The organism is Sphingomonas sp. GM_Shp_1 (genome assembly GCF_026540895.1).
GTDB lineage: Bacteria > Pseudomonadota > Alphaproteobacteria > Sphingomonadales > Sphingomonadaceae > Sphingomonas.
The window spans coordinates 1-47,798 of the sequence record NZ_JALNUR010000025.1; the positions used below are offsets into that span (position 1 = coordinate 1).

Here is a 47,798-nt window from a genome sequence, read left to right on the forward strand (position 1 = left end):
ATCGGCCTGACCGTGCCGGTCGCCCAGAGCCTCTCCCCTCCCGCAGGCGGGAGGGGCCGGGGGAGGGGTGGCGCTGTCCCCACATACCCACGCGCGAGGAGCGCCGCATGACCCTGGGCCGCCTCAACCATATCGGCATCGCCACGCCTTCCATCGAAAAGACGGTCGAAACCTATCGTCACCTCCTCGGTGCCGACGCAATCGGCGAACCGTTCGACCTTCCGCCGCAGGGTGTGCGGGTATGCTTCATCGACGCGCCCAACACCCAGATCGAATTGATCCAGCCGCTGGACGAGACTTCGCCCATCGCCAATTTCCTGAAGAAAAACCCGGCGGGCGGGCAGCATCATCTATGCTTCGAGGTGGCCGACATGGCCGCCGCCGTCGCCGAACTCCAGGCCAAGGGCGCGACGCTGCTGGGCCAGCCGCGCATAGGCGCGCATGGCACGCCCGTCGTCTTCCTCCACCCGCGCGACATGGGCGGGGTGCTGGTCGAGCTGATGGAAACACCGGGGGAGGGGCATTGAGCGAGGCCATGCTGCGCGTAGACCGTCGGGGCGATGTCCTGATCCTGACGCTCAACCGCCCCGAGCGGCTGAACGCTGCGCCGCCTTCGCTGTTCGACGCGATCCGCGAGGCGATCGAGGAGCGTGCCGACGCTCGCGCGCTCCTGATCGCGGGTGAGGGCCGGGCCTTTTGTTCGGGCGCGGATATCTCGGGCGGCGACGTCGGACCCGACACCGTGCACCGCGCGCTGGTCGAGCATTACAATCCCGCGATGCTGGCGCTCGCCGAGCTGCCGATTCCCGTGGTCAGCGCGGTGCGCGGGGCGGCGGCGGGGATCGGGTGCAGCCTGGCGCTGGCCGCCGATTTCTGCGTCGCGAGCGAAACTGCCTATTTCCTCCACGCCTTCGTCAATATCGGGCTGGTCCCCGATGGCGGGGCGAGCTGGATGCTGCCGCGCCTGATCGGCCGGGCGCGCGCCGCCGAGATGATGATGCTGGGCGAGCGGGTTCCGGCTGCCAAGGCGCTCGACTGGGGTATGATCCACAAGGTCGTCGCCGATGATGCGCTGGATGCCGAAGCCTTTGCCCTGGCCGAGCGGCTGGCGGCGGGGCCGAGCGTGGCATTGGGACTGATGCGCCGCGCGCTCCATGCCGGATTCGAGAGCGGCTATGCCACCGCGCTGACCCGCGAGGCGGAGGATCAGCGTTCCGCCCGCGCCACCCAGGACGGCGAGGAGGGCGGCCAAGCCTTTTTCGAAAAGCGTCCGCCGCGTTTCCAGGGGCGGTAAGGGGCGGCCCCTTGCGCGCGCATGATGATTTCGCTCTAGTGAAATAAAATAAGAGTGGATTAGGAGTGGCCGATGGCCGAACGCCCCGACCTGTCTGAATGGGAAGCCCTTGCCGCCAGGGAGGTGAAGGGGCGCGACCTCGACTGGCAGACCCCCGAGGGGATCACGGTCAAGCCGCTGTACACGGCGGCGGATGTGACCACCGACCCCGGCCTGCCGGGCTTCGCACCGTTCACGCGCGGGGTTCGGGCAAGCATGTATGCGGGGCGGCCCTGGACGATCCGGCAATATGCGGGCTTCTCGACCGCCGAGGAATCGAACGCCTTCTATCGCCGCAATCTGGCGGCGGGGCAGAAGGGGCTGTCGGTCGCCTTCGATCTCGCCACCCACCGGGGCTATGACAGCGACCATCCGCGCGTGACCGGCGATGTCGGCAAGGCGGGCGTCGCGATCGACACGGTCGAGGATATGAAGATCCTGTTCGACGGCATTCCGCTGGATGCCATGTCGGTGTCGATGACGATGAACGGCGCGGTGATTCCGGTGCTGGCCTTTTTCATCGTGGCGGCGGAGGAGCAGGGGGTTCACCGATCGAAGCTGGAAGGGACCATCCAGAACGACATCCTCAAGGAGTTCATGGTCCGCAACACCTATATCTACCCGCCCGAACCCTCGATGCGGATCATCTCGGACATCTTCGCCTATACCAGCGCCGAGATGCCCAAGTTCAACAGCATCTCTATCAGCGGCTATCACATGCAAGAGGCCGGGGCGACGCAGCTCCAGGAACTGGCCTTCACCATCGCCGACGGCATGGAATATGTGAAATATGGTGTGGCGTCCGGCCTCGACATCGACAAATTCGCCGGGCGACTGTCCTTCTTTTTCGCCATCGGCATGAACTTCTTCATGGAGGTCGCCAAGCTGCGGGCCGCGCGCGTGCTGTGGCACCGGGCGATGACGCAATTGGGCGCGAAGGACGAGCGCTCCAAGATGCTGCGCACCCATTGCCAGACGTCGGGCGTGTCGCTGACCGAGCAGGATCCGTATAACAACGTCATCCGCACCACCGTCGAGGCGATGGCCGCGATGCTGGGCGGCACCCAGTCGCTCCACACCAATGCGCTGGACGAGGCGATCGCGCTCCCCACCGACTTCTCCGCCCGAATCGCGCGCAACACCCAGATCGTGTTGCAGGAAGAGACGGGGATGACACGCGTCGTCGATCCCCTGGGCGGGAGTTATTATGTCGAGAGCCTGACCCAGTCGCTGGTCGATGGTGCGTGGGAATTGATCGAACGGATCGAGGCCGAGGGTGGTATGGCCAAGGCGGTCGCGGCGGGCTGGCCCAAGGCGATGATCGAGGAAGCCGCCGCTGCACGCGCCGCCAGGGTCGACCGGGGCGAGGATGTGATCGTCGGAGTGAACACATACCGGTTGGCCGACGAGGCGCCGGTCGAGATTCTCGACATCGACAATCATGCGGTGCGCGCGGGTCAGGTCGCACGGATCGCGGCGGTGAAGGCGGCGCGGGATGAGGCGGCGGCCCAAGCGGCGCTGGATGCGCTGCGCGAGGCGGCAAAAAATCCTCCCCAAGCTCGTCTTGGGGAGGGGGGCCATCGCGCTAGCGATGGTGGAGGGGCCGGGGCTGACGGTGCTGCCCCTCCACCACCGGCTGCGCCGGCGGTCCCCCTCCCCGAGCAAGCTCAGGGAGGAATGGGGTCGAACCTGCTTGCATTGGCTGTCGAGGCGGCACGGGCGCGGGCGACTTTGGGCGAGATTTCCGCCGCGCTGGAGGATGTGTTCGGCCGCTACGGTACGCAGCCGAGCCCTGTCTCCGGCGTTTACGGCGGCGCGTACGCCGAGGACGAACGCTGGGCCCGCCTCATCCGGGGCGTCGAGGCGGTCGAACGCCGTCTCGGTCGCAAGCCCCGGCTGTTCGTCGCCAAGATGGGCCAGGACGGGCATGACCGGGGGGCGAACCTCGTATCCTCGATGTTCGGCGACCTGGGGTTCGAGGTGGTGCCCGGCCCGCTCTTCCAGACGCCCGAGGAAGCCGCGCAGATCGCGCTCACCCGCGATGTCGATGTCGTCGGCGCCTCCAGCCTCGCCGCCGGGCACAAGACGCTGATCCCCGAACTGATCGGCCATCTTCGCGAGGCGGGCCGCGCCGACATCAAGGTCATCGCGGGTGGCGTTATTCCAGCGCAGGACTATCAGGCGCTCTACGATGCCGGGGTGCAGGCGATTTTCGGCCCCGGCACCAATCTTGTGAAAGCGGCCGAGGATGTGCTGAGGCTGCTGGGACATAACATGCCGCCCGAGACGGGCGAATGACAGGACAAGACGTGATGACGACGACCACCGCGCTCCGCTCCGAGCCGACCCTGCGCACCGACTGGACCCGCGCCGAGATCGCCGCGCTGTTCGACCTGCCCTTCACCGAACTGCTGTTCCGCGCCGCCGAGGTTCACCGCGCGCATCATGCGGCGGACGAGGTGCAGCTGTGCACGCTCTGCTCGATCAAGACCGGCGGCTGCCCCGAGGATTGCGGCTACTGCTCGCAAAGCGCCTCGGCGGAGAGCGACGTGAAGGCCGAGAAGCTGATGGACGTGCAAGCGGTGCTGGCGGCGGCGGCCGAGGCCAAGGCGGCGGGGTCGCAGCGTTTCTGCATGGGCGCGGCCTGGCGGTCGCCCAAGGAGCGCGACATGGACAAGGTCGTCGCCATGGTCGAGGGGGTGAAGGCCATGGGGCTGGAGACCTGCATGACGTTGGGGATGCTTAACGCCCCCCAGGCACAGCGGCTGGCCGAGGCGGGCCTCGATTATTACAACCACAATATCGACACCTCGCCGGAAAACTACGCCAACGTCATCACGACGCGTTGCTTCGAGGACCGGCTGGAGACGCTGTCCAATGTCCGTGACGCGGGGATTTCGGTCTGCTGCGGCGGCATCGTCGGCATGGGCGAGACGCGGGGCGACCGGGTCGGCTTCGTCCATGCGCTCGCCACCTTGCCGCGCCACCCGGAAAGCGTGCCGGTCAATGCGCTGGTGCCGGTCAAGGGCACGGTGCTGGGCGACATGCTCGCCGACACGCCGCTGGCGCGGATCGACGATATCGAGTTCGTCCGCACCGTCGCGGTCGCGCGCATCACCATGCCGATGAGCATGGTCCGCCTGTCGGCCGGGCGCGAGAGCATGTCGGCGGCGACCCAGGCCTTGTGCTTCCTGGCGGGGGCGAATTCGATCTTCACCGGCGACAAGCTGCTGACCGCGGGCAATGCCGGCGACGATGCCGACGCCGCGCTGTTCACCAAGCTGGGCCTGAAGCCGATGGAAGGCGCCGAGCCGATGCGGGTCGCGGCGGAGTGATGGTGCGGCGTCGTGTCCTTCTGGGGACGGCTTTGCTGCTGGCATGGGCAGGCTATGGCTTGGTCATACTTCCGCTGGTCGACCAAGAAGCGGCGCGATGCCATCAATTTGGCGACTTGGCGGCGGAGTGTAGTGCTCCGTTCATGCTCTTTTATGGTGTCGTGACGGTGGTCTTTCTGATGGCCACTGTCACGCTTGCCCTGCTGGCAAACAGAAGCGCTGCCAAGTCCGGCGAGTGACGATCGCCGATATGCAAATTCGACACGGACCAACGACATAAAAGGAGAGGTATCCCCGTGTTCCAGAAAATCCTGATTGCCAATCGCGGGGAAATCGCATGCCGTGTGATCCGCACCGCGCGTGCGATGGGCATCGCCACCGTCGCGGTCTATTCCGACGCCGATGCGGGCGCGCCGCATGTCCGGCTGGCCGATGAGTCGGTTCGGCTCGGCCCGGCACCCGCTGCCGAGAGCTATCTCAAGGCCGAACTGATCCTCGCCGCCGCCAAGGCCACCGGCGCGGACGCCATCCATCCCGGTTACGGCTTCCTGTCCGAGCGCGAGAGTTTCGCCCGCGCCTGTGCCGAGGCGGGTGTCACGTTCATCGGCCCGCCGCCGAACGCCATCGCCGCGATGGGCGACAAGATCGAATCCAAGAAGCTGGCCAAGGCGGCGGGCGTCAATGTCGTCCCCGGCTATCTGGGCGAGATCGCCGACACTGACGAAGCGGTGCGCATCGCCAGCGAGATCGGCTTTCCCGTCATGATGAAGGCCAGCGCGGGCGGCGGCGGCAAGGGGATGCGGCTCGCCTGGAGCGAAGCGGATGTGCGCGAAGGCTTCGAGGCGACCAAGCGCGAGGGGCTGGCGAGCTTCGGGGACGACCGCGTCTTCATCGAGAAGTTCATCGAATTCCCCCGCCATATCGAGATCCAGGTGCTGGGCGATCAACATGGCAACATCGTCTATCTCGGCGAGCGCGAATGCTCGGTCCAGCGTCGCCACCAGAAGGTGGTCGAGGAAGCCCCGTCGCCCTTCGTCACCCCCGCAATGCGCCGCGCCATGGGCGAACAGGCGGTCGCGCTGGCCCGCGCGGTCGGTTATTATACCGCCGGGACTGTCGAGCTGATCGTCTCGGGCGCGGATACGACCGGCCAGAGTTTCTACTTCCTCGAGATGAACACGCGTCTCCAGGTCGAGCATCCCGTGACCGAAGAGATTACCGGCCTCGATCTGGTCGAGCAGATGATCCGCGTCGCCGCAGGGGAGCCGCTGGCTTTCACCCAGGACGACGTGACCATCACCGGCTGGGCGGTCGAGAACCGGGTCTATGCCGAAGACCCGTATCGCGGCTTCCTGCCCTCGACCGGGCGGCTGGTCCGCTACAACCCGCCCGCCGAGGAGCATGACGAAGCCCTGCGGGTGCGCGTCGATGATGGCGTGGCCGAAGGTGGCGAGGTCAGCATGTTCTACGACCCGATGATCGCCAAGCTCGTCACCTGGGCCCCGACCCGCGAAGCCGCGATCGACGCCCAGATCGCCGCGCTCGACGCCTTCGAGATTGTCGGGCCGGGGACGAATATCGACTTCCTTTCCGCCCTTATGCAGCATCCCCGCTTCCGGTCGGGCACGCTGTCGACCGGCTTCATCGCCGAGGAATATCCCGACGGTTTCCACGGCGCCCCCGCGAGCGAGGTGCTGATCCGCACCCTTGCCGCCGTCGCGGCCTTCGCCGCCACCGCCGAGGCCGACCGCGCGCGGCGGATCGACGGCCAACTCGGCCACCGGCTGGAGCCGCCCGCCGACTGGACGGTGCGGATCGGTGGGGCCGACCATCAGGTCCACGTCTCCACCGATGGCATCAGCGTCGATGGTGCAGAACTCGACCTCGCCATCGCCTATACGCCGGGCGACCGGATGATCGCCGTCGAAGATGAAGCGGGCGAGACCCTGTCGGTGCGTATCGCGAAGACCCGTACCGGCTTCCGCCTGACCACCAGAGGTGCCAGCCACATCACCCGCGTCCTCCCCGCCCGCGCCGCGCCTTACGCGCGGCACCTGATCGAGAAGGTCCCGCCCGACCTCTCCAAATTCCTGATCGCGCCGATGCCGGGCCTGCTCGTCCGCCTCGACGTGGCCGAGGGCGATACGGTGGAGGCGGGCCAGCCGCTGGCCGTCGTCGAGGCAATGAAGATGGAAAACATCCTGCGTGCCGCCGAGTCCGGCACGGTCAAGGCGATCGCCGCCAAAACCGGCGACAGCCTGGCGGTGGATGCGGTGATCCTGGAGCTGGAGTAAGGCGGCCCTCACCCTTCCGGCGCTTCGCGCCTCCCTCCCTCTCCCAGCGGGAGAGGGAAGGGGCCCGCCCGCGATAGCGGGTGGGAAGGGTGAGGGTAGTCAGGATTGCCTCAGCGCCAATATCCGCTCCGCCTCCGCCAGATGGAGACGCTCCACCATCTGACCGTCCAGCCGGATCGCGCCCAGCGCCGCTCGGGCCGGGTCCGCGAAGGCCGCGACCACGCGCTCCGCCCAGGCGATTTCCTCTTCGCGCGGGCCGAAGCCCCGGTTCGCCGCCGCGATCTGGTTGGGGTGGATCAGCGTCTTGCCGTCGAACCCCAGCCGCCGCCCGTCGGCGCATTCCGCCGCCAGCCGATCGGGCGCGTCGAGTGCGTTGCATACGCCGTCGAGCGCGATCATGCCCGCCGCGCGGGCGGCCACGACGATTTGGACGCGCAGCGGCAACAGCGCTTCGGCCGAGGGCGGGGCGGGCAGGCGCATGTCCTTGGCGAGGTCGTTGGTGCCCGCGACCAGAGCGCTCAGCCCGACCTCGCGCGCCGTCTCGGCGATGGCGGGCAGGGACAGGATGCCGCGACAGGTCTCGATCATCGCCCAGAGCGGTACGCCTGGCCCCAGCTTGGCGCGCGCGGCCTTCAGCGTCGCGACATCGTCGACCTTGGGGATCAGCACCGCCGCGGGTTGCGCGGATGCCAGCGCCGCAAGGTCGTCGGCGGCCCATTCCGTATCGAGGCCGTTGGTCCGCACAACCAGCCGCCGCTTGCCGAAGCCGCCTTCGCGTACCGCCGTCACCGCCGCGTCGCGCGCGCCGTCCTTGGCGTCAGGCGCGACCGCATCCTCCAGGTCGAGGATCACCGCATCGCTATCGAGCGTCCGCGCCTTGGCGATGGCGCGGGGGTTGGAGGCAGGGAGGAACAGGGCGCTGCGCAGGGTCATGGCCGCATCATAGTCGGCGCTGACCGCCCGCGTCACGCCTCTGGTAATTCGCGTCCGCTTTCCCATAGTGGAGGGAGTGAGGGGGAGGATCGAGATGACTGCGACGGTGCTGCTGCTGGGGCTGACGATAGTGCTTCGCCTCTGGCCGACCCTGCCTGTCAGCCGCTGGTTGGCACGGATGCTGGTCGATGCGCCCGCGCGGCGATTGCACCGGGTCGCCCCGGTGCAATGGGGCGTCATGATCCTGGGCGTGGCCCTGATCGGCCTGGCCATCTGGTTCGAGATGGACGAGATTCGGATGCTCGCCATGGCGGGCGGGTCGATGGGCGACCTCGTCATGATGGCGTCGGCGATCGAATGGGGCGGGATAGTCGAACTGGGCATGGCGGCGATATTCTCCTCCACGATGCTGTCGCGCTGGCCGGTGGTGCGGGGCTTCGTCGCCCGGCGATCCTCCCGGCGAACGGTGCGGGCGCGTCGTGCCCAGCGTCCGGCCAATGATTCCGGCGATAGCGAGGGGCAACGCTTCGCCGCCTGAGGCGGAACGAAAGCGGTGTCGCGCCGTTCACCGCTGGAATGCCTCGTGATCCGCGCCTAGCTCGAAATTTCGCGCGTTTCGCGGGGGTTGGGCTGTGCATGGCCCTGGCGGCCTGCGAGCCCGGTATCCTGAACCCCGCAGGCCCCATCGCGGCGGGCGAACGCAGCATCTTCTTCAATGCGCTGGCGGTGATGCTGGCCATTGTAGCGCCTGTGATCCTGCTGACCTTCGCCTTTGGCTGGTGGTTCCGGGCAGGCAACACCCGCGCGAAACACCTTCCCGAATGGGCCTATTCAGGGCGGCTGGAGCTGCTGGTCTGGTCGGTACCCGCGCTCGCCATCATGTTCCTGGGCGGCATCGCCTGGATCGGTAGCCATGATCTCGACCCGCCCAAGCCCATCGCCTCCCAGGCAAGGACGATGACGGTCGAGGTCGTCGCGACCGACTGGAAATGGCTGTTCCTCTATCCCGAACAGGGGATGGCGACGATCAACCGGCTGGTCGTGCCGGTCGGTACGCCGGTGAAGTTCCGCATCACCTCGGCGGGCGTGATGAACAGCTTCTTCGTGCCGCAACTGGGCAGCCAGATCTACGCCATGTCGGGGATGGACTCTACGCTGCACCTGCGTGCGGACCAGGCCGGGCGCTATCGCGGGCTGTCGGCGCATTATAGCGGGGAGGGCTTTGCCGATATGGACTTCTTCGTCGATGCGGTGCCGCAAGTGAGCTTCGACCGCTTCGTCGCGACCGCTAGGGCAGGGCAGGGCAAGACGCTCGACTGGGCCGAGTTCGTCGCCATGGCGCGGCCCAGCCGCAATGTCCGCCCCGCCAGCTACCCCCGGCTCCAGCCCGGCCTCTACGACCGGATCGTGATGAAGAACGGCGCGCCCGAGGGCGAGCAGGCCAAGGACGGGCGCGAGCAATGAGTTTCACCGGCAAGCTCGGCTGGGACTCGATCCCGTTCCACGAACCGCTGCCGCTGGTGACGGCGGCCATCATCGGCGTGGTGTTGCTGGGCGTTTTCGTCTGGGTCTGGCGGCGCGGACATCTGCCCTACTTGTGGAGCGAGTGGATCACCAGCGTCGATCACAAGCGGATCGGGGTGATGTACTGCCTGCTGGCGGGCGTGATGCTGTTGCGCGGCTTTTCCGACGCGCTGCTGATGCGCTCGCAACAGGCGCTGGCCTATAACAGCGACGGCTATCTGCCGCCGGATCATTACGACCAGATCTTCTCGGCGCATGGCACGATCATGATCTTTTTCGTGGCGATGCCGTTCATGATCGGCCTCATGAACTTCGTCGTGCCCCTGCAACTGGGCGTGCGCGATGTGGCCTTTCCGACGCTCAATTCGGTCAGCTTCTGGCTGACGTGCAGCGGCGCGCTGCTGATCAATATCAGCCTGGTCATCGGCGAGTTCGCCAAGACCGGCTGGCTGGTCTATCCGCCGCTGTCGGAGTTGCGCTTCTCGCCCGGTGTCGGCGTCGATTATTATCTCTGGGCCCTCCAGATATCGGGAATGGGGACGCTGCTGTCGGGCGTGAACCTCGTCACCACCATCCTGAAGATGCGCGCGCCCGGCATGGGCTATAGTCGGATGCCGATGTTCACCTGGACGTCGCTGGCGTCCAACCTGCTGATCGTCGCGGCCTTTCCGGTGCTGACCGCCGTTCTGGGGATGCTGATCCTCGACCGTTATCTGGGCTTTCACTTCTTCACGCCCGAGGCGGGCGGCAACCAGATGATGTTTGTCAACCTCATCTGGGCCTGGGGTCACCCGGAAGTCTATATCCTGATCCTGCCCGCCTTCGGCATCTTTTCCGAGATCATCTCGACCTTCTCGTCCAAGCCCCTGTTCGGTTATCGGTCGATGGTCATTGCGACCATGGTGATCTGCATCCTGTCCTTCATGGTCTGGCTGCACCATTTCTTCACCATGGGAGCCGGGGCGGATGTGAACGGCTTTTTCGGCATCACCACGATGATTATCGCGGTGCCGACGGGGGTGAAGGTCTTCAACTGGCTGTTCACCCTATATGGCGGGCGCATCCGCTATACGTCGATGATGCTGTGGTCGATCGGGTTCATCGTGACCTTCGTGATCGGCGGCATGACCGGCGTGATGCTGGCGGTGCCGCCCGCCGATTTCGTGCTGCACAACTCGCTGTTCCTGGTCGCGCATTTCCATAACGTCATCATCGGCGGGGTGCTGTTCGGGGCCTTTGCGGGCTTCACCTTCTGGTTTCCCAAGATGTTCGGCTTCACCCTGGACGAGACCTGGGGGAAGCGCGCCTTCTGGCTGTGGATCAGTGGCTTTTATGTCGCCTTCATGCCGCTCTATGTGCTGGGTCTGATGGGCATGACGCGGCGGATGCAGCATTATGACGTGCCCGGCTGGCATCCCTGGTTGCTGGTCGCGGGCGTCGGGGCGTTGCTGATCCTGGCCGGCATCACATGTCAGGTGATGATGCTCTATGTCTCCATCAAGACGCGCAAGGACCGGATCGACGAAAGCGGCGATCCCTGGGACGGGCGGACGCTGGAGTGGATCACCACCTCGCCGCCGCCCGCCTTCAACTTCGCGGTGCTGCCCGATGTGAAGGGCGAGGAGGCCTATTGGGGCATCAAGGCGAAGGCGCGGGAGAATCGCGCTTTGTCCGACCGCCCCGATTACGAACCCATCGAGATGCCGCGCAACTCGCCGACCGGGGTGGTCAGCGCCTTTTTCGCGACCGTGATGGGCTTTGCGCTGATCTGGCATATCTGGTGGCTGGTGATCCTGGGCTTTTTCGGCGCCTGGGGGACGTTCGTGGTCTTCGCCTGGCGCGACAAAGCCGAGTATGAGATCCCGGTCGACGAGGTCGAGCGGCTGGACCAGGCGCGCAGGCGGAGCAAGGCTACCCTGCTCGACCTGCCCGAAGAGGCGCTGTCATGAGCCAGGCCGCGCAGACGCACGATCCCAACAAGCTGGGCCGCGCCGCCGAGCCCAATCCGGACGGCCCCGCGCCCAAGCGGATCGTGGTGTCCTATGGCTTCTGGATCTTCCTGCTGTCGGACTTCATCCTGTTCGCCTGTTTCTTCGCCGGTTACGCGGTGTTGAAGGATGCGACGGCCGGCGGGCCTTCGGGCAAGGATCTGTTCGAGCTGAAGCTGGTCGAGACGGAGACGGTGCTGCTGCTCCTATCCAGCTTCGCCTGCGGTCTGGCGGGGATCGCGACGCTGGCGCGCGACATGCGCTGGTTCCAGATCGCGATGGCGGCGACCGGCTTGCTGGGCGCGGGATTCCTGGCGCTGGAGACCTATGAGTTCCTTCACCTGATCGGCGAAGGGGCGGGGCCGGGGCGGAGTGCGTTCCTGTCGGCCTTCTTCGCGCTGGTCGGGTGTCATGGGCTGCACGTCACGCTGGGGCTGCTCTGGCTGACGACGATGATGGCGCAGGCCTGGGCCAAGGGATTTCGCGAGGATATCCTGCGCCGCATCCTGTGCTTCAGCCTGTTCTGGCACGCGCTCGACATCATCTGGGTGGCGCTGTTCACCATGGTCTATCTGATGGGAGTGCGTGGATGAGCGAGCGCCCCGACGAGGAAATGGCCCGCGACGAAACCGCGCCGGGCGAACAGACCGAGAAGGACTCGATCGTCGGCGGCGTACGCAGCTATGTCGTCGGCCTGATCGCGGCGGCGATCCTGACGGCGGCGTCCTTCGCGCTGGTTCAGTTCGACATCGTCTGGGGGCCCGCCGTGCCCGCCGCTTTGGTGGCGCTGGCCATCGGGCAGATGGGGGTGCATCTGGTGTTCTTCCTGCACATCACGACCGGGCCGGACAATAGCAACAATGTGCTGGCGCTGTTGTTCGGGGTGCTGATCGTGGCGCTGGTGCTGCTGGGGTCGATCTGGATCATGGGGCATCTGAACCATAATCTGATGGGGCCGATGGCGACGCCGTAGCCATGACTTTAAGCCCCTCCCCTGAAGGGGAGGGGAGCGTTCATATCCCGCTTTGTATGGCGTCGCCTCGGATGGCGGAAACGCCGCGCTTCCGGTCGAAGCGGAGGATCAGGCTCTCGTCGCCGAGCGACAAGTGCAGCGCGAAGCCGTCGCCGTTCCAATCACCCGGCGTCATCGGATCGCCGGACACAGTGCGCCACTCGGCATCGGCGAGCCACTCCGTCCAGTCGATGGGCGTATCCCGGCGGAATCGGCCGAGCCAGGCGACGAAATCCTCCAGCGCTTCGTCCCTGTTTTTCCAGTCGAGCCAGGTCGTGTCGTTGTCCTGTGCATAGCCATTGTTGTTGCCCCGCTGGCTGCGGCCGAACTCGTCGCCTGCGGTCAGCATCGGAGTGCCGCGCGACAGGAATAGCGTGGCGAGCATCGCGCGGACCGACGCGTTGCGGGCCGTCAGGATCGCGGCATCGTCCGTCGGCCCTTCCTGCCCATGGTTCCACGACACCTCGTCGCCATGTCCGTCGCGATTGTCCTCGCCATTGGCATGGTTGTGCCGCCCGGCATAGGCGACCATGTCCGCCAGAGTGAAGCCGTCATGAGCTGCGACGAAATTGACCGAGCGGCTGGTGGCGCTGGCGAACACATCCGCCGAGCCCGCGATCCGCGTCGCCAGATCGCCCGCCCGCCCGTCGCCGCGCCAGAAGCGGCGGACCTGATCGCGATAGCGGTCGTTCCACTCCAGCCAATGGTCGGGAAATTGCCCCAGTTGATAACCGCCGGGGCCGATGTCCCAAGGCTCGGCGATCATGACCCGGCTCGACAGGATCGGATCGGCGGCGATCTCGGCGAAGATGGGCGCTTGGCGGTCGAAGCCCGGCCCGCGCGCGAGCACCGGCGCCAGATCGAAACGAAAACCATCCACGCCCGCCCGCGCGAAGTGGCGCAAGCTGTCCAGGATCATCGCGCGCACAGCCGGGCGGCTGGCGTCGACGGTGTTGCCCGTGCCCGCATCGTTGATGAGCGTACCATCGTTCGTCCGCGCATAGCCGTCCGGGTCGAGCCCCCGAAAGGACAGGGTGCCGCCCTGCACGTCGCTCTCGCCCATATGGTTGAAGACCAGGTCCAGGATGACGCCGATCCCCGCCTCGCGCAGCGCCGCGACGGTGGCGACCAGCTCGGCGACGCCGCCCGGCACCCGCTCCGGGCAGAGTGCCATCGGCACGACCGGGTTATAGCCCCAGGCGTTTCGCAAACCCAGTGGTGGCAGATGGCGCTCGTCGATCGCGGCGGTGATCGGCATCAACTCGACCGCGCCGACGCCCAGCTTTTGCAGATGCGCGACGATCGCCGGATGGGCGAGCGCGGCCAGCGTCCCGCGCTGTTCGGGGGGAATGGCGGGATGGCGCATGGTAAAGCCGTGCACATTGAGCTCGTAGATCAACCCGCCTGGGCGGAAGAGCGGCGGGGCGGGGGTGGCGGTCAGCGGCGCGACGGCACGCGCTCGCGGAACGATATCGGCGGTGTCCTCGCCGTAAATGCCAAGGCGGGGGGACTGGACGAAGGGGCGGTCGAGCTCCAGCGCATAAGGGTCGACCAGCAGCTTGGCGGGGTCGAACCACAGGTTGCGGGCAGGGTCGTATCCGCCGTGTGCGCGATAGCCGTAGAGATGGCCGCTGCCGGGGACAATGGCGCTCCACACATCGCCGTCGCGGGTCATGGTTATGCGGTGTTCGTCTGCGCTGTCGAACAGGCACAATTCCACCCGCTCGGCAGTCGAGCGCACGGCAAAACGGGTGCCACCGGAGACGGGTGCGGCGCCGCGGGACGGGGGAGGCTGATTCGTCATGGCCCCAGCATCGCAATTCCTCCCCTGGAAGGGGAGGTGGCATCGCGTGAGCGATGACGGAGGGGTGTCACGGCCAGCGGGGACACCCCCCCACCACGGCTTCGCCGCGGTCCCCCTCCCCTTGCAGGGGAGGAATTTCCGTGGGTTACGTCACCACATCGGGTTCGGTGCGCCCGGTATGCTGGGTGATGCCCGCAATTTCGTCCGCCGCCGCGATGATGTCGGCGAGCATCTCGGGCGTCTCGCGGTCCAACTCGTCGGCCGAGTAACGCTCCAGATAGACGCGCAGGGTCGCGCCGCTGGTGCCGGTGCCCGACAGGCGGAACACCACCCGGCTGCCGCCCACGAACAGCACACGGATGCCCTGGTTGCGGCTGACCGACTGATCGGTCGGGTCGGTATAGGCGAAGTCGTCCGCCGTCTCGACCGTCAGCCCTGCAAAGCTCTCGCCCGGCAGGGTCGCGAGCTTGCCGCGCAGGTCCGCCATCAACGCGTCGGCCCGCTCGCTCTCGACGCCCTCATAATCGTGGCGCGCATAATAATTGCGGCCATAGGTCGCCCAGTGGTCGCGCGCGATCTGATCGACCGACTTGCCCGAGGCGGCGAGGATGTTGAGCCAGAGCAGCACCGCCCACAACCCATCCTTCTCGCGCACATGGTCCGATCCGGTGCCCGCGCTCTCTTCGCCGCAGATCGTCGCCATCCCCGCATCGAGCAAATTGCCGAAGAACTTCCACCCCGTAGGCGTTTCGTAAGCGGGAATGCCCAGCTTCTCGGCGACCCGGTCGGCGGCGGCGCTGGTCGGCATGGAACGGGCGATGCCCTTCAGGCCACCTGCATAAGCGGGCGCGAGATGCGCATTGGCCGCCAGCATCGCCAGGCTGTCCGACGGCGTGATGAAGCGCCCGCGCCCGATGATCAGGTTGCGGTCGCCGTCCCCGTCCGAGGCCGCGCCGAAATCGGGTGCGTCCGGGGCCATCATCCGGTCGTACAGGTCCTTGGCATGGACCAGATTGGGGTCGGGATGATGCCCGCCGAAATCGGGGAGCGGGGTGCCGTTCTTCACGGTGCCCGGCGCGAAGCCCAGCCGGTTCTCCAGGATCTCGGTCGCGTAAGGGCCGGTGACGGCGCTCATCGCGTCGAATGACATGGTGAAGCCACCCTCGACCGCACGTCGGATGGCGGCGAAGTCGAACAGGCTCTCCATCAGCGTGGCATAGTCGGCGACGGAGTCGATCACCTCGACGATCATGCCGTTGCCGACCGTAATGCCGCCCAGCGTGTCGAGGTCGATGTCCTCGGCCTCGATGGTCAGCCAGCGGCTGATCGACTTGGTGTTGGCATGGATGGCGTCGGTCACTTTCTCCGGCGCGGGGCCGCCATTGGAGATGTTGTACTTGATGCCGAAATCCTCATCGGGCCCGCCCGGATTGTGGCTGGCCGACAGGACCAGGCCGCCCAGCGCCCCCCGCTGGCGGATCACGTTGCTGGCCGCCGGGGTCGACAGGATGCCGCCCTGGCCGACCACGACGCGGGCAAAGCCGTTCGCCGCCGCCATGCGGATCGCGACCTGGATCACCTCGCGGTTCAGGAAGCGGCCATCGCCGCCGATGACCAACGTTTCGCCGGTCTTCTCGTCGCCCAGCGCGTCGAACACCGACTGGATGAAATTCTCGGCATAATTGGGCTGCTGAAAGACCCGGACCTTCTTGCGCAGGCCGGAGGTGCCCGGCTTCTGGTCCAGATAGGGCTGCGTTTCGACCGTCTTGATCATGTGTCCCCCAGAACGGATCGGTAGAGTTCGGCATAGTGGCGGCCGCTATGGTGCCAGCTATAGTCGGCGTTCATGCCATTGATCTGCATGGTCCGCCATTGGTCTGCATCGCCATATAGTCTCATTGTGCGACGCAGCACGGCGATAATATTGTCGGTGGTGACATTGTCGAACTGCAACCCGGTCGCCACGCCCGTGGCGAGTGCGGCCTCGTTGGCGTCGATGATCGTGTCGGCCAGCCCACCGGTCCGCGCGACCACGGGCACGCAGCCATAGGCCAGGCCGTAAAGCTGGGTCAGCCCGCACGGCTCGAACCGCGAGGGGATCAGGATCGCGTCGCATCCGCCCTGAAGCAGATGCGAAACCGGCTCGTCATAACCGATCCGCACCGCCACGCGCCCCGGATGGCGAAGGGCGGCGGTGGCGAAGGCGATCTCCAGCGCCGGATCGCCCGTGCCCAGCACCACCAGCCGCCCGCCCAAGGCCACGAGATCGTCCACCACCTCGACCAGCACGTCCATGCCCTTTTGCCAGGTCAGGCGGCTGATGACGGTGAAGATCGGGCTGTCGTCCTCGTCCAGCCCAAACGCCTTTTCCACCGCGCGCTTGTTGGCGAGGCGATCGTCCAGCGTGTCGACGGTGAAGGCGGCGGGCAGGGCGGCATCGGCCTTGGGGCTCCAGATGGCGGGGTCGATGCCGTTGACGATACCGCTGACGCACTCGGCGCGGGCGGCGATCAGCCCTTCCAGGCCCATGCCATATTGGGGGCGGTGGATTTCCTCGGCGTAAGTGGGGCTGACCGTGGTGATCGCGTCGGCGGTGCGCAGGCCCGCCTTCAGATAGCCGATCTGGCCATAATATTCGACACCGTCCACCGACCATGCCTCGGGGGGCAGGCCGAGATCGGGGAAATGATGCGCCGCGAACGATCCCTGGAAGGCGATATTGTGGATGGTGACGATGCTCTTGGCGACCTTGCCGGGGCCGGGCGCATAATGGAGAAAGGCGGGGGCGAGCGCCGCCTGCCAGTCATGCGCGTGGAGCAGGTCGAACTCATAACCCGGCACCGCGCCGGAGGCGAGGTCGGCCCCGGCGCGCGCCAGCACCGCGAAGCGCCGCCAATTGTCGGGCCAGTCGTTGCCGGCGGTATCGACATAGGGAAGCCCGTCGCGTTCCCATAGCTGCGGCGCGTCGATCACCAGCAACCGGTGCGTCCCGATCATCGCCTCGCGCAGCCACGCCTCGGTGCCGATGATGTGCGGAAAGTGGTGGACACGCGGAGCGTCGCCGATCGCCCGCATCACCTTCGGGAAACCCGGGATCAGCGTGGTGACGGCGATATCGTGCGGGGCCAGCGCTTCGGGCAGCGCACCCACGACATCGGCCAGCCCCCCGGTCTTGATGAGCGGGAAGGCTTCGGAAGCGACGGACAGGACGGAGAGGGTCATGGTGTCTTTCAGTGGGCCAGGCGATCGATCATCGGCTGGGTGATCAGGCAGATGCCCTTGTCGGTGCGCCGGAAACGATGGCCGTCGAGCACGGGATCGTCGCCGACCACCAGCCCGTCGGGAATCTTCACGCCGCGATCCAGGATCACGCGCCGCAACCGCGCGCCGCGTCCGATCTGGCAGAAGGGCAGGACCACCGCCTCGTCCAGCATCGCGAAGCTATGGGTGCGGACCCCCGTCGACAGCAGCGAGCGGTGGATGGAGGAGCCGGAGACGATGCAGTCGCCCGCGACCAGGCTGGCCACCGCCGATCCGCGCCGCCCGTCCACGTCATGGACGAACTTGGCCGGGGGCGTGATCTCGGCATAGGTCCAGAGCGGCCAACTGCGGTCGTACAGGTCGAGCTGCGGCACCACGTCGGTCAGGTCGAGGCTCGCCTCCCAATAGGCATCGACCGTGCCGACATCGCGCCAATAGGCGCCGGGCTCGTCATGCGAGCGGACGCAGGAGGCGGAGAAGCGGTGCGCCTGGGCTTTGCCGTGCTGAACCAGATAGGGGATGATGTCCTTGCCGAAGTCGCGGGAGGAGCCCGGCGTCTCGGCATCGCGGCGCAGCTGCTCGAACAGGAAGGACGTGCGGAAGACATAGATGCCCAGCGACGCCAGTGCCACGTCCGGATTGCCGGGGATGGAGGGCGGATCGGCGGGCTTCTCGACGAAATCAACGATGCGGTCGGTCTCATCGACATGCATCACGCCGAACGCGCTGGCCTCGGCGCGGGTGACCTCCAGACAGGCGACGGTGACGTCGGCGCCGCTGTCGCAATGCTGCTGGAGCATCAGTTCATAGTCCATCTTGTAGACATGGTCCCCCGCCAGGATGACCATGAATTCGGGCGCATAGCTCTCGATGATGTCGATATTCTGAAAGACGGCGTCGGCGGTGCCCTCATACCATTGGAATTCGCTGATCCGCTGGCTGGCGGGCAGGATGTCGAAGCTTTCGTTGCGTTCGTCGCGCAGGAAGTTCCAGCCGCGCTGCAGGTGGCGGATCAGCGAGTGCGCCTTGTACTGGGTCGCCACGCCGATGCGGCGGATGCCGGAGTTGATCGCGTTGGACAAGGCGAAGTCGATGATCCGCGCCTTGCCGCCGAAATAGACGGCGGGCTTGGCGCGGGTGTCGGTCATCTCCATCAGGCGACTGCCACGGCCGCCCGCCAGCACATAGGCCATGGCATCGCGCGCCAGCGGTTGTCCGCGCCTCAGGTCCATCGTCCGTCTCCTGTCCGTGTGTTAGTATCGCAACGCTTGTTGACGCGTTGGTATTCCCGGCAAAAAGCGATTGCGGCCTATCCGTCGAAGCGCAGGATGACGGTGGCCAGCGGCGGCAGCGTGACCCAGGCCGCGCCGTCGGTCGCGTCCACGCCGCCCATATTGCCCAGCCCCGATCCCCAATATTGCGCCGCGTCCGAGTTCAGCACTTCGGTCCAGCGCCCGTCATGCGGCAGCGGCAGGCGATAGGGCGCGCGCGCTACGGGCGTCATGTTGACGACGACCGCGACCGGCCGCTCGCCGGGGGCCTTGCGCAGCCAGGCGAAGACCGAATGCGCGCTGTCGTCCGCCACCAGCCATTCGAACCCCTCGCGCTCGCAATCACGAGCGTGAAGCGCGGGCGTGTCGCGATAGAGATGGTTCAGGTCGCGGACCAGCGAGCGGACCCCCTCATGCGCATGGCTGCACCGCAGGTGCCAGTCGAGCGCGCGGCTTTCCGACCATTCCTCGCGCTGGGCGAATTCCTGGCCCATGAACAGCAGCTTCTTGCCCGGATAGCCCCACATGAAGGCGTAATAGGCGCGCAAATTGGCGAATTTCTGCCAGTCGTCGCCCGCCATCTTGGTCAGCAGGCTGCCCTTGCCATGGACCACCTCGTCATGGCTGAGCGGCAGGACGAAATTCTCGTCAAAGGCATAGTGGAGGCCGAACAGGATCTCGCCATGATGGTGCCGCCGATGCACCGGCTCGCGCGCCATATATTGGAGCGTGTCGTGCATGAAGCCCATGTTCCACTTGAACCCGAAGCCCAGGCCGCCGTCATGCGCGGGCGCGGAAACGCCGGGCCAAGCGGTGGATTCCTCGGCGACGGTGAAGACGCCGGGATGCTGGCCGTAAACCTGGCGGTTGACCTGGCGGAGGAACTCGACCGCCTCCCAATTCTCGCGCCCGCCCTGTTCGTTGGGCACCCACTCGCCGTCCTTGCGGCTATAGTCGCGGTAGAGCATCGAGGCGACCGCATCCACGCGAAGCCCGTCGATATGGTAACGCTCGGGCCAGAACAGCGCGTTGTTGACCAGGAAGCTCGCCACCTCGCGCCGCCCGAAATTATAGATGGCGGTGTTCCAGTCGGGGTGGAAACCCTGGCGCGGGTCGGCATGTTCGTAGAGCGCGGTGCCGTCGAAATGCGCCAGGCCATGCGCGTCGGTGGGGAAATGCGCGGGCACCCAGTCGAGGATCACGCCGATCCCGGCCAGATGCGCGCCATCGACGAAGCGCGAAAACCCCTCGATATCGCCGAACCGCGCGGACGGCGCATAGAGGCCGGTGGTCTGATAGCCCCAGCTCGGGTCGTAAGGATGTTCGGAGATGGGCAGGAATTCGATATGGGTAAAGCCCATTTCGACCACATAGGGGATCAGCCGCTCGGCCAGCGCGTCCCAGCTTAAGTACCAGCCATTCTCGTCGCGGTCCCATGACCCGGCATGCACTTCATAGATGCTGATCGGTACGCGGCGCGGATCGACGCCTGCCCAATGCTCGCGGTGGGGGGCATCCTTCCAGACATGGGCGGGCGGGGCGGTGGTGATCGAGGCGGTCTTGGGGCGAAGCTCGGCGGCGAAGGCGAAGGGGTCGGCCTTCAGCGGCTGTTCCGCGCCATGCGGGCCGGTGATGGCAAATTTGTAGGCGCGGCCCTCGCCGATATCGGGGATGAAGATTTCCCAGACCCCGACGTCCAGGCGGCGGCGCATGACGTGGCGGCCGGGATTCCAGTCGTTGAAATCCCCGACCAGCGCGACCCGCTCGGCATTGGGGGCCCAGACGGCGAAGTGCACACCCGCCACGCCCTGATGCTCGATCAGGTGCGCGCCCATCTTGTCGTACAGGCGAAAGTGATTGCCTTCGCCCATCAGGAAGTCGTCGACGGGGCCGAGTACGGGCCCGAAGCTATAGGGATCGGTGATCCACCACTCCGCGCCATGGCCCTTGGCGCAATATCGGACCGGCTGGGCGGGGCCCTCGACCGGGCCCTCGAACAGCCCGCGCGGATCGACCTGTTGCAGCGCGCCCAGTTCGGTGCCGCCCAGATCGAACGCCGTGACCGTCTCCGCCCCCGGCACCAAGGCCCGCAGGAACGTGCCGCCCGGCCCCTGATGCGGCCCCAGCAACGCGAATGGGTCGGCGTTGCGGCCTTCGATCAGGGCTTCCAGAGCGGCACGGGGTGGCTTCACATCACGTTCCAGATTTCCTCGGCATATTGCCGGATGGTGCGGTCGGAGGAGAACCATCCGACTTTCGCGACATTGTGGATGGCCGAGGTCGCCCAGCCCGCCTGGTCCTGCCAGCGGGTGTCGACCTGGCGCTGCGCGGCGGCATAGGCATCGAAATCGGCGGCGACCATGAACCAGTCGCCGTCGTACAGCCCGCCCATCAGGCCCGCATAACGGCCGGGATCGTCGGGCGAGAACACGCCCGAGGCGATGGCGGAGACCGCCTGGCGCAGCTCCGGGCTGCCCTCGATCACCGCGCGGGGGTCGTAGCCGTCGCGGCGCTTCTCAGCGACCTCGTCGGCGGTCAGGCCGAAGATGACGATATGCTCGTCGCCGACATGCTCCTTGATCTCGACATTGGCGCCGTCGAGCGTGCCGATGGTCAGCGCACCGTTAAGCGCGAACTTCATGTTGCCGGTGCCCGACGCCTCCATGCCCGCAGTCGAGATTTGTTCGGACAGGTCGGCGGCGGGGATGATCTTTTCGGCCAGGCTGACATTGTAATTCGGCACGAAACCGACCTTCAGCAGATGGCCGACGCTGGGGTCCGAATTGACGCGGCGGGCCACGTCATTGGCCAGTTTGATGACCAGCTTGGCATTGTGATAGCTCGACGCCGCCTTGCCCGCGAACAGCTTGACGCGCGGCGTCCAGTCGCGCTCGGGATGGCTGCGGATCTGGTCGTAGAGCGCCACCGTCTCGATGATATTGAGCAACTGGCGCTTATATTCGTGGATGCGTTTGATCTGGACGTCGAACAGGGCATCCGGGTCCACCCGCAATCCGCTCGATTCCCGAAGATAATTGGCCAGCCCCACCTTGTTGGAACGTTTGATCGCGAGAAAGCGTTCCCGGAAATTCGCGTCCTGCGCGAAATCCGTGAGCGCTATCAATTTCTCGGCATCGTCCAGAAAGGCGGGGCCGATCGCCTCGCGGATCAGGGCGGTCAGTTGCGGATTGCACTGCTGCAACCAGCGGCGCGGAGTGATGCCGTTGGTCTTGTTGTTGATCCGCGTCGGATAGAGGCGATGCAGGTCGGCAAAGACCGTCTTCTTCATCAGCTCGGTGTGCAGCGCCGCCACGCCGTTGACGCTGTGGCTGCCCGCAAAGGCCAGGTTCGCCATGCGCACCCGTCGCTCGCCGCCCTCGTCGATCAGGCTGATCGCGGCGATGGCACGGTCGTCCACCCCCTCCATGCCTCGCGCCTCGCGCAGCAGCTTGGCGTTGATCGCATAGATCAGCTGCATGTGACGCGGCAGCAGCCGCTCGAACAGGTGGAGCGGCCAGCTTTCCAGCGCCTCGGGGAGCAGCGTGTGGTTGGTGTAGTCGAAGGTGCGCCGGGTAATGTCCCACGCCTCGTCGAAGCCCAGGTCGTGGTGATCGACCAGCAGCCGCATCAGCTCGGCGACCGAGACGGCGGGGTGGGTGTCGTTTAGCTGGATCGCCGCCTTGTCGGGCAGGGTGCGGATATCCTTGAAATACTGGATATGACGCCGGACGATGTCCTGGATCGAGGCCGACGAGAAGAAATATTCCTGTCGCAGCCGCAATTCCTGTCCCGCGGGCGAACTGTCGGAGGGGTAGAGGACGCGGACCAGCGTTTCGGCCGCGAGCTGTCCCGCCAGCGCGCCGGTATAGTCGCCCGCATTGAACCGATCGAGCCGGATCTCGTCGATCGCCTGCGCGGTCCACAGGCGCAGCGTGTTGACCCGCTTGCCGCGCCAGCCAACCACGGGGGTATCGACCGCGATCGCCTCGACCGCCTCGGCGGGTTTCCAATGGACCGCACCGGTTTCGGTGCCGATCACCTCGCCGCCGAAGCCGACGAAATAGGCGCTCTCACGGCGCTCGAACTCCCAGGGGTTGCCGTGGCTCAGCCAGGTTTCGGGCAGCTCGACCTGCCAGCCATCGTCGATCCGCTGACGGAACATGCCGTTCACATAGCGGATGCCATAGCCGTAGGCGGGGAGGTCGAGGCTCGCCAGGCTCTCCATGAAGCAGGCCGCCAGCCGTCCCAAACCGCCATTGCCCAGCGCCGCGTCGGGCTCGATCTCCTCCAAGGCAGCCAGGTCAACGCCCAGGGTCTGAAGCGCACCCGCCACCTGCGCCATCACCCCCAGATTGGATAGGGCATCGCGCAACAGCCGCCCGATCAGGAATTCCAGGCTGAGATAATAGACCCGCTTGGCGCCCGCGGCATGGGCTTCGCGGGTGGAGGCCATCCAGCGCTCGATAATGTCGTTGCGGACGGTCAATATGGTCGCGGCCAGCCAGTCATGGGGCCGCGCATTGGCGGCATCCTTGCCGATCCGGTGCACCAGCGTGTCGACGATCGCGTCGGCCAGCGGCCCGGTGTCGTCGACATGCAGGGTGGTGATGGTGGTCGTCATTGATTCGGGCGTCCCTGTCGGTCCAGTCGCACCCAGCTTAACCGCGTAAGGGGTGAAGTCACGCGGCATTCCCTCGCATCTGCGAAAGAGATCAGCCCGTAGCCAAGCCCCAGAGCAGAGTCAGGTTGAGGGCGATGATTACGGCCGCGATGATCCAGGCCAGGATGCGCAGCCAGACCGGGCTGGCAAAGGGCCCCATCATCCCCTTGTTCGCGGTGAAGCGGACCAAGGGCACCACCGCGAAGGGGAGTTGCAGGCTGAGGATCACCTGGCTGAGCACCAGCAGCTTGGTCGCCCCCGCCTGTCCGCTCGCGCCGACGACCAAGACGGCGGGGACGATGGCGAGACCCCGCGTGATCAGCCGCCGCAGCCAGGGGGCGAGCCGCAGGTCGAGGAAACCCTCCATGACGATCTGCCCGGCTAGCGTTCCCGTCACCGTCGAATTCTGGCCCGAGGCGAGCAAGGCCACGCCGAACACCACGCTCGCCGCGCCCGCGCCCAGCATCGGGGCGAGCAGGCGATACGCCTGGTCGATCTCGGCGACATCGGTGCGCCCCGCGACATGGAAGGTCGCCGCCGCCACGATCAGGATCGCGGCGTTGATGAAGAAGGCGAAGAACAGCGCCACCGTGCTGTCGATCGTCGCCATCTTAATCGCATCGCGCTTGCCCTCGGTCGTGAGGCCGAAGGCGCGGGTCTGCACCACCGAGGAGTGGAGGTAGAGATTGTGCGGCATGACGGTCGCGCCGAGGATGCCGATGGCGATGTAGAGCATCGCCGGGTCGGTCACGATCCGCGTGGTGGGAATGAACCCCGCCAGCACCGATCCCGGATCGGGGCGCGAGGCGATCAGCTCATAAAGGAAGCAGCCACCGATGATCAGCAGCAGGGCGATGATGAACGCCTCGACCTTCCTGAACCCGTAACGCTGGAGCGCGAGGATCAGGAAGACGTCAAGCCCGGTGATCAGCACACCCCAGACCAAGGGCAGGTCGAACAGCAATTGCAGCGCGATGGCGGTGCCCAGCACCTCGGCGAGGTCGCAGGCGATGATCGCGATCTCGCAGAGCAGCCACAGGATGCGCGAGACCGGTTTCGAGTACGCCGCGCGGCACGCCTGCGCCAGGTCCAGCCCGGCGGCGATGCCCAATCGCGCCGACAGCGCCTGAAGGATCATCGCCATGATGTTGGAGAGGAGGATGACCGACAGCAGCGCATAGCCATAGGCCGAACCACCGGCGATGTCGGTCGCCCAATTGCCCGGGTCCATATAGCCGACCGCGACCAGATAGCCGGGTCCGGCAAAGGCAAACAACCGCCGCAGGAAGGACGCGCCCTCCGGTATGGCGATCGAACGATGGCTTTCGGCAAGCGAGCGGGTGGCGGGCGTGGCTACGGTCATCGACCTTCAGATGTGACGGAGTTTCCGAGAACCGACAACCCGGCAAAGCGTTGCGCGAGATCAAGCTGGGGTCGTCATCCCAGCGAAGGCTGGGATCTCTTTCGATCTGTGGTTTCCGTCGACAAAGGCCCCAGCCTGCGCTGGGGCGACGATTTAGCCCGTGCTCCCCACCACCACACAGGCCAGCGCCATCAGCAACCCGGCGAACCGGTTCGACCGGAACCGGTACAGCGCGCCTGCGCCGTCGTCGGGCTTCAACGTCATCACCTGCCAGGCCAGATGCACCGCCACCGGCACCAGCGCCGCGACCGCGAGCGGATCGGGCCGCACCAGCCAGATCGCCCCCGCCCAGCAGGCCAGCGCCGCGGCATAGAAGGCACCCACGCCCGGCTTCACATAGGCCCCCATCCGCAAAGCCGAGGAGCGCACCCCGATCAGCGCATCGTCCTCCCGATCCTGAAGCGCATAGATGGTGTCATATCCGATCACCCAGGCGATCGACCCGGCGTAAAGCAGCCAGAGCGGCGCGGAGAGTTCCCCCGCCACCTCGGCCCACCCGACCAGGGCCGCCCAACTGAACACCATGCCCAACCATGCCTGTGGCCACCAGGTGATCCGCTTCATGAAGGGATAGGCGGCGACCGGCGCCAGGCTGGCCACCGCGACGATCGCCGCGAGCGGGCGCAACTGCACCAGCACGACCAGCCCGATCAGGCAGAGCAGCCCCAGCCAGATCAAGGCCAGCTTCACCGAAACCAGGCCCGACGGAATCGGTCGTGCTCGCGTCCGCGCGACCTGGGCATCCAGATCGCGGTCGACGATATCGTTGAACACGCACCCCGCCCCGCGCATCGCGATGGAGCCGAGCAGGAACCACAGGATCAGCGGCCACCGCTGCGGCAGGCCGCCCGCCAGCGCGATCGCCCAGGCACCGGGCCAGAAAAGCAGCCACCAGCCGATCGGCCGGTCCACCCTGGCGAGCAGTGCCAGCCCGCGCAGCCGGGGCGGCAGCCGCCCGACCAGTCCCTTATGCTCGCTATCGGGTACGATTTCGGTGGTCATGGCATTCGCCTATGGAGGCGACCCGTGGCGCGCAAGCCCGTTCGCGGCTATCACCGGTCCGGTGACACCTTGTCCCGTCTTGCCACGATGATCGGCCTGTCGGTCGCGGTCGGTCGTTTCGTCGAAGCTTTGTTCTGGGCGATCCTGCGCGTGGCGGGGATGGTCGGCGGGGTGGTGCTGCTCGTGGCGTTGGGGCTGGGCGTCCTCTGGTGGCTGATCCGGCGGCGGCGTTAGGCGGCCAGCATCGCCAGTTGCGATCGAATCACGTCGAGATTGTGCTGGGCCAGATGGCTGCCGCGACCCGCGATGCTGCCCTCCAGTTGCGGGCGCTCGCCGATCGCCAGGCAGCGTTCCCAGGCCCCCTCGGCCAGCGGCAGCCAATGATCGAGCGCGCGGCCCGGCTCGGCCAGCGCCAGATCGAGCAACAGGTCGCCCAATATGAAGAAATAATCGGGCGACTCCGGCCAATTGGCGAATTCCCCGTCCGCCAGCGCCAGCGCGTCGTCCAGCCGTCCGGCCTTGGTCAGGAATTGGATGGCGTTGATGACCAGCTCATGCCGCCAGTTCGCGGTCGGCGCGGTGGCCGCCAGCGCGCGGGCGTAATAGTCGCAGCCGGCGGGGATATCGCCGCGCATCTGCGAATCCTTGCCCAGCTGGTAGAGGAGATAGGCGTCGTCGGGGCGCTCGGCGAGATCGTCGAGCAGCAAATGGTGGTTGCGGTCCTTCTTCCGCTCGATCTGCGCGGCGAGATAGCCGTCATGCCCGATATCGAGTGCGATCCGGTGGCGGGGCAGGGGGGAGGCGATCTGTTCGTGGACCCGCCCCTCATAGAAGACGCCGCGCGGGACCAGCCGCGTCACCCAGCTTCGCTGGACCGTGTCCGCGCCTTCCGCCTGGTTATGGATGCACGGGCACCCCAGCCGATCGGGTGCGGCGGCGCACCATTGGCGAATGACCGCGCCGCCGCCCGCGATCCATTCATCGGCATCGAGGATCAGGTTCCAATCGGCATCGGCCAGCGTCAGCGCATGGTTGCGGGCGATCGCGAAACTGTCGGGCCAGTCGAGATGATGGACCTCCGCGCCCAGCTTCCGCGCGATGGCGACGGTATCGTCGGTCGACCCGGTGTCGAGCACGACCATCCGATCGACCCAGGGCGCCACGCTGCTCAGGCAGCGGGCGATGCTGCGCGCCTCGTCGCGGACGATCAGCACGGCGGCGATATCGGTCGTGGTCCGTGCCATGGGCGCGACTTTCCCTATCGGCTATCGCCGGATGCGATGGCGCGGCGCCGTTAAAGCGCATCGGGGTAAGGAAAGTCTGAACGCGCCCTATTTGGCCAGCCGTCCATCCTCCAGCGCGGCCATGTCGAACGGGAAGAGCAGGTCGGGGTCGGGCAGTTTGACGTCCGTCGCGATCTCGGGCGGGGCGATGCGGTGCAGGATGTGGCGGATGATCGCGATCCGCGCGTCCTTCTTGTCGTCGGCACGGACGATATGCCACGGCGCGAAGGGGGTGTGGGTGCGGGTCAGCATCGTGTCGCGCGCCGCCGAATAGTCCGCCCATTTGGCCTGCGCGACCTTGTCCATGTCGGAGACCTTCAGCGCCTTCAGCGGATCGGTCCGCCGCGCCTCCAGCCGTTCCTCCTGCTCGGCCTTGCCGATATCGAGCCAGATCTTGACCAGCTTGATGCCGCTTTCCACCAGCATCCGCTCGAAATCGGGGGCGTCGCGCAGGAATGCTTCCTGCTCGGTCGCGGTGGAGAAGCCCATCACCACCTCCACGCCCGCGCGATTGTACCAGCTGCGGTTGAAGATCACGATCTCGCCCGCAGCGGGCAGATGGGTGACGTAGCGCTGGAAATACCATTGGGTGCGTTCGCGGTCGGACGGCTTGGGCAGGGCGACGACGCGGGTGGCGCGGACCGAGAGATGCTCGGTGATGCGCTTGATCGTCCCGTCCTTGCCCGCCCCGTCGCGCCCTTCCAGGACGATGACAACGCGCTCGTCGGAGTTCGCCATCGCCATCTGGGTGCGGACCAGCGCCAGTTGCAGCGCCTCCAGTTCCTCGTGATACTGTTTCGCCATCGTCACCTCCTGGTGAGGAGAAACGCCGGAAACCGCAAAAGTGGCAAGTGCGGCGCGACCCGTGTAAGCGAAGCCCCATGCCCGCTACCCCCGCCTGGCCGCCCCAATCCACGCCCCGCCTGTTCGTCGACGAGCTTCTGGCCGAGGGGCCGATCCGCATCGACGGTCCCGCCGCGCATTATCTGGTGTCGGTGATGCGCACCAAGGTCGGCGATCCGGTCAAGCTGTTCGACGACCGCACCGGCGAATGGCTGGGCGTCGCGGCCTCGGTCGGCAAGCGCGACCTGACCCTGGACGTGACCGAGCGGCTTCGCGAGCGCGAGGCGGTGCCCGACCTGTGGCTGTGCGCCGCGCCGCTCAAGAAGGGGCGGGTCGACTGGCTGGCGGAAAAGGCGTGCGAACTGGGCGTGGCAAAGCTGGTGCCCGTCGTCACGCGACGCACCGTGGTCGACAAGCCCAATACCGAGCGGCTGCGCGCCCACATGATCGAGGCGGCCGAGCAATGCGGCCGCACCGCCCTGCCGCACGTGGCCGAGCCGGTGAAGCTGCCCGCGCTGCTCCGCGACTGGCCGGAAGGCCGCGCGCTGTTCTTCGCCGACGAGACGGGTGGCGTCCCCGCGCTCGACGCCATGCGCGCGCATAAGGGTCCGGCGGCGATCCTGATCGGGCCAGAAGGCGGCTTCGATAGCGATGAGCGCGAGGCGATCCGGGCCCATCCCTCCGCCATCGGCATCGGCCTGGGCCCGCGCATCCTGCGCGCCGATACGGCGGCGGCGGCGGCGGTGTCGCTCTGGATGGCGGCGGCAGGCGACTGGCGTTGATTCACCCTATGGCGTGAGCGCGCGCGCGCGCGTAAGGCGCGGTTCATGAGCACCAAGACCGCGAGCACCGCCAAGGGCGCCATCATCGAGTCCCGCGACCAGTTGATCGCCAGTTTCGCGCGTGGGGAAAAGCCCCGCGACCGCTGGCGGATCGGCACCGAGCACGAGAAGTTCGTCTATGCGCTCGGCGACCATCACGCGCCATCCTATGACGAGCCGTCGGGCATCCGCGCCTTGTTGGGCGAATTGGAGCAATATGGCTGGGAACCGGTGCTGGAGGGCGGCAACGTCATCGCGTTGAACGGCGCGGACGGCTCGATCAGCCTGGAGCCCGCCGGGCAGTTCGAGCTGTCCGGCGCGCCGCTCGACAATCTGCACCAGACCTGTGCCGAGACCGGGCGTCACTTGGCTCAGGTCAAGGCGGCGGGCGACAAGCTGGGCGTCGGTTTCCTGGGCCTGGGCATGTGGCCGGACAAGACCCGTGCCGAACTGCCCATCATGCCCAAGGGCCGCTATGCGATCATGCTGCGCCACATGCCGCGCGTCGGCTCGCTGGGCCTCGACATGATGCTGCGGACCTCGACCATCCAGGTGAATCTGGATTACGCGTCCGAGGCCGACATGGTGAAGAAGTTCCGTGTGGGCCTGGCGCTGCAACCGCTGGCGACCGCGCTCTTCGCCAATTCGCCCTTCACCGAAGGCAAGCCCAACGGGATGCTGTCCTTCCGCAGCCATATCTGGTCGGACACCGACCCCGCGCGTACCGGCATGCTGCCCTTCGTGTTCGAGGATGGCTTCGGATATGAGCGCTATGCCGACTATGCGCTCGATGTGCCGATGTACTTCGTCTACCGCGAGGGCACGTATATCGACGCGGCGGGGCTATCCTTCCGCGACTTCCTGAAGGGCGAGCTGTCGGTCCTGCCGGGCGAATTGCCGACGATCGACGACTGGAACGACCATCTGTCGACTGCCTTTCCCGAAGTGCGGCTCAAGACCTTCCTGGAGATGCGCGGCGCCGATGGTGGCCCGTGGAACCGGATCTGCGCGCTGCCTGCTTTGTGGGTGGGGCTGCTCTATGACGACGGCGCGCTCGATGCGGCGTGGGACTTGGTGAAGGATTGGTCGCTGAACGAGCGCCAGGCGCTGCGCGACTCGGTGCCGGAGCTGGCGCTGGATGCGCCGTTGCCGGGTGGCGGGCGGTTGCGCGATATCGCGGGCGAGGTGCTCGACATTGCGCATGTCGGCCTGGCGGCGCGCGCGCGGCTGAACGGAGCAGGGGATAACGAGACCGGCTTCCTCGACCCGCTGCGCGAGATCGTCCGCTCGGGCAAGGTGCCCGCGCAGGTGCTGCTTGATCGTTATCATGGCGAGTGGGGTGGGGATATCTCGCGGGTTTACGGAGAAGCAAGCTTCTGAGGTTCCCACGTGGCCCTCGACTTCGCTCAGCCTGAACGGGCCGTAGGTTAAAACCTCCGTTCAGCCTGAGCGAAGTCGAATGCCAAGGGAATCCCTACCGCCCCATCACCCAGCGAAAGAAACGCGGCACCGCTCCGTACTGCGCCATCCAGTCCGAATAGTCCCGATACGCCGGATCGGCGGACAAATGCCGCTCCTCGGTCTTGGCCCGCCAGTAATAGACCCCGCTGACCACCCCCAGCAGCAACGTACTCCGCGCTGCATCCACCCAGGTCCCCGTCGACAGGATCGGAATGGTCGCGATCCACCAGAAGATGTTTTTCGACAGATAGGCCGGATGCCGCGACACAGCATAGGGCCCGTGGGTCAGGATGCCCCGGTGGGTCAGGTTGGAAAAGCGGATGCCGAACGCCACCGTCGACCATGCGTAGACGGCGGTCAGCGCCACCAACACCGCGCCGATCCCCGCCAGCACGACCGGATGCCCCGCGAACCAGTAACTCCACTCCGCCGTCCCCGGCCGATAGTTGAGCGGCCCGTTATCCCCCATCAGGATCGTCGGCGGGTAACAGATCAGCGCCGCCGACCAGGCTGCCGCATAGGGGTTGGCCGAGCGGATATGCGCATCCAGCGGCCGCATGGTCAGCATATAACCGACCGTCGCAAAGGCCACGTCGATCAGGAACATCAGCGTGATCAGCCAGTTGGCCAGCGCCACCGGATCATGCAGCACTACGGACAGGTCGCCGCGCACGAACATCCCGAACCCCCCCGGCACGACGCCCAGCATGAAGGGCAGAAAGAACGCCTTCACCGCCCAGGCGCGCAGATGGGCATGGATCGCCTCCGCCTCCACCCCCGGCTGCCCGGTCAGCCACGCCCCCAGCATCCACGCCCCGTCCTTGGGCTCCACCAGCCGTCGATCGAGCCACAGCACATAAGGAATGGACAGCAGGAAGAGCAAAGGCGCGGCCCAGGCCAGGCAGTTCATCGCGAACAGGAAAATGCCCTGCCAATAGAAGCGCCCCGTCGCGAAGATCAGCGCGATCCCGCCGAAGGTCGCCCATAGCCCGGCCAGCTTGGTCAGGCTGATGTCCAGCGTCTCGCGATACGGACGCGGATGGGTCCAGTCGATGCCGGTCGAGGGACGGCGATGCACCCGGTCGACCAGGACCGACCAGAGCAGCATCGGCACCCCGGCGCACAGCAGATGGAACAGCGCTGCATAGGGCCCGTCCAGATGCCGCCACCGCGCAAAGGCGATCCACGCGACCGATCCGACCAGCCCCGCCAAGCCGACGCCATGACTGACGGCGGAGGCGGGGCGCGGCGGGCGGGCTGACGGGGAGGAAGGATCGGCCATGGAATGCGAGGGCTTAGCCTATTTCGGTAATCAAGGCGTTAGGGCCGATCACAATCCTCCCCGGCACGGGGAGGGGGACCGCCGCGAAGCGGTGGTGGAGGGGGATCACCGCAAGGGGCGTCCCATGTCGAAATGCCCCTCCGCCAGGCCTTCGGCCTGCCACCTCCCCGTGCCGGGGAGGATGAAGCGCTACTCTGCCTCCGCCGCCAAAATCCCCCGAATCTCGTCCTCGCTGATCCCGAACGCGCCCGCTAGGCCGCCCAGTGACGCGCCGCGCTTGGCCAGCTCGCGAATCCGCCCCTCGTCGATCAGCGTCGCATAGCCGCGCGTGTCGCGCTGTTCGCGCACCACGTCCTTGCGGCCCGAGGTACGGTGGCGCTTGGCGGCGGCGGCATGCGGGTCTTTCGCGGCGGCGGCCATCTCGGCCTCGCGGCGGGCGGTGCGTTCCGCCTCGCGCGCGGCGATGTCGCGCTCGCGATTCGCTGCGCGGGCCTCCAGCCGACTGGCCATCAGCGATTCGCGCTCGCCGGCGCGCGCCTCACGCGCCTTCGCCCGGGCGGCGGCGCGTTCTTCCAGGCTGTCGTTGGTACGGATGCGCAAACCGCCTTTGGCGGGCGTCACGCCCCAGCTGTCATCGACCAATTCCGGCTCCCTCCCGATACGAGGCGGTCGTCTATAGCCGCGCGGTCGAGCATCGCCAGAGGGATTGATCGGGCGACCGAGGCAACCGGTGGACAATCCGCTGGTTATTGATCCAGACTAGAAAAATGGGAGGATGCGATGAACCCGATGCTCGACCCCGACCTGATCGAATATATGGACGACCAGACCCTGCTCGCGGCCTTCACCCTGGCCACGGGCGCGGGCGATCGCGAGGATATCGCGGCGATCAGCGCCGAAATGGCCCGCCGTCATCTGGCTCCGCCCGGGCCGCTTGCCGGTCTGACGGGCCGGGGCGGGATCGGGTCGGCATCCCTAGCCGTCTGATCGCTTCTGCCGTCGCTTATCGGCGGATATATCGGAAATACCACACCTCATGCCCCTGGCGTCGAGCCTTGCGCTCGTAACGCGTTTCGGGCCAGTCGGCGGGGCGGGTCAGGAAGTCGCTTGGCGTGCGCGCCTGCCAGACGAAGTCTTTCCGCGCGTTCATGATCATCATCGACCAGTGGCAATAGGTCGGGTCGTCGGTGCCGAGGCGAAACTCCCCGCCCGACTTCAGCTTGCGCGCGATGGTGTCGAGGGGACCGTGGTTCATCATCCGCCGCTTGGCATGGCGCGCCTTGGGCCAGGGGTCGGGATGGAGCAGATAGACCCGCTCCAGGCTGGCATCGGGCAGACGCTCGATCACCTCCAGTGCGTCGCCCATGTGCAGGCGGACATTGGTCAGCTCGCGGTCGCGGATATGGCCGAGCGCGCCGACCACCCCGTTCAGGAAGGGCTCGCAGCCGATGAAGCCGGTGCCGGGCGCGGCTTCCGCCTGTCCCGCCAGATGCTCGCCCGCGCCGAAGCCGATCTCGACCTGGAGCGGCCGGTCGTCGCCGAACAGCCGCACGGCGTCCAGCGGTCCATCCTCGGGCACGCTGACAGCGGGCAACATCTCTTCGACCAGCGCGGCCTGGCCCTGGCGCAGCTTGTGGCCCTGTCGCCGACCATAAAGGCGGCGGATCGTCGTCGGATCGTTCATCGCCGGGCCCTTAGCGCGGGGAGGGAGGGGAGCCAAGACCGGCGTCGCTCGTTGCCCCGACACGATGGATCAGGACAAACCGGAACCCGAGGGCAAGGCGCAAAAGGCCGCCGACGCCAAGGATCTTCACCGCGCGGTACGCGAAGCGGGGGAGAGCGAACTCGACCGGCCTGCGGGTGCGCTGTTTTGGTCGGGTCTGGCGGCGGGAGTCGCGATCCATAGCTCGCTCATCGCGGAAGGGGCGTTGCACGCCGGACTGCCCGATGCGCCGTGGCGCGGACTGGTCGCGTCCTTCGGCTATCCGGTCGGCTTTCTGGTCGTGATCCTGGGGCGGATGCAGTTGTTCACCGAAAGCACCATCACCGCGATGCTGCCGCTGGTGACCAGGCCGTCGGGCTGGGCCCTGCGGCGGACGTTGCGGCTTTGGGGGATCGTGCTGCTCGCCAATCTGATCGGCACCGCGCTGGCGGCGGGGATGGTCGCGGGCGGGGCGTTGGGCAATGCCGAGATACGCGAGGCGATGGTCTCGGTCTCGGCGCGCATTCTGGAACTGGGCGGGTGGGAGACGTTCGTGAACGCGATCCCCGCCGGGTTCCTGATCGCGGTGGTGGCCTGGATCCTGCCCAATGGCCGCACCCAGGCCTTCTGGATCATCCTGGCGATCACCTATGTCATCGCCATCGCCGGGTTCAGCCATTCGATCGTCGGCGCGGACGAGACCTTCCTCCTGCTGTTCACCGGACAGGTCACGGTGGAGCGGGCGGTGTTCGGGCTGCTGCTGCCTGCGATCCTCGGCAATCTGCTCGGCGGGGCGGGGCTGTTCACGCTGCTTGCCCATGGGCAGGTGCAGGGCGAGACACGGGATTAGAAAACGAAAAAGGGGAGCCGAAGCCCCCCTTTTCCTGTCGGTCCGTCCGGGATCGGATCAGGCGACGGCGGCCTTGATCGGGTCGACCAGGTCGGTCTTTTCCCAGGTGAACAGCGCGCCTTCCGCCTCGCGGCCGAAGTGACCATAGGCAGCGGTCTTGGAATAGATCGGCGCGTTCAGCTTCAGATGTTCGCGAATGCCCTTCGGGGTCAGGCGGACCAGCTTGGGCAGCGCGGCCTCCAGCTTGGCTTCCTCGACGGTGCCGGTGCCGTGCAGGTCGACATAGACCGACAGCGGCTCGGCGACGCCGATCGCATAGGACAACTGGATGGTGCAGCGCTTGGCCAGGCCCGCCGCGACGACGTTCTTGGCGAGGTAGCGCGCGACGTAAGCGGCCGAGCGGTCGACCTTGGTCGGGTCCTTGCCGCTGAACGCGCCGCCGCCATGCGGGGCAGCGCCGCCATAGGTGTCGACGATGATCTTGCGGCCGGTCAGGCCGGCGTCACCGTCCGGGCCGCCGATTTCAAACAGGCCGGTCGGGTTGACGTAGATCTGCTTGTCGTCCGGCAGCCAGCCCTCGGGCAGGATGTCGGTCAGCACCGACTTCACATAGTCGCGAAGCTTGGCCTGGCCGGCTTCGTTCGACAGCTCGGCCGAGTGTTGGGTCGACACGACGATGGCGGTCGCGCGGACCGGCACGCCGTTCTCATATTGCAACGTCACCTGGCTCTTGGCGTCGGGCTCCAGGAAGGGGGCCGCGCCGGAGTGGCGGTCGGCTGCCATCTTTTCCAGGATCTTGTGGCTGTAATAGAGAGTGGCGGGCATCAGGCCGGGGGTCTCGTCGGTCGCGTAGCCGAACATGATACCCTGGTCGCCGGCGCCTTCGTCCTTGTTGCCGCTCTCGTCCACGCCCATCGCGATGTGCGCCGACTGGGCGTGCAGGTTGTTCGAGAAATCGAAATTCTGCCAGTGGAAGCCCGACTGCTCATAGCCGATCCGCTTGACGGTATCGCGCACGGTCCGCTCGATCTCCTCCAGCGCGCCTTCGGCCCACTGGTCGTTCTCGAACACGCCCTTGCAGCGGATTTCCCCCGCCAGCACGACCTTGTTGGTGGTGGTCAGGGTCTCGCACGCGATGCGCGCTTCCGAGTCCTTGGACAGGAACAGGTCGACGATCGCGTCGCTGATCTGGTCGGCGACCTTGTCGGGGTGACCTTCGGAAACCGATTCCGAGGTAAAGATGTACGAGTTCCGCATTCCCGTCCTCATAAGGATATAAAGATAGCTTTATATGTCCTCTAGCGACCACGGCGGCGGATGGCAACGCCGATCGCGGCCAGCGCGATGGCGAGCGCCAGCGCCATGATGTTGCCGACCCGGGAGAAGAGCGTCGGCGACAGTGCGACGGGCAGGGGGGCTTCGGCGGCCCCGGCGGTCAAATGCGGGACGGTGGCGACCAGCCGGCCATCGGCGGCGATGATCGCGGAAATGCCGTTGGGCGTCGCGCGCAGGATCGGCAGCCCTTCCTCGATCGCGCGCATCCGGGCCTGCGCCAGATGCTGCGGCGGGCCCCAGCGCCCGAACCACGCGTCGTTGGACGGGTTGAACAGCAGGCGCGGACGATGCGCCCGATCGACCACCTGGCCCGAGAAGATGATTTCATAGCAAAGCTGCACCCCGACCGGTCCGAAGCCGGCTATGCGCAGGTTGCGCGGGCCGGGCCCCGCGCTGAAATCCATGTCGCCGGGAACCAGGCGCGCCAGGCCCAGCGGCTTGAGCAGCCACGGCATGGGCAGATATTCGCCATAAGGCACGAGATGCGCCTTGTCGTAGCGGTCGATGATCCGCGCTTGCGACGAGATGGCGAACACGCTGTTGGCGGCGCTGGTCACCCGGCGGCGATCCGGCGAGAAGTTCAGCGCGGTGCCGCCGACCAGCGCGGTATCGCGCGGACCCAGCACGCTGGCGATCCGGCGACGATCCCAGAAGGGTGGGGCATAGTTGAACCCGAAATAGGCCCAGTCGGGATAGCCGTCCTCGATCATGTCGCGCACCACGCCCTCGGGCCACAGAACCAGACGGGGGCGGGGACCGGGACGGCCCGACAGCGCGATCAGCCGTTCGAGCAGGATCGGCCCGTCGCTCTCGCCCCGCTGATCCTGCGCGACATTGGGCTGGACGACCCGCACCAGCGGCGCATCGGCGGCCGGATCGGGCGCACGGGTGAGGGGAGCGGACAGCGCGGCGAGGCCGGTCGCCGGGACCATCACCGCCGCCAGATGCCAGCGCCGCCGCAGCGCCAGCCAGATCGCGCCCGCCAGAACGACGGTCAGCCCCGACAGCGCATAGGTGCCGATGAAGGCGCTCGTCCGCGCCACGCCGATCACCGGCAGCCAGACGACCGACAGCGGGTCCCAGGCATAACCGGTGAACAGCCGCGCGCGTAAATATTCGGTGGCGATCCAGGCCGCCCCGAAGATCAGGACATAAGCCGCATCCGGCCGTCGCCCGCGCAAACGCCACGCCACGCCCGCCGCTGCCATCGGAAAGATGGCGAGATACAGCGCCAGCCCGACCGCCGCGAAATAGCCCAGCACCGGCGGCATCTTGTCCTGAAAGTCGAAGGCGTGCTGAAACCAGTTGTTGTTGACGGTGAAATGCCCGACCCCGAACGCCCATCCCCGCCACAGCGCGCCGCGGATGCTCGGCGCATCCTGCACGAGCGCGAGCAGGACGATCAGCCCCGCGATCGACAGCGGCCACAGGTCGAGCGGCGCGAAACCGCAGGCGGCGACGGCCCCGGCGATCAGGGCGATAAGAGCGGGATAGCGGGTCACGGCCGCAGGATATGGCGTGTGGCTGTGACAGGAGCAATGCGGGATGTGGGGCTATGCCCCTCCGCCACCCGGCTTTGCCGGGCGGTCCCCCCTCCCCAAGTTGTGCTTGGGGAGGGGGGACTATGCGCAGCATGGTGGAGAGGCATTCCCGCAAGAGGTGGAAAAACCCGCCCCCAAACCCTAGCTTCTCCTCATGACCCTACGCCCCTTCCATCTCGCCTTCCCGGTCCACGACTTGGCCGCCGCCCGCCAATTCTACGGCGAGGTGCTGGGCTGCCGCGAAGGTCGATCCAGCGACCATTGGATCGACTTCGACCTGTTCGGTCACCAGATCGTCGCGCATCTCGACCCCGCCGCGAAGCCCGTCGCGGTCGAGAATGCGGTCGACGGCCATCAGGTGCCCGTCCCCCATTTCGGCGTGGTCCTCACCATGCCCGACTGGGAAAAGCTGGCCGCGCGGGTGGAGGCGGCGGGCATCGCCTTCGGCATCGCGCCCTATGTCCGCTTCAAGGGGCAGCCCGGCGAGCAGGCGACGATGTTCTTCCGCGACCCCAGCGGCAATGCCCTGGAGTTCAAGGCCTTCGCCGATGATTCGATGCTGTTCGCCACGGAGATGACTGCATGAGCGCCCCCATTTCACTCGATATCCCGCACCAGCTCGGCAAGGCGGGGGTGCGCGAACGGCTGGACGGCGGCATCGGCAAGATCGGCAGGATGATCCCGGGCGGCGCCACGGTCGAGCATCGCTGGGACGGTGATACGGTGCACTTCACCGTCGGCGCCATGGGCCAGTCGATCGGTGCGCAGGCGACCGTCTATGACGACAAGGTTCATGCGGTGGTGAACCTGCCCGCCTTCCTGTCGCTGTTCTCCAGCCAGTTGGAGGCGGTGATCCGGTCGGAGGCGCCGAAGCTGTTGAAGTAAGGGCGTGTCCTACGCCTGCTAAGGGGAAATGGGGGGTATATGGCGATTCATACCTGGTGGCTCTTCGTCGGGGCGGTCTTTCTGGTGTCCGGGACGCCCGGCCCCAACATGCTGCATATCATGACCCGCTCGGTCGATATGGGGTTACGGCGCAGCATCGCCGCCATGGCGGGGTGCCTGAGCGCGGTGGTGATCGTCCTTGCCGCTTCGGCTGCGGGCCTCACCACCCTGTTGCTGGCATTGCCGGGGGCGTTCGAGGTCATCCGCTATGCGGGTGTCGCCTATCTGCTGTTCCTGGGCGTCAAGGCCTGGCGGGCGAACGTCGCTCCCGTCGATGTCGGTGACGCGCCGATCGTGCCGAGCCTGTCGCGGCTGGCGGTCTTTCGCGGGGGTTTCCTGATCGGGATCAGCAATCCCAAGCTGATCCTGTTCGCGGTCGCCTTCCTGCCGCAGTTCATCAATCCCGCCAGGGCGCAGGTGCCGCAGTTCGCGATCCTGGTCGCGACCTTCGCGGTGATCGAGGCATTCTGGTACGCGGTCTATGCGCTCGGCGGGCGTTCGCTGTCGCGCTATCTGAGCAGGCCGATGGTCAAGCGGGCGTTCAACCGGGTGACTGGCGTAATCTTCATGGGCTTCGGCCTGGCGCTCCTGAAGGTGAAGCCCGCCTGAGCGGGTCAGGGGGCGAGCCCGATCCTCGCCCCCGAAGCCTGCCGCCACATCACCGGGCGGCGCTGACCTTCCACACCACATTGCCCACATCGTCCGCGACGAGCAGCCCGCCCGTCTTGTCGACGATCACGCCCACGGGCCGCCCCTGCGCCTCGCCCTTGGCGTTGAGGAAGCCGCCGACCACCTCGACCGGCTTGGCATTGGCGACGGGGAAGTTGTTCGCGCCGAACGGCACGAACACCACCTTATAGCCAGAGGCGGGCTTGCGGTTCCAAGAGCCATGCTCGCCGATAAAGGCCCCCTTGGCGAACCGGTCACCCAGCCTGGCCCCCTTCGAGAAGGTCAGGCCCAGCGCCGCGACATGCGGCCCCAGCGCATAGTCGGGACGCTTCACATATTGCTGGAGCGCGGGGTTGGCGGGCTCCACTCGGTCATCGGGATAGCCGCCCCAATAATACCAGGGCCAGCCGAAATGATCGCCGAATTCGACCTGGGTCAGATAGTCGGGCGCCAGGTCGGAGCCCAGCATGTCGCGCTCGTTGACCACGGTCCACAGCCGGCCATTGCCCGGATTGATCGCCATGCCGTTCGGATTGCGCAGCCCCGCCGCGTAGATGCGCCAATTCTTGTCCTTGGGCCAGACCTGAAGGATGGCGGCGCGGTATTTCTCGGCGTCCATGCCGTTCTCGGCGATGTTGCTCGACGATCCGACCGAGACGAACAGCGTCTGCCCGTCGCCCGACGCGATCACGTTGCGCGCCCAGTGATTGCCCGCCGGATTGAGCGGCACGACCTTTTCGGGCTTCGCGCTGATCTTCGTCTCACCCTCGCGATAGGGCACGCGGACCAGCGCATCGGTGTCGGCGATGTAGAGTTGGCCGTCGAACAGCGCCATGCCGAAGGGCGAGTTAAGTCCGGTCATGAACGGCGTCTTCATTTCCGCCACGCCGTCGCCATCGGTATCGCGGAGCAAGGTGATGCGGTTGGCCGACGGCACCGCCGCACCCGCGCGTCCGAGGAAGAAGTTCATCACCCGTTGCACCAGCCCGGAGCTGGGGCGGGGCGGCGAGTTCGTCTCGGCGACCAGCACGTCGCCATTGGGCAGTTCGTACAACCAGCGCGGATGGTCGAGCCCGGTGGCGAAGGACCGGATGGTCAGGCCCTGCGCCACGCTCGGCTTCGCGCCGTTCGTCCAGCCCACGGGCTTGGCGATGTTGACGGTGGGAATCACCTGCTCGCGCGGGGCCTGGATCGTCGGCTGGCGTCCGGCCACCTGATCGACGCTCAGCCGCGCCCGATCGGGCCAGGCGAGCCAGGCGAAAATGGCGACGCCGACCAGAACGAAAATGGCCAGCAGGATCAGGACATGTTTGCGCATGGCGCGAAACTAGGCGGATGCCGGCGTGGGGGGAAGGGGGGCCTGCGCGAATCTCACACTGGCACCGAAACGATATTTTTGTCATTCTGCGGAGTGCGTGGGCAAGGCTTGGGAGGGCATGACATGCGCATGGGGATATGGAACTGGGGGATCGCGATCATCTCGCTGGTTGTTGCAGCGACTCCGGGGGCGGCGCAGGATCGCGACACGCCCCAGGGATCGCCGGGGCGGGATGTCGTCGTTCGGGGCGAGAGGCTGCCGGAAACCAAGGCCCCGCCGCCACCGGGCATCACGGTGCAGACCGACCGGATCGTCAACCGCACGCTCGACGAAAAGGCGCAGATGTTCGTCCGCTGTGCGCCCTTCTTCCCGCCCAAGGTCCTGCGTCGCGCGATCGATGGTCAGCCCAATAGGCCGACGACCCTGCTCGCGATGGACAGCTTCATCCGTGCCAATCAGGCCTGTTGGCCCGATATGCCGTCGCCGCCCTTGCCACCACCGCCCGATCTGGCGAGTTGCTGGCAGGTCTATACCGTCACGGGCCTGCCCGTCTGCCGCAGCAGTTATGACCGTGGTGCGGTGTTGGAGGCGGCGATCGCGCGCTTCGCCCCCGACGCGGCCCTGACGGCGCAGGAGGTCGACGATCCGGCGGCGAACGCTCGTCTGGAGGCGCGGGAGAAGCAGCGGTTGCTCTTCGCCTATTCGGATGAAAAGATCCGGGCGAAGGTCACGCAATGTCTGGTTCGTGCGGAGCCGGAGGAAACGACGCGGATGGTCCATGCGCATGGCGATGCCGCGCTACAGACCCAATATGTCTATCGCATCCTCGACCATGCCAAACATTGTCTGGGCAATCCCGAGCGGATCGAGGTCGAGCCGCTGTTTTTCCGTTATGCGTTGACCGACGCCTTTTATCGCTGGGTCGTGGCGGTGCGCCACGTGGATTCCCTGCTCCCCGCCGCCTGACCATGGCGGCCGCCGGTGCCACAGGGGAGCGCACCGGCGGCCTTCGATGGCGCGAATGTCAGGGAGGTTATTCGCGCCCTCGATTTCGGGAACTGGCAATCGCTAGTGCGTGGTTCGCTCCGGAGGGTTGTGCGGTGCTCCGGGGCGGCTTTCCTGCACTGAGGTGACCCATATCGCGCCCCGTTCGCTCCCGCTAACGCATTGGAATGGCGAGTGTGATCGAGTGAGTGAATTGGCGCGGGCGCAATCGTGCCGAAACGGAGCCATCCCTCATTGCCGGCCATTGCGCCGCCACTCATCCTGCCTCTCGCCCATTCGGGTCAGGGAGGAACATGGCATGAGGAAGCTACCGACATTCATTCCCCTGTTCGGGACGATCGCGGTCCTTGGCGTGCTGACGGCGCCGCAGCCTGCCCAAGCGATGCCGACCTGCGAGCAGGAAATCCGCATTCGCTGCTCGGGCTATGACGTGCAGGGCCGCCCGCGGCTCGATACGCGGCATTCCAGCTATGAGGAATGTGTCCAGGAAGAGACGGAATTACGCTGCGCCGGTTCGAGTTATACCGGATATTCCGGGACGATGGCTTTTCGCCGCGAAGGTACGGGCGACTGAGCCCAATGCGTTGGAGGTGGTTCGCAGGGTGAGCCACCTCCACTCCCTTCGCCACCCTATGGCCGCGAATAAGGTCGTCCCGCCCGAGTCGCCGTCACTCGACTTCGGACGCTACCGCCGGATGTAGGCGCAGGCGGTGGATGCGGCGTTCGTCCGCTTCGGTCACCTCGATCCGCCAGCCGCTGGGATGGTCGATGCAGGTCCCGGTCGGCGGCACCTGTCCCGCCAGCACGGCGGTCAGGCCGCCCAGCGTGTCGACATCGTCCTCGGCCTCTTCCAGCGCGGGATCGACCGCGCGGCCGACCTCTTCCAGGCTTACCCGCGCATCCGCGTCCCAGGCCCCGCCGTCGAGCGGCACCAGCAACGCCTGCGGCGCGTCGTCATGCTCGTCCTCGATCTCGCCGACGATCTCTTCGATCAGGTCCTCGATGGTGACCAGGCCCTCGGTGCCCGAATATTCGTCCAGCACCACCGCCAGATGCACCCGCTTCTGGCGCATATCGGCGAGCAGATCGAGCGCGCCGCGCGACATGGGGACATAGAGCGGATCGCGGATCAGCCCGGCGATCGTCTCGGGGTGCGCGGCCCCGGTCGCCAGGATGTTGAAGACGTCCTTGATATGGACCATCCCGATGATCGAATCGAGCGTCTCGCGATAGACGGGCAGGCGGCTATGCCCCGCCTCGGCGAAGATCTGGACCAGATGGTCGAAGGTCGTCCGCTCCTCGACCGCGATGATGTCGGCGCGGGGCACGCCCACGTCACCGGCATCGCGCTCGCCGAAATGGAGCAGGTTGCGCACCATCTGCCGCTCCAGCGGGGTCAGGTCGCCCTTGGCGTCGGGGCCGGGATCGCCTTCATGACGGTCGATCGCGTCTTCCAGCTGGTCGCGCAGCGACTCTTCGTGCTCGCCGCCGAAGATCAGGCTTTTCAGCCCGCGCCATATACTGGATTCGTTGGAGTCACCGTTGCCGGTGCTGCTACTGGGGCCGTCGGCCATCGGGGGGTGTCAGTCCTCGCGTACGTGATAGGGGTCGTCGATGCCGAGGCTGGCCAGCGCATCGCGTTCGATCGCTTCCATCGCCTCCGCCTCGTCATCGTTCATATGGTCATAGCCTAGCAGATGCAGAACGCCATGCACCAGAAGATGAGTCGCATGCGTTTCGGTCGCGATGCCACGCTCGGCGGCTTCCGCGACGCAGACGCCATGGGCCAGCACGATGTCGCCCAACAGCACCTCGCCATCGTCCGAATTCTGGGTGACCGTCTCGATCAGGTCGGGCTGGACCATCGGAAAGGACAGGACGTTGGTGGGCTTGTCCTTCTGCCGATACTGGCGGTTCAGCGCGTGCACCTCGTCATCGCTGGTCAGCCGCACCGAAATCTCGATCAGCGCGGAGGTGGTCAGCAGCGGCCCATGCGGCGTCCGCTCGATCGCGGCGCGCGCGGCGCGGGTGGCGATCGCCTCCCAACCGGCTTCGTTCCCGGACCAGGGCTCTTCATGGATCAGCGCAATCTCGATCATCGGAGCCTTTCGGTATCGTCCAGGTCGGTGAGGGCAAAATCGTCGCCCTTGTACAACAGTTCCGCGTGCTGGCTATGGGGCGAGAAAGTTCGGGAAATATCGACGTTCCGCCTGTTCCTCCCCTGGAAGGGGAGGTGGCAGGGCGAAGCCCTGACGGAGGGGTGTCGCGGTGCGTATGTTTCCATCGCGGGTGGTTACACCCCTCCACCATGCTTCGCATGGTCCCCCTCCCCTTGCAGGGGAGGAATATAAGACCGCATCCTATCTCAGGCGTTGGGCCCTTCATAGGCATCGACGATCCGGCCGACGATCGGGTGGCGGACGACATCGGCGGCGGTGAAGCGGCTCATCGCGATGCCCTCCACGCCCTCCAGTCGGCGGACCGCGTCGGCCAGGCCGGAGGCGGCGACGCCGCCGGGCAGGTCGACCTGGTTGGGGTCGCCGCAGATGACCATGCGGCTATTCTGGCCGAAGCGGGTCAGGAACATCTTCATCTGGGCGGGAGTGGTATTCTGCGCCTCGTCGAGGATGACGAAGGCGTCGGCCAGCGTCCGGCCGCGCATGAAGGCGATGGGCGCGATCTCGATCTCGCCGCTGGCGATGCGCCGCTCCACCTGCTCGGCGGGCAGGCAGTCATAGAGCGCATCGTAGAGCGGGCGGAGATAGGGATCGACCTTCTCCTTCATGTCGCCGGGCAGGAAGCCAAGCCGCTCGCCCGCCTCGACCGCCGGGCGCGACAGGATCAGCCGCTGGACCGAGCCGGTGATGAGCTGCGCCACCGCCTGCGCGACCGCGACATAGGTCTTGCCGGTGCCCGCCGGCCCGAGCGCGAAGATCATGTCGTTCGACACGAGCTGCTTCATGTAATGCGCCTGGGCAGGGGTGCGCGGGACGATCGTCTTCTTGCGCGTGCGGATCATGATCGGCGGCGCGGAGGTGCGTTCCGCGCTCAGGATGCCGTCGAGCGTCGGTTCGGACGCCATCGCGATCGAGGCGTCGACCAGTCCGGTGTCCACCTCTTCTCCACGCTGGATACGGGCGTAGAGGTCGTTCAGCACGTCGCGGGCCAGCCCGACCTGCTCGGCGGTTCCCTCCAGCCCCACCCGGTTGCCGCGTGCGGTGATGTAGACGCCCAGTCGATTCTCCAGCGCGACCAGATTGCGGTCATATTGACCGAACAGCTGCGCCAGCACTTGCGGCTTGTCGAAGCTGAGTTCCGCCCGGCTGCGTTCACCGGCCTGGGCGGGGAGGGGCTTGCGGCTCATGCGGTCCTTTCACCGTCTGTGGTTGCCACCAAGATGGGGGCGACGGGATCGGAACGCCAGCGAAATTGCATGACATAGGTGTGACGGCGGGAGGTTTTTGGCGGGCGGAGGCGCAGAGGGCGCAGAGAAGAAGAGTTCGCCCTCGCGATCGGGAGACCTTCTTCTACCTCCGCGCTCTCTGCGCCTCTGCGCGATAAAAAAGAAAGATGGTTCGCGCGGAGACGCGGAGGCGCGGAGAGGGTGTATCCGGCGGCGGGTTGACCCTTCGGTATCCGGCCGGGTCACCGTCTTCCGGTCGCGATTACGGGGTGCAAGTTCCGCGCGCGAGACATTCTCCGCGCCTCCGCGTCTCCGCGTGAATCAAAATTGGTGAGCGGGGGCTTACGCCGCTTCGCGCACCTTTGCCTGGCCGGTCAGCGAGTTGGGTCCGGCCGCGACCAGTTCGACTTCTACCAGGTCGCCGATGCGGTGGTCGCCGATCAGGTGGACCGACTGGAGCCAGGGCGACTTGCCGAGCATCTGGCCGGGCAGCTTGCCGCGCCGTTCGATCAGCACGGTGCAGGTCCGGCCGACGCTGGCCGCGTTGAACGCCGCCTGATCGCGGTTGAGCGCGGCTTGCAAGCGTTGGAGCCGGTCGTCCATCACCTCCGCCGGAACCTGATCCCCCATGGTCGCCGCCGGAGTGCCGGGGCGGGGGCTGTATTTGAAGCTGAACGCCTGGGCATGGCCCATCGCATCGACCAGGCTCAGCGTGTCGGCGAACTCCGCCTCAGTCTCACCAGGGAAGCCGACGATGAAATCGCCCGACAGCGCGATGTCGGGCCGCACCGCGCGGACGCGGTCGATCAGCCGCATATAGCTGTCGCGGGTGTGCTGACGGTTCATCGCCTTCAGGATGCGGTCATTGCCCGACTGCACCGGCAGATGGAGGAAGGGCATCAGGCTCTCGACATCGCGGTGCGCGTCGATCAGCCCCTGCGTCATGTCATTGGGGTGGCTCGTCGTATAGCGGATGCGGTGCAGGCCCGGAATCCGGTCGAGCGTGCGGATCAGGCCGTGCAGCCCCCGGTCGTCGGCGTCGTTCCAGGCGTTGACGTTCTGGCCCAGCAGCGTGATCTCGCGCGCGCCCGCATCGACCAGCGCCTTCGCCTCATCGACGATCGCCGCGAAGGGCCGGCTGACCTCGGCCCCGCGCGTATAGGGCACGACGCAATAGGTGCAGAATTTGTCGCAGCCTTCCTGCACCGTCAGAAAGGCCGAAGGGCCGACCTTGCGACGGCCGGGCAGATGGCCGAATTTCGACTCGACCGGCATGTCGGTGTCAAGCGCCGCCTCGCCCGCCGCCGCCCTGGCGACCAGTTCGGGCAGATTGTGATAGGCCTGCGGGCCGACCACCACATCGACCTTGGCGCGGCGGACGATCTCGGCGCCCTCCGCCTGCGCGACGCAGCCCGCCACCGCGATCATCGGCTTGCGGCCCTGTTCGCCCGCGTCCTTCCGAAGACGCCCGATGTCCGAATAGACCTTCTCGGTCGCCTTTTCGCGGATGTGGCAGGTGTTGAGCACCACCAGATCGGCGGCAGCGGCGTCGTCGGTCGCGGACAGGCCTTGCGCGGCCATCAATTCGGCCATGCGCTCGCCGTCATAGACGTTCATCTGACAGCCGAAGGACTTGACGTGGAAGGTCTTGGGGGATGCGGGCATGACGCGCCCCTTATCGCAAATCGCGCCGTGTCGCCAGCACCCGACGACCCGCCCGCCCGCGCGTCAGGACGCCACGATCCGCGCCCGTGCCTCCGCCGCCATCGCCTTGCGGTCGGGATAGTCGGCGGGGTCGAAGGGGGCGAGATAGTGGAGCGTCACGGTGAACCGCCCCGCACGGCGCAGGACCCGTTTGGCATGGGCATCGCCCGCATCGTCGCCCAGCCACGCCAGATCGGTCGCCGCCGCGCCATAGTCGATCCGCACCGGCTGCACCCGGATATCCGGCACCGGCGGGACGAGCGCCGCGAACAGGGCGGGCTTGAAGGGCAGGAGCGACAGGTCGTCGCCGGTCGTGCCCTCGGGAAAGATCGCCAGCGGCTGTCCCTCGGCCAGCGCGGTGCGGATCGTCGCCACCTGATCGCCGACGCCCAGCCGGTCGCCGCGCTGGACGAAGAGGGTGCCGTTCAGCCCCGCCAGCCAGCCGATCAGTGGCAGCGCGGCGACTTCCGCCTTGGCGACGAAGCGCGCGCCCGCCGTCCCGGCGAGCAGGAGAATGTCGAACCAGCTGACATGGTTGGCGACGATCACCGCATCGCGGGTCAGCGGCTGGCCGACCACCCGGATATCCGCGCCCAGGATCATCGCCACCCGCCGCAGGAAACGGCGCGGCCATGGCGAGGTCCGCCCCAGCGCTCGCCACGCGCCGTGCAATGCCACCGCGACCAGCAGCGTGCCGATAATGCACGAAAGGCGACCCGCTGCGCGCAGGCCGCCCTTGTTGTCGGCGTCGGTCGAGGCGGCGACCGCCATCATCCCTTGCGGTCGAGGCTGACGCCGTAAAGCTCCATCCGGTGATCGACCAGGCGGAAGCCCAGCTTTTCGGCGATCGCCTTTTGCAGTTGCTCCAGTTCGGGGTCGACGAACTCGATCACCCGGCCGGTCTCGACATCGATCAGATGGTCGTGATGCGCTTCGGGCGAGGGTTCGTAGCGGGCGCGGCCATCGCCGAAGTCGTGGCGGTCCAGGATGCCCGCTTCCTCGAACAGGCGGACGGTGCGGTACACGGTCGCGATCGAGATGCCCGGATCGATCTTGGCGGCGCGCTCATACACCTTTTCCACATCGGGATGGTCCTCCGCTTCCGACAGGACGCGGGCGATCACGCGACGCTGTTCGGTGATGCGCAGTCCCTTTTGTGCGCACAGCGCTTCGAGATCGATTTTGCGGGCCATGGTAAATTCAACTCCTCGGGCTGATCCCCTCTCTACGCGCAAAGCGCTATTGCGAAAAGGGGATAGCGACTCGCAATAACCCGGAAACTGTGATCGGGTCAGCCAATGGCCCCGGCCTCGATCGGCCGGGCATAGGTGTGGGCGTCATAATGCTGGCCGTCCGCGCCCTTGTAATAGTTGCGCCGTTCGCCGCACTTGGCAAAGCGGTGGGCGGTGTAGAAGCGCACCGCCGGATTGTTCGACCGGACCTCCAGATGCAGGGTGACCACCCCGCGCGCGGCACAGTCGGCGACGACCATGCGGATCAGCGCGCTGGCGATGCCGCTGCGGCGGTGATCGGGCGCGACGCCCAGCAGCAGCAACTCCGCCTCGTCCATCACCGAGCGGGTCAATGCGAAGCCCACCGCCTCGCCGCCCGCTTCCGCGATCAGCAGATGAATGCCGGGCATCGCCATCACGCCCAACAATTGCGCACGGGTCCAGGCCTCTCCCCATTGCGGATCGAAAGCGGCGGCCATCACCTGTTCGACTATCCCGGCATCGCGCGCATCGCCGCCGCGCAGTGTCAGGCTGATGCTCGCCATCAGGCGGCGAGCCCCGGCG

45 protein-coding genes are annotated in these 47,798 nt (G+C 66.7%); 21 read left to right on the forward strand and 24 right to left on the reverse strand.

Annotation, left to right across the window (positions count from 1 at the left end):
- Window positions 1-107 precede the first annotated feature (107 nt).
- The 6 genes from mce (at window position 108) to OXQ33_RS12735 (ending at window position 6,962) form a co-directional block, all read left to right on the forward strand.
- Window positions 108-527 (forward strand): methylmalonyl-CoA epimerase, encoded by a 420-nt coding sequence (mce, locus tag OXQ33_RS12710; protein ID WP_267435066.1) that lies wholly within the window; start codon window positions 108-110, stop codon window positions 525-527.
- A gap of 8 nt (window positions 528-535) precedes the next feature.
- Entirely contained in the window at window positions 536-1,294 is a 759-nt protein-coding gene (locus OXQ33_RS12715; protein WP_267435067.1) for an enoyl-CoA hydratase-related protein, read from the forward strand.
- A gap of 72 nt (window positions 1,295-1,366) precedes the next feature.
- Entirely contained in the window at window positions 1,367-3,631 is a 2,265-nt protein-coding gene (gene scpA, locus OXQ33_RS12720; protein WP_267435068.1) for a methylmalonyl-CoA mutase, read from the forward strand.
- A gap of 14 nt (window positions 3,632-3,645) precedes the next feature.
- Complete coding sequence (gene bioB, locus OXQ33_RS12725; RefSeq protein WP_267435069.1) at window positions 3,646-4,668, forward strand: biotin synthase BioB; 1,023 nt, start codon at window positions 3,646-3,648, stop codon at window positions 4,666-4,668.
- Window positions 4,668-4,907, forward strand: a complete 240-nt coding sequence (locus tag OXQ33_RS12730; RefSeq protein WP_267435070.1) for a hypothetical protein — start codon at window positions 4,668-4,670, stop codon at window positions 4,905-4,907. The genes bioB and OXQ33_RS12730 overlap by 1 nt, the downstream gene beginning before the upstream one ends.
- 57 nt (window positions 4,908-4,964) lie before the next feature.
- Window positions 4,965-6,962, forward strand: coding sequence for an acetyl/propionyl/methylcrotonyl-CoA carboxylase subunit alpha (locus OXQ33_RS12735; protein WP_267435071.1), 1,998 nt, complete (start codon window positions 4,965-4,967; stop codon window positions 6,960-6,962).
- Between the two features lie 99 nt (window positions 6,963-7,061).
- Here the strand turns inward: OXQ33_RS12735 and OXQ33_RS12740 are convergent, their stop codons facing one another.
- Window positions 7,062-7,895, reverse strand: coding sequence for a CoA ester lyase (locus tag OXQ33_RS12740; protein ID WP_267435107.1), 834 nt, complete (start codon window positions 7,893-7,895; stop codon window positions 7,062-7,064).
- Window positions 7,896-7,989: 94 nt separating this feature from the next.
- Between OXQ33_RS12740 and OXQ33_RS12745 the strand changes: the two genes are divergently transcribed.
- The 5 genes from OXQ33_RS12745 (at window position 7,990) to cyoD (ending at window position 12,380) form a co-directional block, all read left to right on the forward strand.
- Window positions 7,990-8,433, forward strand: a complete 444-nt coding sequence (locus OXQ33_RS12745) for a hypothetical protein (protein ID WP_267435072.1) — start codon at window positions 7,990-7,992, stop codon at window positions 8,431-8,433.
- Between the two features lie 98 nt (window positions 8,434-8,531).
- The gene (gene cyoA, locus OXQ33_RS12750; protein WP_267435073.1) at window positions 8,532-9,359 is read left to right on the forward strand and encodes a ubiquinol oxidase subunit II; all 828 of its coding nucleotides are present in this window, start codon (window positions 8,532-8,534) and stop codon (window positions 9,357-9,359) included.
- A complete protein-coding gene (gene cyoB, locus OXQ33_RS12755) occupies window positions 9,356-11,368 on the forward strand; it encodes a cytochrome o ubiquinol oxidase subunit I (RefSeq protein WP_267435074.1) in 2,013 nt (670 codons plus the stop codon). Before cyoA ends, cyoB begins: the two co-directional genes overlap by 4 nt.
- Window positions 11,365-12,000 (forward strand): cytochrome (ubi)quinol oxidase subunit III, encoded by a 636-nt coding sequence (locus tag OXQ33_RS12760; protein ID WP_267435075.1) that lies wholly within the window; start codon window positions 11,365-11,367, stop codon window positions 11,998-12,000. The genes cyoB and OXQ33_RS12760 overlap by 4 nt, the downstream gene beginning before the upstream one ends.
- Entirely contained in the window at window positions 11,997-12,380 is a 384-nt protein-coding gene (gene cyoD, locus OXQ33_RS12765; RefSeq protein ID WP_267435076.1) for a cytochrome o ubiquinol oxidase subunit IV, read from the forward strand. The genes OXQ33_RS12760 and cyoD overlap by 4 nt, the downstream gene beginning before the upstream one ends.
- A 40-nt stretch (window positions 12,381-12,420) precedes the next feature.
- On the opposite strand, the gene glgX is transcribed toward cyoD, so the two are convergent.
- From glgX to ubiA, 8 genes are all read right to left on the reverse strand, one after another.
- Window positions 12,421-14,223 carry a glycogen debranching protein GlgX gene (glgX, locus tag OXQ33_RS12770; RefSeq protein ID WP_267435077.1) on the reverse strand — a complete coding sequence of 601 codons (1,803 nt, stop codon included), beginning with the start codon at window positions 14,221-14,223 and terminating at the stop codon, window positions 12,421-12,423.
- Window positions 14,224-14,368: 145 nt separating this feature from the next.
- Window positions 14,369-15,997, reverse strand: coding sequence for an alpha-D-glucose phosphate-specific phosphoglucomutase (locus OXQ33_RS12775; RefSeq protein WP_267435078.1), 1,629 nt, complete (start codon window positions 15,995-15,997; stop codon window positions 14,369-14,371).
- A complete protein-coding gene (glgA, locus tag OXQ33_RS12780; protein WP_267435079.1) occupies window positions 15,994-17,445 on the reverse strand; it encodes a glycogen synthase GlgA in 1,452 nt (483 codons plus the stop codon). Before glgA ends, OXQ33_RS12775 begins: the two co-directional genes overlap by 4 nt.
- 8 nt (window positions 17,446-17,453) lie before the next feature.
- A complete protein-coding gene (glgC, locus tag OXQ33_RS12785) occupies window positions 17,454-18,716 on the reverse strand; it encodes a glucose-1-phosphate adenylyltransferase (RefSeq protein WP_267435080.1) in 1,263 nt (420 codons plus the stop codon).
- Window positions 18,717-18,793: 77 nt separating this feature from the next.
- A complete protein-coding gene (gene glgB / locus OXQ33_RS12790; RefSeq protein WP_267435081.1) occupies window positions 18,794-20,947 on the reverse strand; it encodes a 1,4-alpha-glucan branching protein GlgB in 2,154 nt (717 codons plus the stop codon).
- Window positions 20,944-23,376: a glycogen/starch/alpha-glucan phosphorylase gene (locus OXQ33_RS12795; RefSeq protein ID WP_267435082.1), complete on the reverse strand. Its 2,433-nt coding sequence runs from the start codon at window positions 23,374-23,376 to the stop codon at window positions 20,944-20,946. The genes glgB and OXQ33_RS12795 overlap by 4 nt, the downstream gene beginning before the upstream one ends.
- A 91-nt stretch (window positions 23,377-23,467) precedes the next feature.
- Window positions 23,468-24,778 (reverse strand): Nramp family divalent metal transporter, encoded by a 1,311-nt coding sequence (locus OXQ33_RS12800; RefSeq protein WP_267435083.1) that lies wholly within the window; start codon window positions 24,776-24,778, stop codon window positions 23,468-23,470.
- A 153-nt stretch (window positions 24,779-24,931) separates the two neighbouring features.
- A complete protein-coding gene (gene ubiA / locus OXQ33_RS12805) occupies window positions 24,932-25,840 on the reverse strand; it encodes a 4-hydroxybenzoate octaprenyltransferase (protein WP_267435084.1) in 909 nt (302 codons plus the stop codon).
- Between the two features lie 24 nt (window positions 25,841-25,864).
- On the opposite strand from ubiA, the gene OXQ33_RS12810 reads away from it, so the two are divergent.
- Window positions 25,865-26,074 (forward strand): hypothetical protein, encoded by a 210-nt coding sequence (locus OXQ33_RS12810; protein WP_267435085.1) that lies wholly within the window; start codon window positions 25,865-25,867, stop codon window positions 26,072-26,074.
- On the opposite strand, the gene OXQ33_RS12815 is transcribed toward OXQ33_RS12810, so the two are convergent.
- Together OXQ33_RS12815 and ppk2 are read right to left on the reverse strand one after the other, a co-directional pair.
- Window positions 26,071-27,084: a glycosyltransferase family 2 protein gene (locus OXQ33_RS12815; protein WP_267435086.1), complete on the reverse strand. Its 1,014-nt coding sequence runs from the start codon at window positions 27,082-27,084 to the stop codon at window positions 26,071-26,073. The two genes, OXQ33_RS12810 and OXQ33_RS12815, sit on opposite strands and share 4 nt — an antisense overlap.
- An 87-nt stretch (window positions 27,085-27,171) precedes the next feature.
- The gene (ppk2, locus tag OXQ33_RS12820) at window positions 27,172-27,927 is read right to left on the reverse strand and encodes a polyphosphate kinase 2 (RefSeq protein WP_267435087.1); all 756 of its coding nucleotides are present in this window, start codon (window positions 27,925-27,927) and stop codon (window positions 27,172-27,174) included.
- Between the two features lie 77 nt (window positions 27,928-28,004).
- Here ppk2 and OXQ33_RS12825 point away from each other — a divergent pair, with 77 nt between their 5' ends.
- Both OXQ33_RS12825 and OXQ33_RS12830 read left to right on the forward strand, forming a co-directional pair.
- Complete coding sequence (locus tag OXQ33_RS12825; protein WP_267435088.1) at window positions 28,005-28,748, forward strand: 16S rRNA (uracil(1498)-N(3))-methyltransferase; 744 nt, start codon at window positions 28,005-28,007, stop codon at window positions 28,746-28,748.
- Between the two features lie 45 nt (window positions 28,749-28,793).
- A complete protein-coding gene (locus OXQ33_RS12830) occupies window positions 28,794-30,167 on the forward strand; it encodes a glutamate--cysteine ligase (protein ID WP_267435089.1) in 1,374 nt (457 codons plus the stop codon).
- Between the two features lie 94 nt (window positions 30,168-30,261).
- Here the strand turns inward: OXQ33_RS12830 and OXQ33_RS12835 are convergent, their stop codons facing one another.
- Entirely contained in the window at window positions 30,262-31,530 is a 1,269-nt protein-coding gene (locus OXQ33_RS12835) for an isoprenylcysteine carboxylmethyltransferase family protein (RefSeq protein WP_267435090.1), read from the reverse strand.
- Between the two features lie 189 nt (window positions 31,531-31,719).
- Entirely contained in the window at window positions 31,720-32,172 is a 453-nt protein-coding gene (locus OXQ33_RS12840) for a hypothetical protein (RefSeq protein ID WP_267435091.1), read from the reverse strand.
- A gap of 138 nt (window positions 32,173-32,310) precedes the next feature.
- On the opposite strand from OXQ33_RS12840, the gene OXQ33_RS12845 reads away from it, so the two are divergent.
- On the forward strand, window positions 32,311-32,517 hold the full coding sequence (locus OXQ33_RS12845) for a hypothetical protein (protein WP_267435092.1): 207 nt from the start codon (window positions 32,311-32,313) through the stop codon (window positions 32,515-32,517).
- 16 nt (window positions 32,518-32,533) lie between these two features.
- Here the strand turns inward: OXQ33_RS12845 and trmB are convergent, their stop codons facing one another.
- Window positions 32,534-33,214: a tRNA (guanosine(46)-N7)-methyltransferase TrmB gene (gene trmB, locus OXQ33_RS12850; protein WP_267435093.1), complete on the reverse strand. Its 681-nt coding sequence runs from the start codon at window positions 33,212-33,214 to the stop codon at window positions 32,534-32,536.
- Between the two features lie 64 nt (window positions 33,215-33,278).
- Between trmB and OXQ33_RS12855 the strand changes: the two genes are divergently transcribed.
- Window positions 33,279-34,082, forward strand: coding sequence for a formate/nitrite transporter family protein (locus OXQ33_RS12855; RefSeq protein WP_267435094.1), 804 nt, complete (start codon window positions 33,279-33,281; stop codon window positions 34,080-34,082).
- 57 nt (window positions 34,083-34,139) lie between these two features.
- Here OXQ33_RS12855 and metK read toward each other — a convergent pair whose 3' ends face one another.
- Window positions 34,140-35,339, reverse strand: coding sequence for a methionine adenosyltransferase (metK, locus tag OXQ33_RS12860; RefSeq protein WP_267435095.1), 1,200 nt, complete (start codon window positions 35,337-35,339; stop codon window positions 34,140-34,142).
- 41 nt (window positions 35,340-35,380) lie between these two features.
- On the reverse strand, window positions 35,381-36,919 hold the full coding sequence (gene lnt / locus OXQ33_RS12865; RefSeq protein WP_267435096.1) for an apolipoprotein N-acyltransferase: 1,539 nt from the start codon (window positions 36,917-36,919) through the stop codon (window positions 35,381-35,383).
- Between the two features lie 193 nt (window positions 36,920-37,112).
- On the opposite strand from lnt, the gene OXQ33_RS12870 reads away from it, so the two are divergent.
- Genes OXQ33_RS12870 through OXQ33_RS12880 form a run of 3 tightly spaced genes read left to right on the forward strand, consistent with a single transcriptional unit; the run spans window position 37,113 to window position 38,512 of the window.
- Window positions 37,113-37,544 (forward strand): VOC family protein, encoded by a 432-nt coding sequence (locus tag OXQ33_RS12870; protein WP_267435097.1) that lies wholly within the window; start codon window positions 37,113-37,115, stop codon window positions 37,542-37,544.
- Window positions 37,541-37,843, forward strand: coding sequence for a polyhydroxyalkanoic acid system family protein (locus tag OXQ33_RS12875; protein WP_267435098.1), 303 nt, complete (start codon window positions 37,541-37,543; stop codon window positions 37,841-37,843). Before OXQ33_RS12870 ends, OXQ33_RS12875 begins: the two co-directional genes overlap by 4 nt.
- A gap of 39 nt (window positions 37,844-37,882) precedes the next feature.
- Complete coding sequence (locus OXQ33_RS12880) at window positions 37,883-38,512, forward strand: LysE family translocator (RefSeq protein WP_267435099.1); 630 nt, start codon at window positions 37,883-37,885, stop codon at window positions 38,510-38,512.
- A gap of 49 nt (window positions 38,513-38,561) precedes the next feature.
- Here the strand turns inward: OXQ33_RS12880 and OXQ33_RS12885 are convergent, their stop codons facing one another.
- Window positions 38,562-39,890: a sorbosone dehydrogenase family protein gene (locus OXQ33_RS12885; protein WP_267435100.1), complete on the reverse strand. Its 1,329-nt coding sequence runs from the start codon at window positions 39,888-39,890 to the stop codon at window positions 38,562-38,564.
- A 123-nt stretch (window positions 39,891-40,013) separates the two neighbouring features.
- Between OXQ33_RS12885 and OXQ33_RS12890 the strand changes: the two genes are divergently transcribed.
- A complete protein-coding gene (locus tag OXQ33_RS12890) occupies window positions 40,014-40,856 on the forward strand; it encodes a hypothetical protein (RefSeq protein ID WP_267435101.1) in 843 nt (280 codons plus the stop codon).
- A gap of 337 nt (window positions 40,857-41,193) precedes the next feature.
- Complete coding sequence (locus OXQ33_RS12895) at window positions 41,194-41,469, forward strand: hypothetical protein (RefSeq protein ID WP_267435102.1); 276 nt, start codon at window positions 41,194-41,196, stop codon at window positions 41,467-41,469.
- A 94-nt stretch (window positions 41,470-41,563) separates the two neighbouring features.
- Here OXQ33_RS12895 and OXQ33_RS12900 read toward each other — a convergent pair whose 3' ends face one another.
- The 7 genes from OXQ33_RS12900 to OXQ33_RS12930 form a co-directional block, all read right to left on the reverse strand.
- Window positions 41,564-42,469, reverse strand: coding sequence for a hemolysin family protein (locus OXQ33_RS12900; protein ID WP_267435103.1), 906 nt, complete (start codon window positions 42,467-42,469; stop codon window positions 41,564-41,566).
- A 9-nt stretch (window positions 42,470-42,478) separates the two neighbouring features.
- Window positions 42,479-42,994 (reverse strand): rRNA maturation RNase YbeY, encoded by a 516-nt coding sequence (gene ybeY / locus OXQ33_RS12905; RefSeq protein WP_267435104.1) that lies wholly within the window; start codon window positions 42,992-42,994, stop codon window positions 42,479-42,481.
- Between the two features lie 266 nt (window positions 42,995-43,260).
- Window positions 43,261-44,259, reverse strand: a complete 999-nt coding sequence (locus tag OXQ33_RS12910) for a PhoH family protein (RefSeq protein ID WP_261269325.1) — start codon at window positions 44,257-44,259, stop codon at window positions 43,261-43,263.
- 381 nt (window positions 44,260-44,640) lie between these two features.
- Window positions 44,641-45,963, reverse strand: coding sequence for a tRNA (N6-isopentenyl adenosine(37)-C2)-methylthiotransferase MiaB (gene miaB, locus OXQ33_RS12915; protein WP_267435105.1), 1,323 nt, complete (start codon window positions 45,961-45,963; stop codon window positions 44,641-44,643).
- A 63-nt stretch (window positions 45,964-46,026) separates the two neighbouring features.
- Window positions 46,027-46,776, reverse strand: a complete 750-nt coding sequence (locus tag OXQ33_RS12920) for a lysophospholipid acyltransferase family protein (RefSeq protein WP_267435106.1) — start codon at window positions 46,774-46,776, stop codon at window positions 46,027-46,029.
- On the reverse strand, window positions 46,773-47,195 hold the full coding sequence (locus OXQ33_RS12925; protein ID WP_007406973.1) for a Fur family transcriptional regulator: 423 nt from the start codon (window positions 47,193-47,195) through the stop codon (window positions 46,773-46,775). Before OXQ33_RS12925 ends, OXQ33_RS12920 begins: the two co-directional genes overlap by 4 nt.
- Before the next feature lie 98 nt (window positions 47,196-47,293).
- Window positions 47,294-47,798, reverse strand: a 505-nt coding sequence (locus OXQ33_RS12930; protein ID WP_346015353.1) for a GNAT family N-acetyltransferase, incomplete at its 5' end; no start/stop codon positions are given.

Excerpts from the sequence above, each read along its gene's own strand:
- glgX (WP_267435077.1), bottom strand. The coding sequence starts at position 14,223 with ATGACGAATCAGCCTCCCCCGTCCCGCGGCGCCGCACCCGTCTCCGGT.
- metK (WP_267435095.1), bottom strand. The coding sequence starts at position 35,339 with ATGCGGAACTCGTACATCTTTACCTCGGAATCGGTTTCCGAAGGTCAC.
- OXQ33_RS12800 (WP_267435083.1), bottom strand. The coding sequence starts at position 24,778 with ATGACCGTAGCCACGCCCGCCACCCGCTCGCTTGCCGAAAGCCATCGT.
- OXQ33_RS12740 (WP_267435107.1), bottom strand. The coding sequence starts at position 7,895 with ATGACCCTGCGCAGCGCCCTGTTCCTCCCTGCCTCCAACCCCCGCGCC.
- OXQ33_RS12795 (WP_267435082.1), bottom strand. The coding sequence starts at position 23,376 with ATGACGACCACCATCACCACCCTGCATGTCGACGACACCGGGCCGCTG.
- OXQ33_RS12895 (WP_267435102.1), top strand. The coding sequence starts at position 41,194 with ATGAGGAAGCTACCGACATTCATTCCCCTGTTCGGGACGATCGCGGTC.
- OXQ33_RS12880 (WP_267435099.1), top strand. The coding sequence starts at position 37,883 with ATGGCGATTCATACCTGGTGGCTCTTCGTCGGGGCGGTCTTTCTGGTG.
- OXQ33_RS12730 (WP_267435070.1), top strand. The coding sequence starts at position 4,668 with ATGGTGCGGCGTCGTGTCCTTCTGGGGACGGCTTTGCTGCTGGCATGG.
- ybeY (WP_267435104.1), bottom strand. The coding sequence starts at position 42,994 with ATGATCGAGATTGCGCTGATCCATGAAGAGCCCTGGTCCGGGAACGAA.
- scpA (WP_267435068.1), top strand. The coding sequence starts at position 1,367 with ATGGCCGAACGCCCCGACCTGTCTGAATGGGAAGCCCTTGCCGCCAGG.
- glgA (WP_267435079.1), bottom strand. The coding sequence starts at position 17,445 with ATGACCCTCTCCGTCCTGTCCGTCGCTTCCGAAGCCTTCCCGCTCATC.
- glgC (WP_267435080.1), bottom strand. The coding sequence starts at position 18,716 with ATGGACCTGAGGCGCGGACAACCGCTGGCGCGCGATGCCATGGCCTAT.
- OXQ33_RS12775 (WP_267435078.1), bottom strand. The coding sequence starts at position 15,997 with ATGATCAAGACGGTCGAAACGCAGCCCTATCTGGACCAGAAGCCGGGC.
- miaB (WP_267435105.1), bottom strand. The coding sequence starts at position 45,963 with ATGCCCGCATCCCCCAAGACCTTCCACGTCAAGTCCTTCGGCTGTCAG.
- OXQ33_RS12760 (WP_267435075.1), top strand. The coding sequence starts at position 11,365 with ATGAGCCAGGCCGCGCAGACGCACGATCCCAACAAGCTGGGCCGCGCC.
- bioB (WP_267435069.1), top strand. The coding sequence starts at position 3,646 with ATGACGACGACCACCGCGCTCCGCTCCGAGCCGACCCTGCGCACCGAC.
- OXQ33_RS12900 (WP_267435103.1), bottom strand. The coding sequence starts at position 42,469 with ATGGCCGACGGCCCCAGTAGCAGCACCGGCAACGGTGACTCCAACGAA.
- OXQ33_RS12815 (WP_267435086.1), bottom strand. The coding sequence starts at position 27,084 with ATGGCACGGACCACGACCGATATCGCCGCCGTGCTGATCGTCCGCGAC.
- OXQ33_RS12890 (WP_267435101.1), top strand. The coding sequence starts at position 40,014 with ATGCGCATGGGGATATGGAACTGGGGGATCGCGATCATCTCGCTGGTT.
- OXQ33_RS12885 (WP_267435100.1), bottom strand. The coding sequence starts at position 39,890 with ATGCGCAAACATGTCCTGATCCTGCTGGCCATTTTCGTTCTGGTCGGC.
- OXQ33_RS12835 (WP_267435090.1), bottom strand. The coding sequence starts at position 31,530 with ATGGCCGATCCTTCCTCCCCGTCAGCCCGCCCGCCGCGCCCCGCCTCC.
- trmB (WP_267435093.1), bottom strand. The coding sequence starts at position 33,214 with ATGAACGATCCGACGACGATCCGCCGCCTTTATGGTCGGCGACAGGGC.
- cyoD (WP_267435076.1), top strand. The coding sequence starts at position 11,997 with ATGAGCGAGCGCCCCGACGAGGAAATGGCCCGCGACGAAACCGCGCCG.
- ppk2 (WP_267435087.1), bottom strand. The coding sequence starts at position 27,927 with ATGGCGAAACAGTATCACGAGGAACTGGAGGCGCTGCAACTGGCGCTG.
- cyoB (WP_267435074.1), top strand. The coding sequence starts at position 9,356 with ATGAGTTTCACCGGCAAGCTCGGCTGGGACTCGATCCCGTTCCACGAA.
- OXQ33_RS12855 (WP_267435094.1), top strand. The coding sequence starts at position 33,279 with ATGGATCAGGACAAACCGGAACCCGAGGGCAAGGCGCAAAAGGCCGCC.
- OXQ33_RS12830 (WP_267435089.1), top strand. The coding sequence starts at position 28,794 with ATGAGCACCAAGACCGCGAGCACCGCCAAGGGCGCCATCATCGAGTCC.
- OXQ33_RS12825 (WP_267435088.1), top strand. The coding sequence starts at position 28,005 with ATGCCCGCTACCCCCGCCTGGCCGCCCCAATCCACGCCCCGCCTGTTC.
- OXQ33_RS12920 (WP_267435106.1), bottom strand. The coding sequence starts at position 46,776 with ATGATGGCGGTCGCCGCCTCGACCGACGCCGACAACAAGGGCGGCCTG.
- OXQ33_RS12875 (WP_267435098.1), top strand. The coding sequence starts at position 37,541 with ATGAGCGCCCCCATTTCACTCGATATCCCGCACCAGCTCGGCAAGGCG.
- OXQ33_RS12910 (WP_261269325.1), bottom strand. The coding sequence starts at position 44,259 with ATGAGCCGCAAGCCCCTCCCCGCCCAGGCCGGTGAACGCAGCCGGGCG.
- OXQ33_RS12925 (WP_007406973.1), bottom strand. The coding sequence starts at position 47,195 with ATGGCCCGCAAAATCGATCTCGAAGCGCTGTGCGCACAAAAGGGACTG.
- ubiA (WP_267435084.1), bottom strand. The coding sequence starts at position 25,840 with ATGACCACCGAAATCGTACCCGATAGCGAGCATAAGGGACTGGTCGGG.
- cyoA (WP_267435073.1), top strand. The coding sequence starts at position 8,532 with ATGGCCCTGGCGGCCTGCGAGCCCGGTATCCTGAACCCCGCAGGCCCC.
- OXQ33_RS12845 (WP_267435092.1), top strand. The coding sequence starts at position 32,311 with ATGAACCCGATGCTCGACCCCGACCTGATCGAATATATGGACGACCAG.
- OXQ33_RS12715 (WP_267435067.1), top strand. The coding sequence starts at position 536 with ATGCTGCGCGTAGACCGTCGGGGCGATGTCCTGATCCTGACGCTCAAC.
- OXQ33_RS12870 (WP_267435097.1), top strand. The coding sequence starts at position 37,113 with ATGACCCTACGCCCCTTCCATCTCGCCTTCCCGGTCCACGACTTGGCC.
- mce (WP_267435066.1), top strand. The coding sequence starts at position 108 with ATGACCCTGGGCCGCCTCAACCATATCGGCATCGCCACGCCTTCCATC.
- OXQ33_RS12745 (WP_267435072.1), top strand. The coding sequence starts at position 7,990 with ATGACTGCGACGGTGCTGCTGCTGGGGCTGACGATAGTGCTTCGCCTC.